The sequence below is a fragment of the Brevibacillus laterosporus genome (genome assembly GCF_030489605.1).
GTDB lineage: Bacteria > Bacillota > Bacilli > Brevibacillales > Brevibacillaceae > Brevibacillus_B > Brevibacillus_B laterosporus_E.
The window spans coordinates 288,356-346,026 of record NZ_JAUKFY010000004.1 but is presented as its reverse complement, the minus strand read 5'-3'; the positions used below and the strand labels follow the sequence as shown (position 1 = coordinate 346,026).

Below are 57,671 nucleotides of genomic sequence, written 5' to 3'. Positions count from 1 at the left end.
CAGCCTGTTACGAGAAGAGAGAAGCCTAATAGTAGTGCGATCGGTAGACGTTTCATACTTATCCTCCTTATTTTTTCTTTATTGTACCAGACAACCCATAGAGAGGTGAAATGATGGTAGCTAAATCTCAATATACACAGAGCGAGGCTAATCTTTGGTTTGAAAGTTATCAATGCAAGCTATTAAGTCCTTATGTGAATCAAAAAAGTGAATTAGTATACGCTTGCAAGTGTGGGAAGGAAATGCGTAATACATTTCTCCGTCTAAGGAAATTCTGTAAAGACCCATATTGTATCAATTGTCGCAGAGAGGAGAAACGGAAAAAGATTTACGAAGAAGTCATTGAGGTTATTATGAAGTATAATTTATAGAGTGGTAACTTCCTAATATAAACAAAAAAATCCCCTTCCAGCATTTAACCAGAAGGGGACAATTGTTTTACTTCATTTGTTTATTCAATTCATCTTTCCATTCACGAAGAGTAGACTCAATTAATGCTTCAATTTCTTCATCGGTTACTTTAATTTTATTTCGAGTCATACTTGCAACAAAGTACTTAACAGCTTCATTGTACTTCTCCTATTTTTCAAATGAACAAAGGCTTGTTCCGCATATTGCACAGCACGTAACGTATGTTCTTTTTTAATTTTACCTTTGAGAAACGTAACCAAATAAAAAATAGCCCATGTTCCTACCGCTAACAGTAGAAGATGAGCTACATCCAATACGATTTTACCTAATAAAACACTCATTTTATCATACTCCTTTTTAAATGATAGCCTCCTTATTTAACTTCTTTCAGAACGTATTCAACTGCTCGATCAATAAAAGTGATTACTTCTGCACGAGTAGCAGGTTGATCTGGATGTAAATTACCTTTTTCATCTCCAAGTACAATGCCTTTCTCATACAAACGATCAGCCGAATCAGAAACCCACTTCATCTTTTCAGGAATGTCTTTAAAGTATTTTGACATGATATATACCACCTTTTCTTTTGTTATAGTTGTTGTATTTTTAGAAGTGCCACCGTGTAATGCTTTTCCGACTTTCTCTTTAAACAAAGCCCACTCATCAGGATTGTTTACAAACCATCTATGACAATCCTTCCAGCCAACAACTTCCTTATGTAACCACAAATCATTTTCAGTTAGGTTATACCGTTTCAATAACTGCACACAAAATTCTAAGAGAGATTGATATGTTTCAGAAGCCATCTTCCCACTCATGTCTATATGGTTGCATTCAATGCCAATCGTGCAGTTGTTCGGGTATGTACTTAAACGTTTCAAAGCAGAATCAGTGTATGTTTTTGATCCTACGTGATATGCCATTTCATTTTCAGGAATACACTTCAAAATATCTCCATTTAAATCGATAATGTAGTGAGCTGATCCATAATTTGTTTTTCCAAATTTACGATTCTCAAAAAATCCCCATGTATTGATTGACTTCTGCATGGGTGCAGCTACCCAATGTATGACAATTCCTTTGATTGTTTTTACTTTTAAACGTGGTCTGGAGTAGTCGTTAGGGGTAAGTAGTTTTTCAATAATTTTCAAATATAATCGCCTCCAGTTATTGCAAAAAATTCACAGCAGATGCATTCAATCCGAGTAATACACAGAGGATTAAACCAATCAGCATAATCAACTTATTAGTGGTTTCTTGATACCGTTTCTTTTCATCATTACCTTGAGAAACTTTTACTTCTGAAGACTTAGATTCTCGAATTAATCTAATTTCTTCACGCTGTTGACGCATCTCTTCACGTTGCTGATCGGCAATAGTAGTTAGCTTGGTAATATTTTCAGTCATGGTCACGATGGCATCATTAAAAAGCTTTTCACTTTGTTTAATACTCAAGTTAATATCTCGGATATCTTCTTTTGTCTCTTCTTTGAATGAATTAAGTTCTCTGTGCAGATTCTCAATTTTCACTTCTAAGACTTGATTACTGGACATGGTAACAGTTCCTTTCAACGTAGAGTTATATGCAACTTGTACATATTGACTAGCCCCCTTTCCATCGAATAGGAGTAGATTTATGAGATCTTGAATCTATAATTTAAAAGACCGCCTTTCTTGTTTTAAAAAAATAAAAAAATTATTTAATCCAATATTTTTTATTGTTATTTACAAAAAAATACAATAAAGTTAGAATTAAGTTAAGGTTGATAAAGGATTAATGGGTTTATTTATAAATTAAGGAAGGGGATTGACATGGTTGACAGTCTAACTTTCACAACATTGGGGGAACTGATAAAAGAGAAAAGAACCGAACTGGGCATCAGTTTGTCAGAAGTATCCAGAGTGACTAGGATTAGCAAAGGGGTTTTATCGAAGATTGAAAACGATGAAACAAAGCGTCCAGAATTAAGAACTTTAAAGCCAATTGCAGATGTCTTGGCAATTCCTTATGAAGAAATCATAGAGCGCTATATTGATGTTGAGCACAGAATTGAATTTTTGGATAGCCTATTATCCGAAGCAATAGAAATGAGAAATTTGTTTTTAATAGCTAAATTAGCCAACAAAATTCTTGAGAATCCCCAAGAAGATACATATACATTATTAGAACGGTTGTATGATCTTGCAGGTAACACAATAAGGAATGAGGTCAAATTAAAGCTATATAGCGTTATTATTGAGTACGCTAGATTACGTGGGGAACCAAAATATATAGCAAAGGGTTTGTTACAAAAATATCTTATTGAAAGAAAAGATCTAAAAAAAATGGAGGATAGTTTTTCACTGGGTCAAGAAATTATACATTATAAAAGATTCTTGACTGAAGAAGAAAAAGCAATTTTTTATTTTCGTATGGCGCTACAAGCATTTGCCATTAAGAAATACCATGAAAGCATCGAACTGGCTGAAGCAGGTCTTAATGAAGACAAATCCAGCAATGAATTAAAGGCTAGAGCCTATTTAGCAATGATTAACTCTCTTTTATTATTAGGGAAATATGATGAGGTTGAACATCATTTAAATATTTTCGAAAATTTTGAATACAACTTCGTTCCAGATGCCACCAAAATCACACGTGGCATTGTAAAAGCTAAAAAGAAAGAGCATGATGTAGCTATTCCAATGTTAAAAGAGTGTCTAGATGAGGTTAGTAAGGAACTTAAAATTCATGTGGCGAATGAATTATTTGATGTATATTTTCAAATGAGTGACATGAACTCTATTGCAGAATTGCTGACCCTAGAACAGGAATGTATAATTAGCAATCCTCAAACACCATTTCAGTTCATATCGATGGGGATATTTTATCAATACAAAGGAAATTTTATGATTGAAACTGGATTTCCTGAGCAAGGAAAAGAATGCTATCTGTTGAGTTTAAGTTCTTTTGGGAAGGTGAGCGCATATCAAGAAATGTCAATATGCATGAAAGATGTTTTTTCCCATTTTACCAAAAAGTCAATGTCGTTTGATTTGGAATATATAAAACAATTAGATGAGGTGTATAATAATATTACGAACATAAATTGTAATTAAAGGAGGAATATAGAATGAGGAAGATGCTAACTGTGGCGGTATTATGCTTATCATTAATTGTTGTTGCGGATTCATTACCTTTAAACAAAACAGAAGACACTCTAAATGTCATCGCATTAAAAAGTACTCCGTATGTAGTTGATCCGGGATATTAAATCAATTATTTCTCTTCAATGGCGCTGTTAATCCAGCGTTCTTTTTTTTATGTTCAAAAAATGTAAATTGTTGTTGAAATTTTAAGTACGTTCTACATTTTCAGTACAGAGAGGTAATTTATAGTACATATGGTAAAATAATACTCAGGAGGAAGAAAGGAGGTGTGAACTTCGATCTAAACGACTTAACAACTAAAAGGAGCGTTCCCGTTAGTTTGCAGACAATCGGAACGCCCCACCTTGAGCAACAAAAAATGTTACTCAAGAACATTTTACCACTCACTTACAGAATATGAAAACAGAAAATCTTCAACTAGAAAATGATTACAAAGGCTTATAGAAATCCTCCGCAAAGAATTAGAGATGTTGTATTTCAAAAAAGGCTCATTTTTACACCCAACTGTAATACAAATGAGCCAACAACTAGATAAATACATTGTAATGTTTGAGAAGATTAGACGCTAGTTGGTCGATATGAATAGGCTGTACGGAAAACTTTACTAAACCTAGTAGGGAGGAATAATTATAAAGTCGTTTTTAAGCTATTCATTGAAGACCTTTTGCTGTATTAATCTGGCCGATTTTCGGATGATGAGGGGTAGTTAGATTCATCTATTGGATGTTTACTACCATGCTTATCCCTTTTTGTTAAACTGATTGAATCCATCAAAGGAAATAATGCAATCCCAACGACAAGTAAAACAATACCAATGCCAAAGTACAAAAGGTTCATCTCGTTCCCTCCCATTTCATATTTGAATATTAAGGAGCTGAAAAAATGAAGCGATTTTTAGCCTTGACTTCCATTTTAGCATTGTCCATTATTGGCACAAGTCCTGTCTATGCCGATGAAACTTATGTTTCAAAATTAAAACCGGACCTTGGAGCCACATACACATATTATCAAGATGTAGAAGATGGTTCTCCAGATTATTTGAACGGTTATGAAACTTTCTCTTTTAGACATTATGATACCATAAAAAGAATAAGCAAAGATACGATTGAATTCCAAAGAGCTGATTTTACAAAAGCTAAGGCTTCAGATGATGGTGTCGCTTATGGAATTTATCTGGTTGTTGACAGTGCAGGCGGTGGGGAAAATACCACTACTTATAATGATATTTTTTGTGACGGCTTAACCAGTGGAAACAAAAAATTCGATACAGGTGTCAAGCTAAAAACAACCTCAAGAGCGCTTGCGTATACAGAATCAAGAGTATTTGCACATGCAAATGGTTGTGGAGCTGGTGACTCATATTTTGTTCGAAATAAATACGTTTATCAACCTTAATAAAACATCCAAATAAGGAGAACATTCTATGAAAAAACACTTTGCTGGTGCATTATTAACCTTAGCTTTTTTGAGTATAGGTTTTTCTGTCTCAGCCAATGTTGAGAACAAATCAGTACAAGGATACAAAATAAGAAGTGAAGAACCATCTAAGGTAGTCACATTGCAAACTGTTCAAAACGATTTAGGTTTTATTATGCCTAAATATGTACCAGAGAGTCTTACCTTGAATTCTGTCGTACAGAATGACCCCCCTAGAGAAATTACAGCTAGTGAATTGCAAAATAGACTTAAAACATACGATATTTTTTATTCTGGTTCATGCGAAAAAGGAAAGGTATGTAACTCTCTATATATGATTGTTACAGAAGGAAATATGCATATTGGTGGAGCCGTTAAAGAAACTGAGATTAATGGCTCAAAGGCTGAAATTCAAGAAAATGAAAACGTCATTAACTTATCATGGAAGTATAAAGGTCTAACATACTGGGTACTGGCTAAAAAATCAGAAACATTAACACGTGAAGAAGTTTTAAAATTCGCTAATTCTATCGCAGAGTAAAGCCTAAACGTCCGAGTGGAATTCGTGCTCCAACACAATTGCTGGAGATGCCTAACAATGGGAATGTAATTTTCTGCTTACTACAGAGAATAGAATTCAACTGTTTAATGTTAATCAGATGTGATATGGGGTGACTCTTATCAAGAAATTGACTTCGAAGAACTCAGCAAAGATATTACACAAACAGAAATTAAAATACGATTGGTCTACACAGCGACTTGAGCTGAAGGAAGCAGCTAAAAAAATTTTTAACAAATAAGAAAGGTGATAAATAGTGAAAAAAAGTTTCGCGCTACTAACTGCACTAGCAATATTGACCTCATCTACTACTGCACTAGCTGCAACATGGCCTGTTCCCGATTCTACTAGGGTGACACAAAAATATTCAAAAACTCATAAGGGAATCGATATTGGCGCTAAAAAAGCAGGAAGAGCTGGAGATTCAGTAGTTTCAGTTTTTGATGGTAAAGTTGTATTTTCTGGATACCATCAAAGCAAGAAAGGTAAAAAAAGTAGCTATGGATATTTGGTGATAATTAACCACACTGTCGATAAAAAAAATGTACAAACTTGGTACGCTCACCTAAATACAGAGCCACTAGTTTCAAATGATGAGAAAGTTTATGAAGGAGAACAGATCGGAGAAATGGGGGAAACAGGAGGTGCCGATGGTGTTCACTTGCATTTCGAAACAAGAAATGGTACAAAATATGATTTTGGAAATTCAACATTTGACCCATTGACATATTTCCCTAAAATTAAAACCTTCAAAACTCAGTTGCAAGAATTCGATATAGACAATTTAGAGACAGACATGCTACCCCCTGAGTTAACTAATGAAGATTCCATTTTTTATAGTATTGAAGAAATTCGTGCAATGACACCTGAAAAACGTACAGAATTAGGTATACCTTTGGAATAAATTGACAAATACTTATCCCCCCTTTATAATGAGGGGGGATTGTGCTTTTCAAATAAAAAATGAACACAGAATGGAGAGTTTGGTGATGAAAAAAGTTTATCTTTTCTTGCTGATTTCCATCCTAGCTATCACTTCAATTTCATCTTGGAGTCCAACCAAAGCTGAAGCAGTAAAAGCCAGTGTTGCCGCCTCCAAAAATGATAAACTAACAAAAGAAAATATAACTTTCATATCATCTCTTTTAGAAAACTCTGCGCCTGATGTACTGACTGATAAAGTACTAACCAGTAAAGGTGATATACCTAAATTACTATGGTTTGATAAATTACAAACATGGACGGGGGATTTTATATCACTCTCAAGGTCAAAACGATTCATTGATGGCAACTCAAAAGAAGTTATCATTTCAAACTTAAAAAAATACTATACCCCCTCTAAAGCAGAAGAAATCTTTGCCTTTTTCTTTAAGAAGAGAGATAACGGTACTTATGAATGCGTTGAGACAGAAGGATTCTCATCAAGTATGCAAGGTATTGTGGAAGGCCTAAAAGTAACTATCCAAAAGAAGACTTCTACAAATATTATTGTTTTATTCGAAGGCATTGGATATGACTCCTTAAACTTTAAAAAGGTATTAAAACGCACAACAAAGGTACAATTCAACCTTGTCAAAAATAAGAATCAATATCTTATTGACGATATGATTGACCTTGATTAAGTTTAATCAAAGCTTAATTGCTCAAATTTAAACAGCTATAAACAATCAAAATATTGGTATTGGAGATTGAATTTTTGCCAATATGTGTTATGCTATGGTTAATATACTGACATGGGTATAAAAAGACCGCAGGTGTTGGTAGCACCCACGGTTTGTACAAAGACTATCCCTTCAAAGGGGTGGCTCGTTTGCAGGATGAAGTAGATCATTGAGTTGTCTGGCTCAAGGGTGATCTACTTCTTTTTTTGGTTCCACCCTATAAAATAAATACATAGCCAGCATCTGCATCATATTTTAAATTCCGCACCGTAATCCTCGCATGTATGTCACTAATCCTTCTTACCCTTACTGTAACAGTAGCTGGAATTTGTACATCCCGATATCCTCTAACCTTGATTTCTGCATTTAAAAATCCTGAGTTAACTTGAATATTACAAGGGAAATCTCTAACATGTCGAACAAACATTTGGCTGGTAAAAAACTTCCTTGATGGAATTACAACTGAGCCACTGCGTGTATCACTTTCTCGCTGTCGAACAATTAATGAACATGTAAGATCACGATTTCTTTCCTTTTTCTCAATACTCAAGGTAGCTGGCAAACTCTTCACATAAGTAACTTTAATGTTTGCACGTAGCTGTTTATATCGTTCTTTTTTCTCAATGCTCAGATTAGAGAATAACTGTTGATGCTCAGCTACACGTACAGTTAATGAAGCATCTAACTGACTCATACGTGACTTTTTCTCAATTGTCATAGAACCTAGTAATGATGTGCCCTCTAATCGTCTTACAATAAGTTCAGCAGAAATTATAGATTCTCTGGATTTCTTCTCAATAGACATGAAAGCAGACATTACATTGCTTCTCTTGCCTACTACATCCATTGAGCAACTTAAATCGGTATCCACTGATTTTCTTAAGATAGATAGCTGTGCAGCTAAGTCTTTTGCTTTGTATTTGCTGTTTACATTAATGGAAGCAGCTAGGCTGTCTTCACCGTTAGCACGAATAGACAAAGTTGCTGGCAGCTTGCCGAAAGCTAAACTAGAAATGAGCTTATAAAACCCTACTTCTAATATAGGGGGAGTGGATGATTCTTTGGTCTGTAATTGAATAGTTGACTGCTCATTTTGTTCTTCTGCAAATAAAAAAACACCATGATTAGGTGTTTTACCTTCATACCATTCTTTAACTAACGTAAAGACATCAATTTCAATATAACCATCAGCATGAGTAATGTGCTTCTCAGCTATCTTTCTGCCTTGAGGTGGCTGATTGCTCCATGTTACGTCATGTTCTCGCCAATCATCAAGAATTTCAAACAAAGAAAGATTAATGGGTGAATCTAAGTATCCACAGTATAGTTTTAACTTGGCTCGTTTTAATTCTTTCTCTTTGATAGTTTAGATAAATCAAATTCAACCAATCCACGAAAGCGTTCTGAGTGAGTCCTGCCAATTAACATGCTAGGGTCTGACCCATAACTAAGAGTAGGGATACCGTTTTGTATTAAAATCAAATTCTGATAGATGAGTACCATCTACGTATTCAGCCAACCATATGAACTCCCTTTGTGGTACAGGAGAGTAGGGGATAATGTGAGATAACATTGTATTGACCGCCAAATAATTTTATAAGTGGAAACTAAAGGAAGAAATTTTAACATTCTTAGTCTTTGGTTAATAAAGCTATAAAGTTTTCTGTGATATAATCCGATACTAATCATAGTCACCTAAATCCTAGGTTTTATCTGAGCTATGCATGCTAATGGTAGCGCTACCATTAGCTGATTGGGAGACTAAAGAAGTTGCCATTTTGAACCAACTTTATTTCAAAATGAAGCAACACAATATCATCTAGAACAATGGATGGTTAAAAAATGAAAAACACGGAGGTATTATCATGAGAATCAATCACAACGTATCAGCACTAAACACACACCGTCAACTAGGTGTAAACACTGGCGCATCTGGTAAAAACCTGGAGAAATTGTCTTCTGGTCTTCGTATCAACCGTGCAGGTGATGACGCAGCAGGTCTAGCAATCTCCGAAAAAATGCGCGGTCAAATCCGCGGTCTAGAAATGGCTTCTAAAAATGCGCAAGACGGTATCTCTTTGATCCAAACAGCAGAGGGTGCCTTGACTGAAACACACAGCATCCTGCAACGTATGCGTGAACTAGCAGTTCAAGCATCTTCTGACACAAACGAAGGCGTGGACCGTCAAAAGCTTCAAGCAGAGGTTGACGAACTGTCTAAAGAAATCAAACGTATTTCTACAGACACAGAGTTCAACAACCAAAAAGTATTGGATGGATCTTTTGAAGACAAAACGTTCCATATCGGTGCTAACCAAGGACAAAACATCAAATTGAGCATTAATGATATGAGCAACACAGAGCTTGGTGTGAACGGACTAAAAAATGAAACAACACAAGCTGAACTTGGTGTTAAGATTACGAATCGTGATGGTGAATCAGACATCGTAATTGATGTTACTGCTAAAGCAACTGTTGAAATCAAGGAAACTACTGCATCCATTGATAAAGATGGAAAAGTCAAATTAACTTTAGCACAAAAAGATGATGGTACAGTTACAGCTACGAAAGCAGATGTATTGGAAGCATTAAAGAAAGCTGGGTTAGAAGTTAATGATGACGGTAGTACTGCTACTGATGTAATTGCAGCCGCTGCTTATGGAAAATCGTATACATTCGCAAAAGCAGATGCAACGAACCCAGCTCAGGTTGATGATACAAAAGGTGTTAACATCTCCACTCAAAAAGCAGCAGACAAAGCAATCACAACCATCAACAACGCTCTAAACAAAGTATCCGAAGAGCGCTCTAAACTAGGTGCAAACCAAAACCGTCTAGAGCACACAATCAACAACTTGGGAGCAACTGCTGAGAACTTGACAGCCGCAGAATCCCGCATCCGTGACGTTGATATGGCAAAAGAAATGATGGACTTCACGAAAAACAACATTCTTACTCAAGCAGCTCAAGCCATGCTTGCACAAGCTAACCAACAGCCTCAAGGCGTACTTCAATTACTTCGTTAATTTAACATTAGAATAATGGGAAATGAGAAAAGACCTGACTAAAGAGTTGGGTCTTTTCTGCATCCCAACCAATCAAATAAAATATCTTTTTTATTAGGTGAACGTATAAGAAACTCGAATATTAAAATTAAAATTACCAGCAGGGGCATTTAATGGTGGATTGGCTTGAAGAATAAATTCAGCAAAATTTGCTTTTGAATTCTCTTTAGTCCCATCTTTTACAGCTCCAGCAATAGTACCGTCCTCCTGACCACTAGCCTTGATTTTTTTAGTTGATTGATTACCGCCAATTGCAGTGAAATTAACCTCGGACATGGATACAACCATAGTAGAAACCCATTTGCCTGTAACAACTGGACTATTAGAACCACCCTGTGTATCTACTGTAGTAAGAGTACAGTCATTCATATCTGAAACAGCCGATGTGCCACCTCTGTTATTCCAAAGCAGCACTCCTAACTGTGCAGAAGTATCTCCTGCATTATAGTTCCTATCTTCCAACCGCCTTTTGCAGCTAAATCTAGTGTATTGTCCTGTGAATACCGACTAATTAATGGTACTGCCATATATGTAAACCTCCATTTAAAATTTTATAAAACCGCATCAATTTGTATTGATATGCCTTCCTGTAGGGGATCAAATTTATCAACCTCTACAAATAAACGTAATACACCGTCTTTTTTTATCTCGCTTATCAATAAAGGAGGAATAAAAGCTGAATAATGACCTGCTTTAAATTGAATAGGTGAATCCGTTAATTTCTCCCATTCACAATGAGTACCGAAGTCAGTACCTGAAATTTTTTCAATAAATATATGAGTAGGGGAGGCACTAGAAGGCTTATTGCATATTGCTTTAATAGATTTAATCTTACAGTTGAAAGGTACGGAGGTAATAACTTTTTGAACCCCATCCATTGTAAATGTAGGAATAACAAAATGAATTGATCTGTATTGAAGTTTATTATGCATTAAATTAAAATCGTCTGAAGACATAAGACCATCTATTTTTTCACTTACTAATGGGATAGAACCTCTGGTATAGTTATCAATCTCTTTCCAAATCCATCACCTTCATAACGATATCGACTACCTGTACTCAAAACCATTGTTGTAGAACCGATTTCAGGATTAGGGTAGGCTAAAGCAATATCCTCATATTTATCAACTGGTTTTAACCAGATTAGGCGAGTAGTCATAGCAGCTTTATAGGCTAAATCAGCTTTTTCATCAACATTATTACTAGCTTTAATTGCTTTATCTGAGGCTGATAATGCCATTTCGGTTGCCTGATTAGCACGACTGGTAGCAATAAAAGCACCTTCGGCAGCCATCGTAGCATTTTTGGCGGCTTCAAGAGCTTTTTCAATAGAATCTCCGACTTCAATTATCTTAATTAGAGCTGTATCAATAATATGCTGTAAATTTTCCACTACATCATTATTTGGATTATGAGCATAGATACGTGATGCAGGATATTGAATCAACCCACGACCTTTATAGGAAACGGAAACAGTTTTGTGTTCTTGAGATGGATGAAAGGTAATGAAACCATTGTAGTAAGTAACAATAAAATCATTTTCTAGAGGAATTGGTCTGGAGTCAGGTTTGCGTTAGTTTATCTCCGAATATCCGTATATTTCTACCCGATGGAATCAATGATAATGGAACTCCCATATATTTAAACCTTTTGTTTTCCTCATTAAAATTATCTTTTGCCCGCATTGCATTTTTAAAACTAGAAGTATCTTGAATTCTTCTCTAATTTCATAGAATCTCGAATTATTTAATAGCTTTTCAGCTTGGACATAGTCTTTATTAGATATTAGTTTATAAATATCTTCAAGTTCACTGTTAGCAATTTCCTCTTCATTATTTTGAGAATTAATTTTGTTGTTTGCGTTATCTTGATCCACAAGAAGGTTCTGATTGAGCATTACTACAAGCATTTAGACTTAAAGCTAAAAAGAATACTAACAAATATTTTCTCATGGAATAACTCCTTTACATTTTAACACATAAAACTTACCGTTACGAAAAGCATTTGTGTATGATCGCGGATTGATATAAGAAGGGATAACTCACGATAATTTACTTTAATATTTAGTGAATAAAAAAATATTTGATAAAACTATAAAGTTTTCTGTGATATATCCGATATTAATAATAGTCGCCTAAATCATGGATATTTTCTGGGCAAAATGATGCTAAGAAAGGTGTAATTATCCAGGATTTGGTTGCCTAGCAATCTTGAAACGATCCCATTTCAGAATAGTGCAACATTACATAATCTTGAGCAAATGGATGGTTCAAGAAGTAAAAAACACGGAGGTAACAAATCATGAGAATCAATCACAACGTATCAGCACTAAACACACACCGCCAACTAGGTGTAAACACTGGCGCATCAGGTAAAAACTTGGAGAAATTGTCTTCTGGTCTTCGCATCAACCGTGCAGGTGATGACGCAGCAGGTCTAGCAATCTCCGAAAAAATGCGCGGTCAAATCCGCGGTCTAGAAATGGCTTCTAAAAACGCACAAGACGGTATCTCCTTGATCCAAACAGCAGAGGGTGCCCTAACTGAAACACACAGCATCCTGCAACGTATGCGTGAACTAGCAGTTCAAGCATCTTCTGACACAAACGAAGGTGTTGACCGTCAAAAGCTTCAAGCAGAGGTTGATGAGTTGTCTAAAGAAATCAAACGTATTTCTACAGACACAGAGTTCAACAACCAAAAAGTATTGGATGGATCTTTTGAGAACAAAACGTTCCATATCGGTGCTAACCAAGGGCAAAACATTAAATTAAGCATTAACAACATGAGTAACAAAGAGCTAGGTGTAAATGGCCTGGCTAAAGAAACAACGGCGGGCGATATCACATTTACTAACAGAAGCGGCGATGAGGATTTCAAAGTTGAGTTTGCAATTGGAGCGAAAGGCTCTGGTACATCTGCTAAAGTAGATAAGGATGGAAAAGTAACTGTAACCTTAGCATCTGCAGACGGTACAAATACAACAGCAAAATTTGATGATGTATTAGGAGCTTTGAAGGCCGTAGGAGTTGAATCGAAGCTTGGCGCTGGTAAAAAAGGAAGCGATACTGCCGCTAAATTAGCAGAAACAACTATTGCTAAAGCTGCTGCTACAGATGTTGATGACACAAGAGGTGTTAACATCTCCACTCAAAAAGCTGCGGATAAAGCAATCACAACGATTAACAATGCTCTTAACAAAGTATCGGAAGAGCGCTCTAAACTAGGTGCGAACCAAAACCGTCTAGAGCACACAATCAATAACCTAGGAACAACTGCTGAGAACCTAACAGCCGCAGAATCCCGTATCCGTGACGTTGATATGGCAAAAGAAATGATGGACTTCACGAAAAACAATATCCTGACTCAAGCAGCTCAAGCTATGCTTGCCCAGGCTAACCAACAGCCTCAAAGCGTGCTTCAATTGCTTCGTTAATGTATTGAGGATTATTTATCGAAAAGACCTGACGAATCAGTTAGGTCTTTTTTTCATTTAAAATGAAGCGATTAATAGGTAATGTGTAGGCTATTACATAGAAGAGTAAAATTCTCGATCAAAAGGTAAAACGATACAAAAAAAATTGATTTAAAAAATATTATATATAACAATAAAGTTTCAAATCATATATCCGATATTAATAATAGTCGCTCAAATCATGTATTTTTTCTTTTGCATGTATGGATGTTGAGGGTAGCGCTACTATGGTATTTGGGACGACGTAAGCGCCATTTTGAACAATTCGATTTCAAAATAAAGCAACACAATATCATCTTGAACAAAATGGATGGTTCAAGAAGTAAAAAACACGGAGGTAAGAATCATGAGAATCAATCACAACGTATCAGCACTAAACACACACCGCCAACTAGGTGTAAACACTGGGGCATCTGGTAAAAACTTGGAGAAATTGTCTTCTGGTCTTCGCATCAACCGTGCAGGTGATGACGCAGCAGGTCTAGCAATCTCCGAAAAAATGCGCGGCCAAATCCGCGGTCTAGAAATGGCTTCTAAAAACGCACAAGACGGTATCTCCTTGATCCAAACAGCAGAGGGTGCCCTAACTGAAACACACAGCATCCTGCAACGTATGCGCGAACTAGCAGTTCAAGCATCTTCTGACACCAATGAAGGTGTTGACCGTCAAAAGCTTCAAGCAGAGGTTGATGAATTGTCCAAAGAAATCAACCGTATTTCTACAGACACAGAATTCAACAACCAAAAAGTATTGGATGGATCTTTTGAAAACAAAACATTCCATATCGGTGCTAACCAAGGACAAAATATTAAGCTGAGCATTAATGATATGAGCAATGAGAAGCTTGGTGTGAATGGATTGAAAAAAGAATCTAATGTTCTTGGTGGGGATATTATTGTCAATAATAAAGGCGATAAATTTGAAATCACATATTCTATCAATGGTGCAGATAAACCAGCAGTAGATAAAACAACTGCCAAGGTAGATAAAGATGGGAATGTAACTGTTACACTAGCCCAAAAAGAAGGAAAAGGTGCCGTAGGTGACATCAATGCAACAAAAGCAGATGTTTTGAACGCACTTAAGGAAGCAGGGATCGATGCTACAGCAAAAGCTGGTGTGGATTTAAGCACAAAAGCGCTAACTGGTAAAACTGCTCCTACCAAAGACACCATTGCAGTAGCGAGTGAGGTAGATAATACAAGAGGCGTTAACATCTCCACTCAAAAAGCAGCAGACAAAGCGATCACAACCATCAACAACGCTCTGAACAAAGTATCCGAAGAGCGCTCTAAACTAGGTGCGAACCAAAACCGTCTAGAGCACACTATCAACAACTTGGGAGCAACTGCAGAGAACCTAACAGCTGCTGAATCCCGTATCCGCGACGTTGATATGGCAAAAGAAATGATGGACTTCACGAAAAACAACATTCTTACTCAAGCAGCTCAAGCAATGCTTGCACAAGCTAACCAACAGCCTCAAGGCGTGCTTCAATTACTTCGTTAATCTAACGATGATAGTGATAGAAAGGACCTAACGAATCAGTTAGGTCTTTCCTTTTTGCATAAAAGGGTAGTTCTTAATAAAAGAGGGAAATAAGATATTAAATTATCTAAGGTTATTTCTTTGGAAGAAGAGATAATACGAACCGAACTAGTTAGATGTGCCTTTTTCTCCGGGAGATATCAAAGCATATCCAACACTTTGGATGCTGTAAATTGCAATGAATCATAAGTAAGTCCTATAATTGATATTTCTATTTTTTACGTTTTTGAGTCAAGTATTAATTGATTTTAAACCTAAATGCTTTGCTTAGATTGATTATAAAAACGAACCCACTTTCTACTAAAATAAAACCTCTCAACGTTACGTTGGAAAAATTTGAATAAAAAAACTTTTAATGAACTGTAAAATTTTATGATGAATATCCGATACTAATAATAGTCACCTAAATCTTGGTTTTTTATCTGAGCCATGCATGCCAAGGGTAGCGCTACTTTTAGCCGATTAGGGGACTAAACAGTTGCCATTTTGAAACAATTCGATTTCAAAATAAAGCAACACAATATCATCTTGAACAAATGGATGGTTCAAGAAATGAAAAACACGGAGGTAACAAATCATGAGAATCAATCACAACGTATCAGCACTAAACACACACCGCCAACTAGGTGTAAACACTAGCGCATCAGGTAAAAACCTGGAGAAATTGTCGTCTGGTCTTCGCATTAACCGTGCAGGTGATGACGCAGCAGGTCTAGCAATTTCTGAGAAAATGCGCGGCCAAATCCGCGGTCTAGAAATGGCTTCTAAAAATGCGCAAGACGGTATCTCCTTGATCCAAACTGCTGAGGGTGCATTAACTGAAACACACAGCATCCTGCAACGTATGCGTGAACTAGCAGTTCAAGCATCTTCTGACACTAACGAAGGCGTAGACCGTCAAAAGCTTCAAGCAGAGGTTGACGAATTGTCCAAAGAAATCAAACGCATTTCTACAGACACAGAGTTCAACAACCAAAAAGTATTGGACGGATCTTTCGAAGACAAAACGTTCCATATCGGTGCTAACCAAGGACAAAACATCAAATTGAGCATAAATGATATGAGCAATGAAAAACTAGGTGTAACTGGGTTTAAATCAAAAGAAACAGTTATTGATACAGATATTAAAATCGGAAATACTTCTACAGATGCCTTTACAATTGAAGTAAAAGCATCCTCAACAAAAGGTAACGATGAAGTAAAAGAAACAACGGCAAAAATTGATAAAGATGGTAACGTAGTTGTAACTTTAAAACAAGAAGCATCAAAAGCTACAGATGCCACTGCAGGTAAAATTACTGCAACAAAACAAGAAGTGGTAGATGCTCTTAAGAAGATTGGTATCGAAGCTTCTGTTGAAACTGCAAAAGCAGGGGATGCTGCGAAGGTTGTTGCTGCTGCAGCAGGAAAAATCGCTGCTGCTACAGACAAAGATGACCAAAAAGGTGTTAACATCTCCACTCAAAAAGCAGCAGACAAAGCAATCACAACCATCAACAACGCTCTTAACAAAGTATCCGAAGAGCGCTCTAAACTAGGTGCGAACCAAAACCGTCTAGAGCACACAATCAACAACTTGGGAGCAACTGCTGAGAACTTGACAGCTGCTGAATCTCGTATCCGTGACGTTGATATGGCAAAAGAAATGATGGACTTCACGAAAAACAACATTCTTACTCAAGCAGCTCAAGCAATGCTTGCACAAGCTAACCAACAGCCTCAAGGCGTGCTTCAATTACTTCGTTAATCTAACGATGATAATGATGAGAAAAGACCTAACGAATCAGTTAGGTCTTTTCTTTTTTGTATTAATTTTGTATCAATATGGAGGTCATAAATCAGGTGAACAAGTAAAATAAGAAAAGAACTAACAGAAGAATTTTTGCTGCCTACAATATGTATAAAGATTTTGATAAGTAGCAAAAGCATTGAAGGGAATAGGGGCTACAGCTGTTTTCTTATAGTAGAATACGAGGGGAAACAGAAATATTTGTAAAAGTGACTGGGGAATAAGCAGGATAATTTCGCTACAAAAATATATAATATTTATGGTTTATTTATATTGATTTTACTTAATAATTTTTAAATTGTAAAAATATGGTAAATATTGTAATATGTACATGTATCAAAAATACTATATTTAAAGGAGTGCAAGTCATGAAAAAATTAATCGCTTCTTTAGGTGCAGTAGCAATTTTAACCTCAGCAGTACCAGTATTTGCATCAGGAACAATAGAGCCTGCCTCTATCAAAACGAATGTAAGTAAGCCAATGTTATATGAGGAAAAAACACATTCAATTTGGAGATGGGATGTTTCTGGGGTAGATGTCTATTACGTAAAAGCAGGTCAAACTTTAACAATAAATGCAAACAACCCTTCCATAAAGGTAAAAGTATGGGATACAAATGGTAATAACTATATTGGAGATCGGAATATTAAAAACTCGGGTAGAACAGGAGCACAGAATGTTACTGTATCAAGGGATACAACCTTATGTATAGAGTATTATAATCCCTTAAGCCAAGAAGTAAAAATTGTAGCATCATACAATATAAGATAGTCATTTCTAATAAAAGAGCGATTGCTGGAGCACCTCCGCCTCGCTCTTTTTTATTCCATTGAACTTCCTAACTATGCATCTATTGGCTAAATAAATATTTGAGAGGTGGTGAAAAGCGGAGAAATGAAGGAAGAATCAACCAAGCAACCAAGACATTCGATCTACTTTTCTCATTGAGCAGTAGACAAACGTGCTCTTCAGGGTGACAAGCATTAACAACCTTATACCGGGCCTAAAAAATCAACCACTGGCAAAAATGGGGCGTTTATAAAAAATCAACCCTAGAAGTACAAACGATTACGAGCTGTTCGTACCCCTTAAATTCCGTAATATACTGGCAAACCAATAAGTCTTTCTCTATTTATCCAATTAAACTAAAACAAGTAAAAGCAATGCAGATATAACCGGCTTCAGCCGTCACATAGTCGATTATTTATTGTACTAGTTGACAACGTAAAAAAAATAAGGTATGCTTCATATATCTTAAATTTAAGATATTAAAAAATGAGACATGCTGAATTATTTTTTGTAAAAGGTAAGATAAAATAATCAAGGAAAGGAGAGAACAAAATGCAGGATAAACAGGGAAAGCAAACGGACATGATTACGGATGTTAATAAAGCGCAAGAGCAATCTCTCCATTTGTTCGTTGTCTTATCTCGCGCCTTTAACTGGACGTCTGCTCATGTTCAGAAAGATATTCGACAATATGGATTGAATCCGACTGAATTTGGCGTCCTAGAATTGTTATTTCACAAAGGCAGGCAGCCTCTGCAGCAAATTGGAGACAAGATTTTAATCTCTAGCGGAAATATTACTTATGTGGTTGATAAGCTGGAAAAAAAAGGTTATTTGCTTCGCAAGCCCTGTCCGAATGATCGACGCGTGATCTATGCGGAATTAACCCAAGAAGGAGAGCAATTTCTCCAAGATATTTTTCCGAAGCATCGAGAAAAGCTAGCAGAAGCACTGAGTGGACTGTCTCCTGAAGAAAAAGAGATTACCATCACCTTGTTAAAAAAGCTTGGGAAGTCAGCCCAAATGAATTTTGTAGATAAGTAGCTGAAAACAGATGCGATAATAAAAAGAAACATATTATCCATCTTTTTCATATATCTTTAATTAAAGATACTCAAAATAAAACATATTCCTGAGGAGGAAAAAGAAAATGAATGCAGGACTTTTACTTATTCGATTAGTTGTGGGACTTTTATTTATTGGTCATGGTACACAGAAATTATTTGGATGGTTCGGCGGGCATGGCTTAAAGGGAACAGCTGGTTGGTTAGAATCAATCGGTGTGAAACCCGGCTTGTTAATGGCTTTCATGGCAGGAGCCAGTGAGATTGTTGGAGGATTGCTCTTTGCCTCCGGTGTGTTTACTTGGGTAGGAGGAGCACTGATCGCTTTTACTATGCTGATCGCTATTTTTACTGTACATGGAAAAAATGGATTGTGGATTACTCAGAACGGTATGGAATACAATCTGGTATTGCTAGCGGTAGCTATCGGTGTTGCGCTGATTGGTCCAGGTGCATATGTTTTATTTGCATAAGTATCTGCATAAGGACTTACCTGAAAAGAAAGGTATCCAGATTTACGCACTCTATTGTATGATAATGAGGATACGTAACATGCTTCGATAAATAGGTCTTACTAAGAGTAATTAAACAAGAATCAACAAAGTAAAGCAGAATGAATTAGGTACAAAAAGCAGGGGGAGCGAGTAAGTGTAGAGAATTGCTTTTTCTCCTCCCCTGTAACAATTACGATACATACAATGAGATGAGGGAGTTTACATGAGTGAATTTACAAGACTAGTGAAAAGTCGACGTTCCGCAAATAATTTCATTGAAGGGGTAGAAATTACCCGATCCGAGCTTGAAGAGATCTTTACTTTGGCTAAATATGCTCCTTCTGCTTTTAATCTTCAGCATACACATTATCTTGTCGTAACGGATCCAGTCTTGAAAGAAAAAATTTACGAATCCTGCAAGCAGTATAAGGTGCATTCAGCTTCAGCTGTCATTTTGGTGTTGGGCAATCGTTACGCTTATCAAGCAGTGGAAAAAATAAACGAGGGTATGCATCATCTCGGAATTTTGAGTAAACAAGAGCTGGATCGTACCGTTGAGACGGTTACAGGGATATATGAGGGTAATGGTGAATCCTTTATGAAGGAAGAGGCCATTCGTAATGCAAGCCTTTCTGCAATGCTATTTATGCTATCTGCGAAAGATAAAGGCTGGGATACGTGCCCGATGATTGGATTTGATCCAGATGCTATTAAGGAAATTTTAGAAATTCCTGATGGATACGAAACAGTCATGATGATTACTATCGGAAAAGAAAAGCTCTCAAGCCAACGTCCACGCGGCTATCGCAAGCCGAACGGAGAGTTTGTAAGCTACAACGGTATGTGATTTTTATGAAAACATTGCTAAAGCTGTTAATGGGACATGCTGCGGCAATGTTTTTTTACTGTAGAGAAAGTGGCGCTTTTGGGAGATGAGCCTGATCCTAGATGCATCCTCTTTTAAGCCTTTCTAGGAAAAGTATTCCAGCTCCTGAGCCGAATTATAGAAGGGCTTTAATTTCATATAGCGTAAACTTGGAATAACGAATATAATTTGTTTTAGGTAAACTTTTTGTCCTACTTTCAAATTAAGGATATAAAGTGAATATTTCCATAAGGAAAAACTACATATGGTAGTGGAATGGGTGTATTTGTTTCATAACGAATACTTAAAAGGGAAGCCGGTGTAAATCCGGCACGGTCCCGCCGCTGTAAGGGGGAGTCTTATGCAAACATGTCACTGGATCATATCTGGGAAGACGCATGGAGATGATGAACCCAAGTCAGAAGACCTGCCTATTCTAGAAATGCTGTTAGACCTACGGGGAGATAGGGAGGTGTTTGAATGCTGAAAGACCGATGGGATGTATTTATAAACGATAGGCATTTCTGACCTTTTTAATCTGGTTGGCAATGTTTTTTTGTTTTTTAACATTTTTGGAATAATTAAATTATATAAAAGGTGATAAAAATGTTTTCGAAACGGTCTGCATTTATCACTTCTTTTGTTGGACTAGTAGCGATGCTGACAATCATTATCGCTGGCTGTGGCAACACAACAAAAGAAGGAGAAAATAGAACAAATCCAGATAGTTCAAAAGTTCTTACGTTTTCCTGGTCGGGAGATATTGGAGACGTAAATCCTCATACCTATTTTCCGAATCAATGGTTCTCACAAGCTATGGTATATGAATCTCTAGTTTACTACGGTGAAGGCGGGGAGCTTAAACCATGGCTGGCCCAAAGCTGGGAAGTATCGAAGGATGGGAAAGAATACGTGTTTCATCTAAGAAAAGATGTTACATTTTCGGATGGATCGCCGTTTAATGCTGCAATCGTGAAGAAAAACTTCGATACGGTTTTAGCTAATGCTCCTCAACATGAATGGATGGAACTAATTAATCAAATTAAAAGTACTGAGGCAGTGGACGATTTTACGTTTAAATTAATTTTGAACAAGCCATATTACCCAACTTTACAGGAGCTTACGTACATCAGACCTTTACGATTTGTAGGAGAAGCTGCCTTTCCTGACAGCCAAAACACATTTAAAGACGGGCTCAAGTCACCGATTGGGACAGGTCCATGGGTACTAAGCGAATATAGGAAAAATGAAAGGGCTGTCTTTACAAGAAACGAGAAGTACTGGGGAGAGAAACCGAAAGTCGATAAGGTGATTGTTAAAGTCATACCTGACGGTGAATCTAGAGTGCTAGCTTTTGAGAAAAAGGACATCGATCTGATTTTTGGAAACGGAGTCATAAGCCAGGATTCGTTCCGGTTTCTGAAGGAATCGGGAAAATATGAAACCAAATTATCAGAACCTACGGCTACAAGGGCGTTACTCTTTAATACGAACAGAGAAGTTCTAAAAGAGCGTAAATTACGTCTTGCTATCCAGCATGCCTTTGATAAGCAGGCTGTAATCGATCATATCTTTTACGGTACAGAAAGAAAAGCTGATACGTTATTTGCGCCTACCATTCCATATACGAAGATTAATGTAAAACCGTATGAACACGATGGAGAAAAAGCGAAGCAGTTATTGGATGAAGCGGGCTGGAAACAAGTAAATGGCAAACCATTTCGAGAAAAGGCCGGAAAAACGCTACAATTGGAGCTAATGTTTATTAGCTCAGACAACATTCAGAAGGCGATTGCAGAATATACCCAAGGTGAGTTTAGAAAATTAGGGATAGATATGAAGCTGACAAGTAAAGAAGAAGAGGATTTTTGGGCTACAGCCAATGAAGGAAGCTTTGATTTATTATTTACGGCAAGCTGGGGTGCCCCGTTTGATCCACATTCCTATTTATCTGCTATCACAACACCTTCGGAAGGCGGCAGTCCGGATTACAAAGCTCTATCAGGGCTGCCAGGCAAGAAAGAATTAGATAAAAAAATCAAGGAAGTATTGGTAAGTACAGATGAAGAGCACAGAAAGATGCTTTATACAGATATTTTAACTACATTGCACGAACAAGCTGCTTACTTACCAATATCTTATCAGTCTAATATAGCGGTCTATCATAAAAATATAAGCGGGGTTCATTTCTTGCCTCAAGAATACGAAGTGCCTTTCACTACCATTGATATGAAGTGAAGTGGGGTTATGTAAAAACGCGAAGGAGTAGTAAATGGGTTGGTTTATTGTTAAACGTCTCACAAGTTTACTGCCAATATTATTTGGAATTTCTCTGATCACTTTCATTCTGCTCCACTTAACCCCTGGGGATCCGGCCGCAGCTTACTTGAGGGCGTCACATATTCCTCCAACAGATGAGGCAGTGGCTTCCCTTCGAGCAGAGCTAGGGCTGGACAAGCCCCTGTATATCCAGTATGTAAATTGGCTAGGAAAAGTGGTTCAATTGGATTTAGGGATTTCTTATGTGTCGAAGAAATCTATATGGGATGAGATCATTCTCCATTTCTTCCCGACAATGCAACTCGCATCTGCTGCATTGCTCCTGATTATTTTTATTAGTTTACCTTTAGGAATGATTTCTGCCCTTTACAAGGGGAAATTAATTGATCAGGTTAGCAGGATGCTTGCCTTTGTAAGCGTCTCGATGCCTGCTTTTTGGCTCGGATTTCTATTCATCTATTTTTTATCGGTAAAGTTAGATTTATTTCCCGTATTAGGAAGAGGAACTTTTGCCCATCTTGTGCTTCCGGCCCTGACATTGGCTTTTCCTTATATAGGCACGTACATGCGCTTGCTTCGCACCAGTATGCTAGAAAATTTGAATGAGCCATTTGTCGTATATGCGAGAGCGAGAGGGCTGCGAGAAAGTCTAATTATTGGCAGACATGTGTTTAAAAAATCCTTATTGCCTGTGTTAACTGGACTTGGCATGAGCATTGGAAACATGCTAAGCGGAGCTGTTATTGTTGAGACCGTCTTTGCATGGCCCGGTATGGGCTCCTTGTTTGTCACTTCTATTTTACACCGTGATTATCCGATGATTCAGAGCTGTTTATTGTTTATGGGTGTGATCTTTGTCGTCTGCAATCTCCTTGTGGATATTGCATATGCTTTCCTGGATCCCCGGATAAAATGGGAAGGAGAGCAATAAGCGTGTTGAAAAAATTGAAGCATAAGCTACTGTCACAAAAGCTCATGATCATTTGCGGCATGATTATCATCCTCATGATACTATTGGCTCTGTTTGCTCCTTTTTTGTCTCCAAATGATCCGAATCTAGTTGATATCACTCAAAAGCTACAAGGCCCTTCCTCGAAGTTTCCGTTAGGGACAGATCATTTGGGCAGATGTATATGGTCTCGGCTGATCTATGGAACACGAACCTCACTGGGGACAGCTTTTTTTGTCATGGGATTTACCATGCTCATTAGTCTTCCAGTTGGTATTTTTGCAGGCTATCGAGGTGGTTGGATTGATTATCTGTTCATGCGAATCTGCGATATTTTCATGGCTTTTCCAAGCTTGCTTCTGTCATTAGCTTTGATTGGTATCCTCGGGCCCGGTCTGGGAAATATGATTTTTGCCATGGTGCTTGTCCAATGGGTGTTTTATGCTCGAATTATTCGGGGAATGGTTCTTAGTGTGAAGGAGCAACCCTTTATCTTAGCAGCAAAAGTGTGCGGAACACCAAAGTCGGTCATTGTGCTAAAGCATATCTTACCCACCATTATACCGCAGGTAATCGTTTTAGCTTTTATGGACATCGGAGGAATTGTTTTAGCTATTTCTGGTCTCTCATTTCTAGGCCTTGGCGTACAGCCGCCAGGAGCGGAGTGGGGAATGATGATCAATGACAGTAAGCCGTTTTTTAGAAACAACCCTTCCTTGATGCTGTATCCAGGGATGATGATCTTACTTGTCGTGATCGCTTTCAACCTGTTCGGAGAAGCCTTGAGGGATGCCTTAGACCTAAAAAGAAAATAGAAGGAAGGGATCAAAGGATGGCACAGCACCCCATTCTAACTGTTAACAATTTACATATAGTTGTATCAACACCGCATGGGGTGACTCAGACTGTCAATGAGGTAAGCTTTGAAATAGAGGCTGGAAAAGTGTTTGGGCTTGTCGGGGAAAGCGGCTCAGGTAAAACGATGACATGCATGTCTTTATTACATCTTTTACCTGAACAGGCAAAGGTGGCAGAAGGAAGTGTCACTTTTCGCAATAAAGATTTGTTAACCTGTTCAGAAGAAGAGGTAAGAAAAATACGGGGTAGCGAGATCGCTTTTATCATGCAAAATCCGATGACTGCCTTTAATCCTGTGCGTACCATTGGCAGACATTTTATTGAAACACTTGGAACTCATCTGCCTATTACCAAACGACAAGCAGAGAAAATCGCTTTGGAGCATCTGGAAAAAATGGACTTGCCAAATCCAGCGAATGTACTGAAACAATATCCATTTCAGCTAAGCGGCGGTATGCTCCAGCGTGTGATGATTGCAATCACGATGTCCTTACAGCCCTCGATTCTTATTGCGGACGAGCCGACGACTGCACTCGATGCGACTAATCAACTTCAAATTTTGAGGCAGTTGGATCAAATAAGAAAAGAATATGATACCGGTATTTTATTAGTTTCACACGATTTGGGAGTCATTGCTCAGCTAGCTGATGAAGTAGCTGTAATGTATGATGGGTATATTGTTGAAAAGGCGCCGGCTTCTACATTATTTAATCGCCCGATGCATCCCTACACCCGTGTCTTGTTACAAGCCAGACTTGGATTAACGAGCAGGAGGAGGAGGAAGGGTATTGACCGTGTTGGCGTGTCTTACCCTAAACCACTAAATAGAGAGGATATCTGCCCGTTTTTAGACCGATGCGAGAATGCAGACCACATCTGTGCAACGAAAAAGCCTGAATGGACAGAATATGAACAAGATCATCTGGTACGATGTGTAAAATTACGATAAAGGTGGCTGAATGAAGAGTGAGTCTGCTTGAGGTTACAAACATAAAGAAAACATATTCGCTAGGAAATTCCGTTTGGAGGAAGGGGAAGACGGTAGAAGCTGTTAAAGATGTCTCTTTCACTCTGGAAGAAGGGATATGTTTAGGACTTGTGGGAGAAAGCGGAGCAGGAAAGAGCACTCTTGGCAAAATTATTTTGGGACTTGAAAAACCTGATCAGGGAGAGGTCTGGTTTCAGGGAAAGGACCTTTATCGTTTAAAAGAAAAGGAATTAAGGGAGATTCGGCGAGATTTGCAGGTTGTCTTTCAGGATTGTTATAGCGCTGTAAATCCACGACTAACGATCAGAGAGATTATCGCTGAACCCTTACGAAATTACGAACAACGAACAGCTACTGAAGAAAGACAAAAAGTACAGGAGCTTTTGGAAATCGTAGGTTTAGATCCGGAAGATCTGTCTAAATACCCTCACCAGTTCAGCGGAGGGCAATTACAGAGAATCAATATCGCTAGAGCGATTGCACTAAAACCGAAGCTGATTATACTTGATGAGGCTGTAAGCGCTTTAGATGCTCTTACACAAGTACAAATTTTACATCTTTTAGCTGAATTAAAAGAAGAGTTTCAGCTTTCCTATCTGTTTATCTCTCATGACTTACAGGCGATCAATTACATCGCGGATTGTATAGGGGTCATGTATAAAGGCGAGATTGTTGAATGGTTAGGTGATATGGAGGAGCTTGGGCGATTAAAGCATCCTGTTTCCCAAAAAATCATGTCTTCTGCGTTATATCCATATCCAGGATTCTTTAAGCTTAAATCTTAGGTGTTTGCGAGGAAGGGACAGAAGCTGTTTAGCGATCTAGAAATCTAAGAGAGTTTCAGGGTAGTAAAAGTCAAATGTATCCTTTTATTTCATCGAGTGCACTATTAGGAAAAGGAGAGCAAGAATTTGCATACTATCCTTTTAAAACATTAGGTGGAAACTCTCTTTCATTCACCTAAGGCACACTTGTTATCAGTGGATTTTTAGGCCGTACTACTTGCTGTTCCTTCAAATGCTTCTGTGCTTTTGATCCATAGATTGTTTAATTCTCCAGCTTTGTCATAATACGTTTTGATTTGGGGGATTGTTGTTTTTGGTAGAAGATGGTCTGAAAGAGAAAGGTTCTATATGATGCTTTTTTGAAAATTAGAATATTCTGACTTTAATGCATTTCAGATTGCACAAGGTAAAGAATAGAGGGTTTTTAGCCAGGAGCATGGCAATCCAGCCATTTTATAATCATTTACTAGTTTTTTTACTAGTTTTGTAACACAAAAGTGTATGGGGCGAAAAGCTTTTCAAGAACGGGATGTTTCGATATACTGTTTTAGAGTTTGTAAGAAGGACGTGAACAAGATGAGTCAAGCAGATATACAATACCTTGCATTAGTGGAAGATATTTTAGAAAACGGATACTATGACAACAATCGCACAGGAATCCCTACAAAAAAACTATTTGGCAAGCTGTTAAGCTATGATTTGCAAAAGGAATTTCCGATTTTAACAACTAAATTTGTTGCCTTTAAAACAGCAGTTAAGGAATTGCTATGGATTTATAAGCATCAAAGCAATGATGTGAGACTCTTACAAGAGATGGGCGTACGTGTTTGGGATGAATGGGCCAAAGAGGACGGAACGATCGGGAAAGCATACGGTTATCAAGTTGCGAAACACAAACAGATAGACAAGCTAATTGATGGCCTAAAAAACGATCCTCAAGGGCGCCGCCATATTATTAGTTTATGGGATATGAATGATTTAGAAGAGATGGCCTTGCAGCCATGTGCTTTTCAAACCATGTGGGATGTTGCGGACGGTTATTTAAACTGCACTCTTGTGCAGCGTAGCGGTGATATGGGGCTAGGCATTCCGTTTAATACTACCCAGTATGCCGTGCTAATTCATATGATTGCGCAGGTCACAGGGCTGAAGCCAGGGAAATTCCAGCATTATATTAATAATGCACATATTTACGAAAATCATTTTGAAGGTTTGCGTACCCAATTAACTAGAGAGGCTTATCCTGCTCCTACCTTCTGGATTAACCCGGAGATTACCGATTTTTATGATTTTACACCTGATGATGTGAAATTAATCGACTATAAGCATCAGCCGAAAATTGCCATGGAGGTGGCTGTTTAGTGCTATCAAGCATTTTTGCAATAGGGCAGAACCGTGTTATTGGGAGAGATAACCAGCTTCCATGGCGATTACCAGAGGATCTCAAGTATTTTCGGCGCATTACCACTGGTCATGCTATCATCATGGGGCGTAAAACATTCGAATCAATTGGGAAGCCTTTGCCTAATCGGCGCAATATCGTGCTGACGACACAGGCAAATTATGAGGCGGATGGCTGTGAAATCGCTCATTCGATTGCAGAAGTTCTGTCCCTGATTGATAATAAAGAAGAAGCCTTTATTATCGGGGGGGCGGAAATTTACAAACTGTTATTGCCCTATACTAGCAAAATGTACATTACTAAGATTGGGCAGGAATTCGAGGGAGATGCCTTTTTTCCACCCTTCGATGAATCTGAATGGACATTAGTTGAAGTGACACCTGGTGTACAAAACGAAGAGAATCCATATCAGTATGAGTTCCAAATATATGTTCGGAGTGTAACGAATAGTAAATAGATTGAGGACTATCCCAAGCAATGTCAACTGACAAACATCTTTGCTCCCAGTATTTGATCGGGGACAAAGATGTTTTTTTCTGTGTATTTGTTTTTTTTGCTTATGTATAAGAAAAAATGCATATTTTGCACTTTTTTTATTTCTGCCTGTGACCTTTTTCAGATATGATGCGTCAATTGGAGTAGAAACAAACAGTGTGGAGGAAGAGGGATGGTAATGGCCGTAAAGCAGGACGGTAAGGAAAATCCGTCTGTTGCGATAGAGACTGATTACTATGAGGCGAGAGATTTCCCAGAGCTATATGATGAATATTTTGATCGGGTCAATCGCTATTTACGATGCCGAGTACATAGTTCGTGGGATGCAGATGACTTGACAACCAGCGTATTTCTAAAGGCTCTGGAAAAATTTGATCAATATAGCCGTAGAAGCCCATTTGCATCTTGGATTTTTCGTATCGCTCATAATACGTTTATTGATTTTATTCGTAAGGTGCGTGAATACCCGACTGAAGCAGAAGAGTTGCTGTTTATTGAGGCAGATGATGAGTATCAACCTGAATTGCGTGTTTTATCTAAAGAAGAAATGACTTTATTACGGACTAGGTTAAATATGTTATCGCAGGATCAGCGCGATGTTTTGACGCTACGTTTTTTTGCTGATCTGAAGATTTCCCAGGTTGCTGAAGTGCTAGGTAAAAGTGAATCGTCCGTTAAGATGATCTCTCACCGCGGAATAAAAGTCTTGCAGAGTTTGTATGAGGAAGGTGATCGCCATGAAGGATGATCTACGCAATGCATCAGATCAGACAAATGATCATGAACAGACCGTGGTTGAACTCTTGTCACATTTAAGTGATATGCGTAAGGCGGTTCCTGTTAACTATCGATTAAAAGAAGATTTGAAACGTAAATTAATGGAGCAAATGCAAGGGCAAAAACAACCGCAATTGACGGTAGTTCGCCAGGAAGAAATAAAGCACAATGACCAAAAGAGGATCAATCGAAAAAGAAGCTGGTATGTGCTAGGCGGGATTGGAACAATTGCGTTGGCTGCATTTTTATACGTAAATGTTGCTCTGGCAGATGTTGATCTTGCTATTTCAAAGTCATCCATCAATATTCCTAAGTTATCCACTGATTCGGCAGTGCTGTCCTCAGATTTACAAGTTGCCTATTTGCAAGCTGATAATAAGCTGCACATCATAAGCGGATTTGACAGCGACACAGATACTCCTATTGAGCTTCCGAACCAAATGGGAACATATGACTCCATAGCATGGAATTCTACAGGCACAAAGCTGGCTTTGACAGAGAACAGCCAGGAGAAAGGGAAATTGTGGATTTTACAGCTTAATAAGAGTAAACAAAAAAGCTTTGCTCCGAGACTATTATTGGAGCAGGAGAATCGTCCGGTGTTTGACCCTGCATTTGATCCTAAAGATGAATTTTTAGCTTATACAGCATATAAGCAAGATAAACCTGAGATTTGGGTAACCAATCTGCGTACCTTTGGTAAAGAGAAGGTAGCGGACGGTTCAAAGGCGGCTTGGTCTCATAATGGCCGTTATCTCTCCTTTGAACAAAATGGAGAGGTTTGTATTTATGATCGCCAGACGGGGGAAATCAAGGAAAAAGTAAAAGGCAGCTCTCCCTCGTGGTTTTCATCTAAGCAGCTTACGATTCTTTCTCCAGACGGGGTCATGCTAATGGGTACAATGGATGAATCTGTCAAAAGGTGGAAAAAGGTGAAGCTTCCAGCAACTATTGAGAAGGAATCGGTAAGAAGGGCTGAATGGACTAGTGATGGAAAGCATCTATTAATTGTCAACTCTGATCAACAAGGGTTTATGTTTACGCCGCTTGATTTACAATAATAGGAGGAAAACATATGTGGAAATGGCTGGTAGCGATTGTGCTCGCTTTCATGGGATTTCAACTTCCTGTTTCGTATGCGGCGGACAGAATTGAAATGAAAACAAAGATTCCGTTTGCTGATATAACAAGTCAGGATAATTTAATTCGCATCCATGCAGATATTACGAATAACGGTGATACAGTCTCGGGTGAACTGCGGTTTGCAATTGAAGATCTGCGTTCAAAGGTGACTCTTCCGTACGTAAAAGAGATTACTGTCCAAAAAGGGGAAACCAAGCATGTTTTCTTCGACCTACCAAGTGAAGAGATCATAAATAATCGCGAGGCATTACGACTGGAGTTTTATCAGGGCAATCATTTGCTTGCAAAGGTAACCCCAAACTATCAGGTTAGAGAAAAGCAACCGGATCAAGTAACGGTTGTTGTCCTCGATCAGCACGAAAATAGTATGCAATTCTTAAACCAAGTAAGACAAGAGGGTGCTGGAGACAGTAATCAAGAAGCCGGACCTTCAAATGAGGCTACATGGAGCAGTATGCTGGTCAGCAATGTGAGACCAGAAGAGCTACCCACTGAAGCTCATGTACTAAGTAATATCAATATGCTAGTAATTGGAGATATTTCAGCAGCGGGCTTATCTTCGGATCAAATTCATAAAATAAAAGATTGGGTATATGCTGGAGGGAACATTATGTTTTCTGCTTCCACTCCTCCAGAAATACTAAATGCTTTTAAAGAGTGGATGCCAGCTTTAACCAAGCAGCCAGGAATCACTAAGGATTTGTCTACCTTTACCGAGATCAGTAAAAAATCAGCTTTGCCTATTCAACAAATAACGGTGTATAACAAGTCTTTGCCATTGTTTTCGACTCAAAAGGTGGGCTTAGGAAAATTGTTTTTTGCTAACTATGATGTCAATGCACAGCCATTAGCCTCATGGGAATTCAACCGTCAGCTTTGGAGCAAGCTAGTATCCCAATATGAACTAAATAGCCAAGTGCGATTCCCTTATTTGAATCGAAATCCTAACTATTATAATATGGCACAGCACATTCCTGATGTTCATCTGCCGTCTGCTTCGGTGCTGTTTTTCATTTGGATCGGCTATGTATTAGTGATTGGGCCTATCCTGTATGTGCTGTTAAAACGCAGGGACCGTAGAGACTGGGCGTGGGGAATTATCCCTGTTTCAGCCCTCGTGGTCAGTGTTGGAGCACTATCTTTTGGGAAAAATTTGATAGCTCCAAATGATAAGCTTTATACAGTAAACCAAATTATCTCGATTCAACCAGATTTAGCAATTTTAAAATCAGATGCAGCTGTTTTAAAACGTTCTGGTGGAGAAGTGACCTTAGACACAAAAGATGGGATAATCGTTCCGGGAAATCTTTTGCAATACACAGAACGAAATAAAAACAAATTAGCCTATACCATTCGGCAAAATGATCGTGGCCAATTTCAAACAACCATAACTCATATCCCGTATATGACGCAAAAGCCGATTAATGGGGGAGGTTTAGTGAAAGATGTTGGCCAATTACAAGCTGATTTGGTGTTCGAGCAAGAGCATATCAAAGGAACAATAACAAACAAGAGTGTTTTTGATTATCAAGAGCTGTATCTGACAATGGGAAATCGAAGAATGGAGCTGGGCTCTCTTGCTAGAGGGGAAACCAAGCAAATAAATGAAGAAGTGAAGCCATTTTATACACAAGACTTCTCGATTGAAGACGCAAAATATCCTACTCAAAACGAGCGGGAAAAGGCTATTTTGTACGAAAATTCACTGCAAGGGCTAAGCGATGCTAACGGATTGACTTTGATAGGTGTAAGCAATAGCCCATATCAGGTCTTTACTACATCTGAACACGGAATCGTGCAAGACTATCTAAGCTTTGTTCAACAACCAATTTTGTTAAAAGATGCGCAAACCAGTCACATCACGTATCCATATGGAACACTAGGGGTTCAGGTTCTTAGTACGGAAGGCAAAGTAAGCAGAGAGGATCATGATGCGGTTACTATGTTTAATGGAAAAGTAACGTACGGATTACAAGTGCCATCCAATGTGGAAATAACAAGAGTGACGGCTCCTTTGGATAATATTGCTTATCGCTTTGTGAAGAAAGCAGTGTATCATGCAGCTTCTCGTGAGTGGAAGATCCTTGATAGTAATAGCGCATTAGAGGTAAAAGACAATCCGAAAGAATATATCAATTCGGAAGGTTTTATTTTGATCAGATTTATTTATGAAGGAGATTCACCTGTCTCCATTCCACAGCCTGTCTTCCAGTTGGAAGGAAAGGAGAAACGATAATGATACAGACGCAGAATCTCTCCAAACGATATGGGAAATTTGAAGCTCTAAAGAATGTGAACCTCTCCATTCAAAAGGGAAGCGTTTATGGGTTTATTGGGCCAAATGGCGCAGGCAAGAGTACAACGATGATGATCCTGGCTACCCTCCTACCAGCTACCAGCGGAAAAGCTTATGTTGGCGGATATGATGTAGAGAAGGAGCCTGGGGAGGTTAAACAGCTCCTAGGCTATATGCCTGATTTTTTCGGTGTTTATGATAATTTAAAAGCAACCGAGTACCTTGACTTTTATGCAAGGGCATATAATATTCCAGCCCGAAACCGTTCTAATTTGATTGCTGATTTGCTGGATTTAGTTAATCTCAGTAATAAAGCTGATGCTTATGTCGATCATTTGTCACGCGGAATGAAACAGCGTCTCGGATTAGCCCGTTGCTTGGTTCATAGTCCAGAAATTCTTATTTTGGATGAGCCTGCTTCAGGATTGGACCCACGAGCACGGATCGAAATGCGAGAAATCTTAAAGAAATTGCAAGGAATGGGCAAAACAATCCTTATTAGCTCACATATCCTGCCTGAGCTGGCAGAGCTTTGCGATGAGATCGGCGTCATTGAAAAGGGTCAGCTTATTGCAAATGGAGCCGTTAACGAGGTAAGCACGGAGACACGCGGTATCTCTATTATGCAGGTAAAGACCCTGGGGAACGTGGAGCTTGCAGAACAAATCCTTCAAGCCTCTCCTTATGTGAGGCGTTTAGATAACAAAAACAGTCATTTTCGGTTTCACTTTACAGGTACGCCAGAAGAGAAGGTTATTTTACTACAGCAGTTAATACAGGCAAACATCCCTGTAACACACTTCGCAGACTCACAGGAAAACCTAGAAGATGTGTTCTTAGCTATTACGGAAGGGGTGGGCAACTGATGGGTCACTTTTTTGGCAATCCGCTTATTTCTAAAGAATTGCGTGAGAGATTTCGTTCGAAAAGGTCGATCTGGATTCTGTTTAGCTATCTAATGGTCTTTGGCGCAGTTCTGCTGGGATATTTAACTATAATGGAGAAAACGTCCACGTTTTTTTTAGGAGAGGGAGATGATCTGTTTTTTGCAATGTCAGCTCTGCATTATGCCTTGATTTGTTTTATTGCGCCGGCATTAGCAGCAGGGACAATCAGCGGTGAAAGGGAAAGGCAAACCCTTAATATCCTATTAACCACTCAATTATCGCCACGACGGATTATTTTGAGCAAGCTGGTTACATCATTGTCCTTTATGTTTCTCTTAATTATGGCTTCACTGCCGCTATACAGTTTTGTATTCTTATACGGTGGAGTATCGCCAGTCCAAATTTTTAGTATCATTCTCTTTTTTGTTATCAATATCCTGTTTTTTGGGTCGTTAGGAATCTTCTGTTCAACATGGGTTAAACGAACCGGGGTTAGTACGATTATTGCATATGGTATTGCCTTTTTCTTTGTGGTCGGTACAGGGTTTCTCTTGTATTTTTTGGCAGCGATTCTGCATTACTGGTATCCCGACATGAATGGGATAGAAAACTTTTTCCTAATAAAGTGGCTTACCTATATTAATCCATGCATTGTCGGTTCACGTATTCTAGGCATGACCATGTTTTCTTCTGTTTTAGGCAACGATGATTTTTATTGGGGATATTTCGCTATCTTTTATCTAGTGCTCAGCATTGGTTTATTATGTTGGTCTGCTTACTTGTTAAAGCCAGTGCGCCGTCCTTGGTCTCGAAAACAAGAGGGCATGAGTGAGGGCACTGGTGAATAGCCTGCTTGGTGGATTCATGCTATACTACCCAAAGAATGGCTGAGAGAATGCAGGGGGTTATAACCATGGGACAGCAAAATAATCAACAAGATGTACAAGTGTTAGACTATGAAGAGATGCTGCAATTCGTAGAAAGAAAACTTGCTGAAGGCGGCATGAAAGTAGGACGTCAAGAAATTATTACAATTTTGGAAGCTGAGGAAGCCTTTTTGATTGAGAAGGGAGTCATTGAAGAGATCCCTTACGAGGCGGATTAGTTTACCTCGAAACAGTAGATAAATGAAGGAGACCGTCTTCTTAGAAGGAGACGGTCTTTATGTTTTAGAACTTCTCATGGACTTTTCCTGAAAAGCAGGGTATGCTAAGAAAGGTGTTAGGGAACACTGGATGTGAATAGGCCTAGCTAATTGAGCTAGTAACTAGCCTGTTATGTAACCCTATACCAAACATATGAGTTGCTGTCTGAATGGACGACATACATAACCTAAGCGAACAAAAGCAGGAGGCATATACACATGGAAAATGAAAAAGATTTGGCTTTAGGCGATATCATCACTCTAGACGATGAAAATGGCGAGGAAATGGGCGATTTTGAAGTAATCGCGATGTTTGAATTAAATAACAAACAATTTGTTGCACTTACTGAGGCAACCGAAGAAGACGAGATTGATGAAGAAGGCGAAATCGACATTTATGTGTTTGGTATTGAAGATGGAGAACTAGTGCCGTTGCTAGAAGAAGAGGAAGAGGCTGCTCATGCGAAATTGCATGAAACAATGGAAGGCATCGAGCTGATTGACTGCACTCACGAGTAAAAAAGACATGTCAAATGAGATAAATCAAACCCGGAGCTACCTTTACTCCGGGTTTCTTGCTGATTGTAGCACCCTATTGATTATATTGAGTATTCATTTCAATAATATTATCCTTTAAATCATGCACAGCCAAAATGCAGGTTTTATCCGTCTCTTCCAGTTCTCTTACTAAGGCAGAGGCTTCGTCTTTGGTTAGCCCGATATGTTCGAGCTTTGAACGTAATTCCTTTCCGCCGTTATCAAAAAAGTTAGCTTTGCTGTCGATATGGCCCTTTGCTTTTTCAAAATGTGTACTGTATTTGTAAAAATTGTCGCGCTGATTGGAATGATTCTTATCGGGGTTCCATTTCAACACATAAATGTCATCTTTAGCATATCCAGATGAATTGAGTGCCTCAATGTCAGCTACCAGATGCTCGTCATATTTATGCAGCTTTATAAACGGTTTCGTTGCACTTAGCACAGGCTCATCCTCCTCGCAAATAGGTATGGGTTCACTATCTAGCTTACCCCGTAATTATGTCTTTACCCTTGCCATCTTTGTGGCAATCAGACGAGCCAGCCTTGTACGAATCGCTACTTTTTGCTACAATAAATTATTATTTCATACCCAAGCAGACATTTCTGGTGAGGAGAGTTTCAGATGCCAAAGTTTAAGTTATTTGCAGGAAAAAAAGGTGCAGCCGATCAAAAGAAAAACAATCAATATGTTAAGTTAGCTCGTCAAATCTATGTAGAAGCTAAAAACGGCGGACCTGACCCGACTGCAAACCTGAAACTAAAAGCAATTATTGCCAATGCACGAGCTATTAATATGCCCAATGACAATATTGAGCGTGCGATTAAAAAAGCTACGGACAGCGGACAAGGGGATAATTACGAAGAAATTCGTTATGAAGGCTATGCTCCAGGCGGAGTAGCTGTTATCGTAGAATGCTTGTCTGATAATCGTAATCGTACAGCCGCTGATGTACGAGCTATTTTTGGTAAACGCGGTGGAAATATGGGTGAAACAGGATCTGTAAGCTTCATGTTTGACCGTAAAGGTGTAATTGTTATTGACCGCGAAGAATTTGAAATTGATGAAGATACAATGCTGATGCAAGCCCTAGAAGCTGGTGCAGAGGATTTAATCGTGACAGAAGAAGAATTCGAAGTCATTGCGCATCCTCACGAATTAGAGCAAGTAAAACATGCATTGGAAGCAGAGGGATATAAATTTACCAATGCTGAGGTACAGTGGATTCCACAAAACACTGTGAAGGTCTCAGGTGAAGATGCTGAAAAAATCCTGAAGATGATGGAAGCATTTGAAGAAAATGACGACGTACAAAATGTGTATGCGAATTACGACATTGATAAAGAAGAGCTGGAACGTATTCAAGGCTAAGTCTTTCAGCCATCTTGTCCAAACGGCAGGGTGGCTGTATTTATCTACAAGAAACGAACGAATGTTCCTGTTGTTTTTAGGAAGCAGCCTGTAGTTTACCTTTTATAAAAGCCAGATTGCAAAAAAATACATATAAAAAAGCAGGAAGAACGTTACCTTTGTTAGAAAGGGATAAAGATGGTTATTTTTCTAGAAGAATAGGGAAAAGCAATAGGAAAGGTTAACTTTTCTTTGTATGTGCGTTTGTTACGGTGGAACAACAAGTAAAATACATGTATAGTAGCAACTATGTAAGAGCTTTCATGTAAAAGAGTTTTTTCTTTTTATGAAATGAGATAAAATAGCGATTAGGTGTTCGCTTGAAGGAACGTTGATTGCAAGTGTGTAAGAGGGGAGAACAGAATGGCTGATAATCGAGCACTATCATATACCGAAGAAGATATTCAGGTCCTGGAAGGCTTGATCGCCGTACGTAAAAGGCCTGGTATGTACATAGGCTCCACTGGATCACGCGGTTTGCACCATTTGGTGTGGGAGATCGTGGATAATGCTAAGGATGAAGCTTTGGCTGGCGTGAACGATCGCATTATTGTCACTCTTTATCCGGATGGCAGCGTTAGCGTGGAGGATCACGGACGCGGTATTCCAACAGGTATGCATAAATCTGGACGACCAGTGCCAGAGGTCATTTTTACTACACTTCACGCAGGTGGTAAATTTGGCGGAGGCGGGTATAAAAAAAGCGGCGGCTTGCACGGAGTTGGCTCCAGTGTCGTCGTTGCCTTGTCTCGCTGGCTGGAAGTAGAAATTCACCGAGAAGGAAACATTTATAAACAACGCTTTGAATATGTAGTGGATAAGAATGGGCAGGAATTTGTAGGTAAGGCTGTCACGGGCCTTGAGATTGTAGGAAAGTCCAAACGTACGGGGACAACCGTAACGTTCCAGCCAGACCCTGAGGTATTTACCACTACTAAATTTGATTACGAAACCTTGCGTGATCGCTTCCGTGAAACGGCTTTTCTGTTGAAAGGCTTACGCATGGTGTTAATTGATAAACGTACGCCAGAGGTACGTAAAGAAGAATTCCATTATGAAGATGGCATTAAATCATATGTAGAGTATTTAAACGAGGGTAAAAATGGCCTTCATTCTGTAGTTTACTTTGATGGTGAAAAGGATAACGTGTATGTAGAGCTGGCCTTCCAATACAATGATGGCTATACGGAGACATTAGCTTCTTATGTGAATTCAATCCCGACAAATGATGGTGGTACACATGTCACAGGCTTTAAAAATGCAACCACCAGGATTTTTAATGATTTTGCCCGCAGGAAAGGGTATATCAAGGAAAAAGATCCCAATTTGACCGGGAACGATTTGCGTGAAGGCTTTTTAGGCGTGTTATCTCTGCAAATGTCTGATGTTCAGTTTGAATCGCAAACAAAGGATAAATTGGGCAATGAAGAAGCACGCACCATTGTTGAACAGATCATCTCGGAAAAATTGGGCTTTTTCTTAGAAGAGAATCCTGAGATCGCTAAGCTATTAATTGATAAAGCATTAAAATCGATGCAAATTCGTGAAGAGCTGCGAAAACAACGAGAAGCACTGCGCGGGGACAAAAAAGGAAAGGGAGCAAAGAAACGTAAATCCATTTCTGAAAAATTTGCACCCCCTCAATATAAAAATCCGAAGATTAACGAGTTATTCTTAGTCGAGGGTGATTCAGCAGGAGGGTCGGCTAAGCAAGCTCGCAACTCTGAATACCAAGCGATCTTTGGTTTGAAAGGAAAGCCGTTGAATACGGAAAAGGCTAAGCTCTCCGAGGTTTTATCAAATGAAGAGTTCAGAACGATCTTAGAAGTGCTGGAGACAGATATTGGCGAAGAATTTTCCATTGAGAATTGCGCGTTCGATAAGATAATTATCATGTCTGACGCTGACGTGGATGGTTCACATATCCAAGCGCTCCTGTTAACCTTCTTCTTCCGTTATATGCAGCCGCTTATTGCGGCTAATAAGCTTTATATTGCTCAGCCGCCGCTTTATCAGGTATCTAAAGATGGTGGAAAGGGTAAGAAGGGTGCCGAATCCTATTACTGCTGGGATGATCATGAATTGGAAATCGCTCTGAAAAAGTTAGGCAAAGGGGCAAAAATTACACGTTACAAGGGCTTAGGTGAGATGAACCCTGATCAATTATGGGAGACGACAATGGACCCTGAGAACCGAAAGCTGATCCAAGTGTCTCTTGCAGACCGGGCTCATTGTGAAAAACTAATTACGGTTTTAATGGGCGATAAAGTCCCTCCTCGCCGTGAATGGATCGAGACCCATGTCACTTTTGAAGTAGGAGAGGATGAGTAGCATGTTTTCTAGTCGTTTAATTGAACAAAGCTTTGCAGAAATCATGGGAAAACGTTTTGGGGATTATGCTAATCTAGTTATCCTCTCGCGTGCTATTCCGGATGCTCGCGATGGCTTAAAGCCGGTACAACGCCGGATTTTATATTCGATGTACGAAGAGAATAACACCTTTGATAAGCCTTATCGGAAATCAGCCAAAACAGTTGGTTCCGTAATGGGTACGTACCATCCGCATGGGGATGCCTCCATATATGAGACGATGGTACGGATGGCACAATGGTGGAAGATGCGCCATGTGTTAATTCAGGGGCAAGGTAACTTCGGTAGCCTTGATGCCGATCCTCCGGCTGCTATGCGATATACGGAGGCTCGCTTGTCTGCATTGGCTAATGAATTATTGCGAGATATTGAAAAGGATACCGTACCTTTTATCCCGAACTATGATAATTCCACAGTGCAGCCTGCTGTTTTACCAGCACGGTTCCCGAATTTACTGGTAAACGGAGCGTCTGGTATCGCTGTAGGCTTTGCTACCGACATCCCTACACATAATCTCGGAGAAGTCATTGACGCTACAATTGCCATGATGCGTAAACCATCCATTACGACTGATGAGCTCATGGAGTTCGTGAAGGGTCCGGATTTCTCTAACAGAGGGATTGTTCAAGGGGTATCTGGCATTAAAAAGGCGTTTGAGACAGGTAGAGGTCAGTTTATCATTCGTGGACGAGCTGATGTCGAAGAGGCAAAAGGGAACAAGCATAAGCGCATTGTGATTAGTGAAATTCCATATGATGTGGTGAAATCAAAGCTAGTCGCTCAAATCGATGAGCTGGTTATGGAGCGAAAGATCGAAGGTGCACTAGCTGTTCGAGACGAGACCGGGCGTAAGGAAGCCGAGTTAAAAAAAGTCCGTGTTGTTATCGATCTGAAAAAAGAAGCTGACGCCCAAGCAATACTTCAATATTTATATAAAAATACGGATTTACAGATTTTCTACAACTACAATATGAATGCCATCCATGAGGGCACCATCAAGCAGATGGGACTCAAGCAGTTACTGGATGCTTACATTTCACATCAAAAAGAGATGGTGACTCGTCGCTCTCAATTTGATCTGGATCGCAAAGAAAATCGAAGGCATATTGTTGAGGGCTTGATTCATGCTAAGTCCATTCTCAGACAAATCGTGGATACGATTATGGATTCTGAGGACCGCGCGGACGCAAAAGCGAATATTATTGCAAAGTTTGGTTTTACTGAGCTGCAAGCAGACGCTATTTTAAGTATTCAGCTTGCTTCTTTAACACGAATTGATATTGTGAAGCTTGAGAAGGAGCTACAGACGCTTGCCAAGGAAATAGAGGAGCTTAAGGCTATTCTAGGTAGTGAGAAAAAGCTAATTTCGGTTCTGGTTGCAGAGCTAAGTGAAATCAAGAAAAAATATAGTGAGCCGCGTATGACTGAAATCCAGGGCGAAATTGAGGAAATTAAACTCGATTTATCCATGCAAATTCAGGTAGAGGACTGTATTGTGACGTTAACACATGAAGGCTACGTGAAACGAGTTAGCCCACGTTCCTTTAAATCCATGGGCGGTTCGATTGAAACCTGCGGGGTAAAGGAAGGGGATAAGGTAAGGACCTTCTGTGAAACCAATACATCCCATACAGCGCTATTCTTTACACAGGATGGCAAATATTTTGCTATGCTGGTAAATGATATTCCGGACGCGAAATGGAAGGATATTGGGACAGCACTTGTAAATGTGCTTTCTCTTGAAAAGGGCCAAAGAATCGTCGCTGTACATATTGTCAATAGCTTTGACAAGCCATTATATGTCTGCCATTCAACCAAGAGCGGCTTGCTTAAAAAAACAGCGCTAAAAGAGTATGAAACCAATCGTTCAGGAGCGGTCGTTGCTATTAAGTTAAAGAACAGTGAAGACGAAGTGAATCATGTTCATTTGATTGATGATGAGGGAGCGTTTGTTGGTGTAACACAGGATGGGATGGTAATCCGCTTTCTGCAGACGGAGGTATCCCCGACAGGCCGAGCTTCCAGTGGTGTCAAAGCGATTAATTTGGCAAAAGACGACCAATTAATTGACCTGCTGGTTACGGACATAGAAGATAATCGAGTCTTGCGAGCGTTAACTGCAGAAGGAGTAGTGAAACGTACTTCCATTGCTCATATTCCTCTACAGGGTCGAGCTGGGAAAGGCTTACTTCTGATCCGTAAAAGAAAAACGAATCCGCATCAGATTAAAGCGATTTTGCTGGAGGAGCCACATTCTCCTAAGTGGATTGTGGTGACAAAGCGTGGAGAGTTGATTACGGTAGAAGCAGATCAAGTGCCAATAACGGAGCAAGGTGGAATCGGACGGGGAGTAGTTGATGAGGCTTTTGACCAGGTTTTGTTAGAAGCCACGATTCCATCCCATGACGATAAAGAATCGGAAACCGATGTATAACTTCGAAGCAACAATCAAAACGAGAATTTTTCATCCAACTAAGAATAAGCAACCAAAGAAATCCTTGTACGGGGACATCATTGAAGGGATGACGGAGAAATGTTAAAACCATTTGAGCGGTTTACAAGTGAATTGAGCTGGCAACAGTTATCATTGTTGCTTGATACAGTCATGTATTTTGAAGATGCTTTAAAATATCTATCCATTCCGAGTCAGTCCGGGGAATCCATTTCTGTGCCTTTGCATCCTGAAACATTGCGGTTAATCCTGGAAGAATTTGAGGAAGAACAGGCTTTTGAGAAGAAAAATGTAACGTTTGATTTTTCTTGGACGAATGAAGAAGAGAGTCAAGGTCTTATGTACGTTACGCTGCCATCAGGAAAAGAATTAACGCAGCGAACCAATATAAAGGATTATTCCATGGTATAAAAACAGAATAGAGATGGTAAGCCAAGAAGAGCCGTTGTCCAGTCGAGTGGACGGCGGCTTTTATCATTTCTATGAGTGAAATGAAACGGCTTATTTCCGGGGGAATGGAGAATGGAACTCACTTCTTTAGGTAACCAGAGCAAAGATAAGGACAGATCGTAATGCTTTTTTTAAAGCTGGACAAACTAAGGCTGAGGTGATTATCGTGGAAAAAAATTTGAATGTGAATGGAAGAGAGTATCGATTTGCAACGACCTACGATGGAGATTCTCAATATAACGTACAGGTGTGCAGCAAAGAAAAGATTGTCAGCTCATTTAAGATATACGCTGAATCGGAACAGGACGTATTCCCTGCAGCACTAGCGCATATGGAATCTGATATCGAAATGGGAAATTTGCAACTATAATACGTAATGCGACATTTCGAAGTAGGGACAGCCAAGCAGTAGCAGGAGCTATATAGCGATTGTTTGCTTCTTGCAGAGCAAGTTATGTTTTGTATCGCAAAAAGACCCGGAACAAAAGGATGAGCCGGGTTTTTTGCTGTGAGGAAGGAATCCATTTTTAAAATAGATGGAAGCAAAATCCTTAGATATAATGAGCTGATCGGGTTATCCCCTTTCTTTTTAGTTAAAAAAGTGATACAACAAGGAAAGGGAGCAGATAACGGAGGACAAAATAACAATGAATAGAAGAGAAGAGCAAACATTGATAGATAAAATCAAAGAATGGCAAAAACCAAATGGAAATTCGTTGCATGTAACAGAAGTAGAGGCGATTCAGGCCTTGCAATATATAGATGAAAAACGTGAGAAACTCCTACATATTCTTACACAGGATTCCAACGAACAGCCAGAGCATAAACAGATGGTCGAAGTAAAACTGGCTGAGCTTGATCAAGCGGAAGCAACAGTCCTTACTATCCTTGCACAGATACGTTGGAGGAAGACCCAGCAAATTTCTCTGGTGGAGGAATGGTTAAAAAAAGCGAGAAAATTGGACCCAGATCACCAGCAAGCCGCTTCTTTGCAAGCAGAAATGTATCTGCATTCTTTATTGCAATCCTTAAAAGAAACAGCTCAATTTCCTGCTATTCGTGAAACTGACAATGCAGCTACGCGGAAAAAAGTAACAGCTCAATTCGTTTCGCAGATTCAAGAGCGCCTTGACGATTTGGTCAATTGGGAGGATATGCTACAAGCAGGAACACAAGCCGCTCAGCTTTCGGCGAATACCCTCCTTCAGCAAAAATATAAGTCTCTGCGCGAGGGTACCTTGGAGCTAGAGGAAGCATTAATCTTGTTACATAAGGAGGCGCAGAAGTATGCCGACTCGGTACAAGGATTATTTTACTCTTCCGAATTGTTGGCTCGGCTCCAGCAAGCTAATAAAAATTTGCAGGAGATTGAGCAATCTATTCGCGAACAACTAACTCCTACACAAGCAGAAGAAGACTTACAGGATCACATTCCGGCAATGGAACAAATTGATCAATTAATTGGTTTAGCCGACATGAAAAAAAGGGTAAAGCAACTCGCCCAATTTTTACAGTACCAGCGTATTCGTACGGAAAAGGGCTGGGAGTTGGCCGATCCATTAGAATTGCACGCTGTATTAATGGGGAATCCCGGTACGGGGAAAACGACATTAGCTCGCCTTTTAGCCACACTTTATCATGAATTAGGCTTGTTAGAACGAGCGGAAGTGATAGAAGTCGATCGCTCTCAGCTAGTGGGAGCCTATGTAGGCCAATCAGAGCAAAGAACGATGGAAGTGATTAAGAAAGCGGTAGGCGGTGTTTTGTTTATTGATGAAGCCTACAGCTTGAAACGGGCGGAGTCCAGCGATAGTGATTATGGGCAGGTTGTGATTGATACCCTTGTTTCTGCAATGACAAGCGGTGAATATAGCGGCAAGTTCGTGTTAATTTTAGCAGGGTATCCAGAAGAGATGCGAAACTTCCTGCGGGCAAACCCAGGTTTACGCAGTCGTTTCCCGGAAAGCAATCACTTTACACTGCCTGACTTTACGACAGAAGAGCTATTAGAAGTAGCTGAGCAAGTGGCGGAGCGTAATGATTTTATTCTTCGTCCTGATACAAAGATATCGATTCAGCAGCGCATAGAACGAGAGAGGGTTGATGAAACCTTTGGGAATGCTCGAACTGCCAAAAATATTATTTTAGATGCTATCTTTGCTAAAGGAAGTCATGTAGGCGATACAGAAGCAATGAAAATACCAGATTTTACAATTCTTACACCAGCAGATGTAGAAGCCAATTCATCGAGTAAAGAGGTACAAAACAACACTCTTTCGGCAAAGCAACGCTTGGAACAAATGATAGGGCTTGTAGAAATGAAAGCTGAACTAACCAAGGTCGCAGCGTTTGTGTCTATACAGCGTTCGCGTCAAAAAAATGGATTGCCGGCTGTTCCTGTTGAATTGCATGCAGTATTTACGGGCAACCCGGGAACAGGAAAAACGACGGTTGCACAATTATATGCACAAATATTACAAGAAGTAGGCTATCTCAAGCGAGGACATCTCGTAACAGTTGGTCGCGCTGATCTTGTGGCAAACTACGTAGGGCAGACAGCAAGTAAGACTAAGCGAAAAATTAAAGAGGCCTTAGGCGGTGTCTTATTTATTGATGAAGCCTATGCGTTGATGTCTACTAGTGAAAATGACTATGGACATGAGGCTATCAATGCGTTGGTTGAAGAGATAAGCAAGCATGGGGAAAATTTAGTAGTTGTCCTAGCAGGCTACCCCTATGATATGCAAAAATTTATTGATAGCAATCCAGGTCTTTCCTCACGTTTTAAAAAGTATTTCCGATTCCCGGATTATACAGCTTCGGAGCTTTTATCCATTATTACACAATTTATTCAGGACAATAGCTATGAGGTAACGGATGATACGCAAGAGCGCTTAGCGGAGCAGCTAACAACGTGGAGCGAACAGGGAAGAATTAAAGGAAACGGGCGATTTGCTAAAAATTTGGTTCAAGAAGCAATGCAGGAGCAGGCGCTGCGGTTAGCAGCAGCAGAAAAAACAGATTGGACGAAAGAAGATTTAAGCTTACTCACATGGGAAGATTTCAGTAAAGCTATTGAGCGTATCATGCCGGCAAAATAATAGAAAAGACAGGGAGCTGTGAGCTTATCCCTGTCTTTTTTACTGAGTATATGAGAAGCGAAGACGGATTGGTTCCGTCACGATCGCGACAAGACAAATTGGAAGAAACAAATGAGATTAATCGGTTTGAGTAGAGGGATTCACACGATCCTGAGATTTCAATGAACCTACTATAAAACCGATAACCGCACCAATGATGGCGGGAACAACCCATCCGATACCAACTGAATATAAAGGAAGAATTTGTAGCCATACCGTAATCTTACCCATAGCAAAGCCAAAGGCATGCAAACAATCCACTAGACTAATGATTCCAGCAAACACGACACTGTATATATAAACTTCTTTATAGCCTTTTATTTGTTTGTGAATCAAAGATAAAAGGATCAGTACGATTGCAATTGGATATAATCCGGCTAATACAGGTACAGAGAAGGAAATGATTTGATTCAAACCCAAGTTAGCAACAATTAAGCTAAATACAGTCAAAATGCTGATCGAAACCTTATAGCTTAGGGCAGGAATAAGGTTGGAGAAAAATTGACCGCACGCTGTAATAAGTCCAATTGAAGTTGTTAAGCATGCTAAGGTAATAGCTGTACCAAGTAATATAACGCCTCCTTGACCAAACAAATAGGAGACAACAGCAGTTAAAATTTGGCCGCCGTTTGTTGAGGTGCCTACTATAGTAGAACTCCCAGCCCCCAGATAGGCTAAAGACATATATACAAGGGCCAGAGCAACTCCAGCAATGGAACCTGCTTTCACTGTAGCCATGGTAATGCTCTTTTGATCCGTAATTCCTCGATTTTGTATAGAAGAAATCACGACAATTCCGAAAACTAAAGCACCCAACGTATCCATAGTTAGATATCCCTCGAGGAAGCCTTTAAAAAATGCATTGTTCATATAGGCTTCTGAAGGTACTGTAAAATCCCCTAATGGCTTAAAAATGCTCCGAACAAACAATATTGCGATAATTAGCAATAGTGTGGGTGTTAAGACTTTTCCGATGCGATCGACCAACTTGGTAGGATTCAGACATAACCAGAACGTGATCGACATATAGACAATTGAATAGACAAGCAAAGGCAGATTGCTTCCTTTTAAAGAGTCTGACAACAAAGGACTAAGACCAATCTCATAGGCAACGCTAGCTGTTCGTGGAATTCCGAAAAATGGTCCAATAGCTAGATATATGAGAGTAGGGAAAATAATGCCGAATAGCGGATGTACTCGACCTGCAATAACCTTTAAATCACCTGATGTTGTTGCAGTGGCAGCAACTGCTAGGATAGGAAGACCTACTCCGGTTAAAATAAATCCTAAAATGGCTATCCATACGCTTGTCCCAGCGGTTTGTCCTAATAAAGGAGGAAATATCATATTGCCTGCTCCAAAAAAGAGAGCAAACAGCATTAATCCAATTGTGACTGTTTCTTTCTTTGATAATTGCTTTTGTTTCATAAGGTAGGTAGACTCCTTGCGATAGATTTTCTTATTCAATTAATTTATCACACATTGAAAAAAGCATACGTGTTAAATTTTTTAATAATGTTACCGTTTTGTGAATAAAATCTGTTTTTATTGATAATTCCTACTCTTTTGCTTAAAGGTTCTTACTATTACGAATTGTTTAGACCTATTTTTCCTGATGTTACCACTTTATTTACATAAGGGAAAGTCTTTGGGAAAAAATAAAAGGAAAACAACGGAAAGGAGAAGAAATGATGCCGCGAATTGTCTCAATCGGCACAGCAAATCCACATTATACTATTACGAAGCAAGAGAGCAAGGAATTCTCGCGTCGGTTCTTTCAACCGCATTTTTCTGATATCGAACGTCTGTTACAAGTATTTGAATCAGCAGAAATTGAAAATAGAAGCTTTTCAACTCCGCTAGAATGGTTCGAACAGCCTCATGACTGGGCAGAAAAAAATCAATTATACGTGCAGCAGGCACTAGAATTAAGCGCACGTGCAATTGAGCAGTGTCTGGAAAGGGCAGGTATTGCAGCGGATGCGGTCGATCATGTGATTATGGTCAGCTCCACTGGGATCGCTGCCCCGAGCTTAGATGCTCTCCTATTCAATCGCTTACCGTTTCGCTCAAATTTAAAAAGAACCCCTGTATGGGGACTGGGATGTGCAGGAGGAGCAGCAGGATTAGCCAGAGGTTTCGCGTTTGCGAAGGCTCACCCATCGGAACGTGTGCTTGTCTGTTGCGTTGAACTGTGCGGCTTAACCTTTGTACATGGAGATCGAAGTAAAAGTAATCTAATCGCTACCAGCTTGTTTGCTGATGGGGCCGCTGCTGTATTGCTGTATGGAGATAGACAAGCAGTACCTGATCATTTACCTGCTATCTTGTCAACACATTCAACTACCTGGCGCGATACGGTTGATGTTATGGGATGGGATGTAAGGGAAGAAGGCTTGCGGGTAGTCTTCTCTAAAGACATTCCGACACTTATAAAAGATAAAATTAAGCCAGAGATGGAGAGCTTCCTGAGAAGAGAAGGAAGGGATCATTGCCGTGTTGATCGCATAATTGCTCATCCAGGGGGAAGTAAGGTTCTGCTAGCCTACGAGCAGGCTTTGCAACTGCCATCGGATAGATTGCGACATGCCAAAGAGGTATTGCGAGATCATGGAAATATGTCATCTTGTACCGTCCTCTTTGTGTTGGAAAGAGAGCTGAGGGAAGAACATCAGCCAGGGGAAATAGGATTGCTTTTAGCTCTTGGGCCGGGGTTTTCTTGTGAGCAGGTGTTGCTGGAATGGTAGCTATTTTTTTGCTGGTGATAATGATCGTGATTTACCAACGCTGCATTGAGCTGGTAATAGCAAGAAGAAATGCGCGTTATATAAAGAAAGCAGGGGGGTATGAGGTAGCCGCCGGGCATTACAAGTGGATAATAAGCTTACATATTGTTTTTTTTGTCAGTTTGATTGGTGAGGTACTGCTTCATGTATCCACTGCTTCAATCCCGTTTTATTTTTGGCCGTTTTGCGTATTTTGTCTCGCTCAGCTATTAAGAATCTGGAGCATGCGAAGCCTGGGTTATTTTTGGAATACGAGGATCTTTGTATTAGAAGGTAAAAAGCCAGTTGTACATGGCCCGTATCGCTACATCCGGCATCCAAACTATCTGGTCGTATTAATCGAGGGAGGAATGCTCCCTCTAACATTTGGCGCTTGGAAAACAGCAGCAATCTTTACAGTTGCTCAGGCCATCGTATTAAGCGTGCGGATTACAGCCGAGGAGGAAGCGTTGCAAAAGGCATATAAATATGAAGTATGGATGAAGGAAAAAGGAAGATTCATTCCGGTGAGAAAACAAAAAGACTAATGGGGCCTGTCAAAAAATAAACTCGGCTTATCGCAGATGTGCGTTCATATAGCCGAGTTTTATTTTGACGCTACTTGTGTCTATGAATGACGTAGCAGCTTTACGATTTGTTCCTTCACAAGGAGAAACTCTGAAGATAGCAGCATTTTTTCCTGACGCGGTCGTTCAAATGGTACAGAAATTGTGGCAGCAATTCGAGCCGGTTTTGCTGTAAGCACATAGATTTTATCCGATAAAAAGATAGCTTCATCAATGCTATGTGTGATTAAAAGAACGGAGCGTTTATGCTTTTCCCAAATGGATAACAACCAATTCTGCATGTCAGTACGGCTGAGTGCATCCAAGGCCCCAAAGGGCTCATCCAAGCAGATTAGTTCTTGCCTGCTTAACAAGGCGCGCAAGAAAGCCACTCTTTGCTGCATTCCACCTGAGAGCATGTGAGGATACGCCTTTTCATATCCGCCTAAACCAACTCTCGGGAGCCATTCACGAGCCAGCTGTAGCGTTTCTTTACGGGGGATACCCTCTATTTCTAAAGCTAAACCGACATTTTCCTCTATTGTGCGCCAGGGAAGTAAGCTAGAGGATTGCGGCATATAGCTAATATGACCTGTTTTGCCCGTGACCTGCTTGCCTTCCATAATAATGCTGCCGTGCATGGGTGATAAAAGACCGCCAATGATATGAAATAGCGTGCTTTTTCCGCTACCAGACGGACCGATTAAGGAGACAAACTCGCCCTTTTTTACTTCTAAAGATATCTGCTGAAGTACATCTATAGTAACCCCCGACTCTGAAAAGGAGTGGGAGACTTGTTCAACGACAAGTGCAGAAGGGAGAGAAGACGCAGATGTTGTTGTTGATGTAAACGCTAGATTACGTTCTGTAGTCAAATTCATACGATTAGATGTGTGAATGCCATTACTCACTCTTGCTCACTCCCTTTTTTATTGACCTTATATTGTAGCTGCTCTCTACTCTCACTTATTCGATTGCCATCGGAGCGCCCAGCGTTCTAAAAGATGAATCAAGCCAAATAGTAAGCAACTGACTATTACAATGAGAAACATGGTCACAAAAACCCGATCAGCACGAAAGGAAGCCTTTGCCATAAGCATGTAGACGCCTATCCCTTTTTGCGACCCTAACCATTCAGAAATGACGGCACCCATAACACTGTAGGTTGCCGAGATTTTTAGCCCGGAAAACATGGAGGCAAGCGAGTGAGGTAACTCTAGCTTCCAGAAAATTTGTTGGCGAGTTGCTCCAATCATTAGCATATATCGTTTGATTTGCGGATCGGTTTGCGCCAGTCCCGTCATTGTAGATAGGGTAACGGGAAAGAAGCAGACCAGCGTAATTAAAATCATTTTTGGCAATAAACCAAAGCCAAACCAGATCATCAAGAGAGGAGCTAAAATAATGGTCGGTATGTTTTGACTTAGGATGAGTAATGGATACAAGGCCGCTTTAATAGGCGGCGTCACATGTAATAAAAAAGCAAGAATTAGACCAGTAGTACTCCCAATTGCAAAGCCCAGCAGGGTGATCTGTAAAGTAGCCCATAGGTGTTGTGTAAGCTGAGGCGCTTGATTCCAGCCTTCTTGGAAAATAACAAGGGGACTTGGTAAAAACCATGCCTCTGGTTTCCAGATAAAAGTCGCAAGCTGCCATATAAAGAGAAACAGGAAGACCGCGAGTACGGGCGGCCATCCTGTTTGATATAGACGACGATTGTTATTCATGGACGATATTTCTCCGTCAATGCATCCATAGAAGCCAACCCATCAGCACGGTGATAAATTTTGATTTGGGAGATTACGGACGGGCAACCGGCCTCAACCATGACATCATTCATCTTTTTTACGATAGCAAGCAGTTCTTCCAGCTCGCCTTCCATCGTGGTTTCTAACGGGCTAACGAAATATTTTACTCCTGATTGCGAAATCACTTCAATTGCTTTGTCTACAAAGGGAATGACTCCCTCACCTTGAGGGGTGGTAGGGATTATTTGAATGCTAACTAATGCGTTTGCCATCTGTAATCGCTCCTCTATGTGGTATGCCGCGTTTATGATTTTGGTAAAAAGTCATTGGTAAATGCTTTGTCTACATCCAGTGGTTTTTCTAATAAGTGATGTTCCACCATCCAGTCGGAGTAGCCTTGCCATACTTCGCGTTTCTGTTCTCCCCAACGCGGGGCATCATCCTGATAACGTGGACTTAACCATTTTTGGCTCGCCTTTACCAATTTTTCATCCAAATCGGGAACATGCTTAAGGAGGATGCTAGCCGCTTCTTCCGGATGCTTAGCAGCATATTGATATCCCTTGGAGGTTGCTGCCATGAAGGCTTTAACTATCTCTGGCTTCTCTTGAATCATTTTTTCATTCGTAATGAGAACAGGGGTATAATAATCTAGTTTATCCGAATATTTATTAACGTATATCATGTTAATTGGCTCGTTTCGCAGCTCTGCCTCAATGCCTGTCCACGCATAAAAAATCCAAGCGAAGTCAATATCGCGTTTTACAGCAGTAAAGTAATCTGCTTCGCCTACATTAATTATGTTTAGCTTATTGATATCGGCGTTTTCTAAGCTCATCAGAGATTGTAGAACAGCTTTTTCACTTGGAGCCCCATAGCCTCCGTAGGTTTTTCCTTCAAAATCTTTGGGAGATAAAATCTTCTTGCTTACCGGTGAAGCAAAACCAGAAGTATTATGCTGAATGACAGCGGCAAGCGATACGATAGGGACGTTTTGAGTTCGGGCTTGCGTGACGCCCTCCTGATAGCTTACTCCAAATGGAATTTCACCGGTGGCTACCATGGTATCAGCTCCGTTCATGCCAGGCTGAACGATCTCTACATCCAGTCCTTGCTCGGCGTAGTAGCCTTTTTCAAGAGCGACATATAATCCGGTGTGATTCGTATTAGGTGTCCAGTCAAGGACGACTTTGCTTTGGGTTTTGGCAGGGGCTGCTTCAGGTGTCTTTTTGTCACTTGGTGCATTTGGTGTAGCAGATTGTCCGCAAGCTGTCAGAGCGAACACGAGCAACCCAGAAAGTAAAGTAGCAGATAAGCGTTTACTAGTTCTCATAATCCCGAAACCTCCATGTTGTTTGGTAGACAACAAAAAAACGCAACCTGTCTTGGAAGCGTTCATGTAAGAAGATATCAGAAGCTTACTTTCCTACGCTGGCATTATCCAGATCAGGTTATGGGTCAGTATTAAAGGAATACACTCTCAGCCGGCCAATTCCAGCTCCCCGAAGCGTTTTGCAGTTGTTATCGTTACTGCCATCATATACTCAATTGGAACGTTTGTCTATAAACAATACAATTCAATAATTGATCCTGTTAGTTTTGATCATTGTAAAAAAGTTCCGCAGTTTACTTTAGGCCCTGGAATAATTCAGGGGAGGATATGGGCTGTATTTCGAGCTACAAAAGCGCTTGTCACAAACACTTTACTATGTTATAACTTTAGTTAGCTAATATACTAAAGCGCAGGTGAACGTTATGCTATTATTTAATGGAGTTATACTTTCGGTGATTGTGATTGTTATACTGTCGCTGTTGCGATTAAATGTCATTTTTGGCTTGATCGCCGCTTCCGTAACAGCAGGACTGGTTGCCGGTGGTTCATTAACTGACACTATTCAGATGATGGTGCAGGGGATGAGTGGACAGCTAGAAACAGCGCTCAGTTATATTTTACTTGGGATGTTTGCTGTGATGATCGCCAAGTCTGATATTACAGCCTTATTAGTAAAAAAATTATTGGTGGTATTGCGTGGAAAACGTGGTATTTTACTGATGTCCATTGCTACAGCAGCCTGTTTGTCTCAAAATGCAGTACCCGTGCATATTGCCTTTATACCCATTCTAATCCCACCCTTGTTGACCTTGTTTACTAAAATGCAAATTGATCGTCGTGCTGTAGCTTGTGCGTTAACATTTGGCCTGCAAGCACCCTATATTATGCTTCCAGCGGGCTTTGGCTTGATCTATCATCAGATAGTTGTATCTGAGATGGGAAAGGCTGGTATGTCAATAGCAGTAACCGATTTTCCAAAAGCGATGATTATTCCAGGGATTGGTATGATTGTTGGGTTATTGGTGGCACTATTTATTAGCTATCGTAAACCGAGAACGTACCAAATAAACGCTGCGGATACCGACCAGGATCACGAGAAGCAAGAATTGCGTTTTACAAAACGTCATGCGTTCACCCTTGTAGCTATTCTCTTAGCGTTAACCGTGCAATTATTGACGAAATCACTTATTATCGGTTCACTTACAGGAATTGTTTGTTTATTTATTTTTCGAGTGGTGCCGTGGAATTTGGGGGACGAGGTGGTGCAGCGCGGTGTTGCTATGATGGGATTTATCGCCTTTGTTATCCTCCTTGCATCCGGCTATGCTACTGTGTTGAAAGAGACTGGAGCTGTTCAGCAGCTGGTAGCATCCGGAGTGGAGTATTTTGGTCAAAATCGGTTTTTAGCTAGTGTGATTATGCTATTGATCGGCTTAGTGATCACCATAGGAATCGGTTCTTCATTTGGTACGGTCCCAATTATTGCTGCTATATTTGTACCGCTTTGTGCTGGACTGGGATTCTCTGTACTTGCGACAGCAGCGTTAATTGGCACAGCTGGAGCTTTGGGGGATGCAGGATCTCCAGCTTCTGACAGCACCCTAGGGCCTACCTCAGGATTGAATGCAGATGGGCAACATCATCATATCTGGGATACATGCGTGCCTACATTTCTTCATTATAATATACCCTTGTTTTTATTTGGACTGATAGCTTCCTTTACTCTGTAATTCTCATCATGGTAGTAGTCACGTTGCGTGGAGAGGATAAAAACATCCATGCTGCAACTACAAACTCTTGACGTATTTATCAATCATGTCAGGAATAGACAAAAAATGACAGTGAGTCTTTTTCAGTGAAAAAGACTTTTTTTGTATCTATCTACCTATACGCAGCGAAAAAAACAGGACCAATTACTCTAGTATGAAGTTCCTGGTTCTGTAAATCTAAAAAGATAGGGAAACTCCCTGAATTTGTTCCAAAAAACTTGTTAAGTAAGCATCATGATTCATTTCCAAGGTCACGAGTAATGAAATTCCGTACTACCTGTTAAAACGAGTATGAGTAAATCAGAGGGGATTAGAGATGTCGCGAATACTGGTACATCCGCATCTGTTGCAAGAATTGGGTCACGAATACAACCGAGCTGCACAGGAGTGGAACGAAATAGAAGGACGTTTGCATCATGCAATGGAAAGTCTTAGCTGGGAAGTAAGGCAACACTCACAGCTAGAGGATAATTGGCGTGCTGTCCGGGCTCTAATGGAGCAGCTGCAAGCACACTCCAATGATTTAGCTAAGCGTCTCGTTGAATCTGCGGAGCGCTTTCAACAAGTTGACAGAGAAAGTGCAGAGCGATTAACAATGACAATAGAGCAGGTTCGTCATCAATTAAGAGAGCAGGGAGCTGTACTGGGATTAAACTCATCACGCTTTTTTCCTCAGCAGGATATGCAACGTCATTTAGCTACATTGGGCACCACGGAAGAGCTGCCAATGGCACGTTTTCAATTTGTCCGTGAAAATATACAATTTCTTGATGCTTCTATACATGATGGTTATAGCGTGGATACAAATGAAGATGATCAGGTTCAGCCTTCTGTATCTGGTTTGGTTAAAGTAAGTGAAAAAATTCCGCGGTCCTAAAGCGATTGTTCTACTAGGAAGGACGGCCAGTTTTTTGATTTTTACACCTGGAAGGTTACGCAGGCATATCAGCTGAGCGAATACTTTTTTGTCCTGTAGTAGCAATCAGAGCCGGTAGGAAAGTAGTGTAAGTAAATGATCAAAGGGGGGAATCTCCTAGGGAAGCGTTGAAAGAAGGAAACAGATGAGGCCCTTCAAATCCCGCATGATACCACGGAGGCTCGAATCAAGCTTGCCGTGGTTCTCTACAACAGGAGCATAAGGAGAGTCGATTATGAGCTATGAGTTGCCAGCGACACATCGAACCCCTGCTCTTATCATTTACCTGATTGATGTGAGTGGTTCCATGTGTCTGCCTATGGGAGATAAACGCAGGATTGATGTAGTGATGGAAGCATTATCTGCTGCCATTCGCCAGATGATTTTTCGTTCTACAAAGGGAACTCGGATGTCCCCACGTTATCGCATCGCAATGTTAGCCTACAGCGATGAAGTATATGATTTATTGGATGGAATTCGAGGCATAGATGAGGTAGCCCGTTTGGGGAAGCTGCCCGAAATAAGTCCGCGTAGATTGACAGATATGGCCAAAGCATTTAAACAAGTTGAGAAATTATTGCTAGAGGAGCTCCCGTTTCTACAAGATTCTCCGGCCCCATTAATCTGCCATATGACCGATGGAGCTGCAACTGGTGAAGATCCGGAGCCCATTGTCAAACGAATTATGCAAATGGCTGTTCCTGATGGACATGTGCTAGTTGAAAATATTTTTATTTCCGAAGAGGTGCACGATCAAGAGATTGTCGATGTGAAGCGCTGGGACGGAATCATGCCAGATACAATTTTAAGAGATGAACATGCCAACAGGCTGCGTTCGATGTCCTCTGTCTTACCGGAGAGCTATCGTGAGATGATGAGTGAGTCTATGTATCAATTAAAAAAGGGTGCCTTGCTTATGTTTCCGGCTACCAGTCCAGAATTGGTGTCTTTAGGGTTTCAAATGTCGGCAGCAACCCCCGTCCGTTAAAGACAGGTGATGCAATGTGAAACAAGCCTATCGTTATAAAAACATACATCAACACACCGAGCAGTCTGTAACAAGAGAAGTGGAACAATTTGTCTGGAGATATGCGTACGCCCGGGCTTCGGAAACGCAACATGCTCAGGAGAAGGGGCAGGATTATCTAACGTTTGCCAGAAACGAGCACTCTTTTTTATTTGCATTGTGTGATGGCGTATCTCTCTCTTACTGTGGGGAGCTTGCGGCCAAAATGCTAGGGGACGGGCTACTGGATTGGCTTGCTTCCGGTCTCTTTGAGAAAGAGGAGCGGGAGGAGTTCCTCCTACAACAGTTGGATATACATCTACAATCGTTAACCACTGTAACTAGTAGAATCATAGTCAATCATCCGATACCTTCAAGTATTACAGGCTTGCTACGTGATGTATTAGAATCGAAGCGGACACATGGAAGTGAAGCCATGTACATTTGCGGACGCATTGATCTACCCTCGCATTCCTTTCCTAATGGAAGAATCCTATTCGCTTGGCAGGGGGATTTACGGTTACGCTTATTTAGCCAAGAGCTTGAAATAACGGAATGCTTACAAGGAACATTTAATACACAAGAGCGCTGGTCAACGTTACATGGACCTGTGGGAGGAAAGCCTCATTTATTTCAATCCAGTTTAACTGGACAACATCGCTTTACACGAATGATAGCCTATACAGATGGCTTAGCCACATTAGATAAATGCTATCCGCTCCCGACAGACAACGAGCTACAGTCCATGATTCTTCAAGCGGGTAACAGTCCGCTTAGTGATGATATAGCGTTAATGGATGTTAGCTGGAATCAGACAGACTCGTTTATCCCATACGATAAGGCGGGACACAAAAGAGAGTGGTTCGCTTGGCTTACGCGATAAAATCAATAGCATTGTAAGGAGGCTAGTATGAAAAATCCGATTGAAACTATTTCAATCACGGATAAACAGCTATACTTTTTAGCATGCCTAACTGGTGCTGATCAAGTACTAGGTATAGCAGAGCCTTATGCTGGGTATCTAACAGAGGACTTGCAAGAGGAATGGGACCTAATAAAGACAGAGCTATTACACAAAGGGTATATTTTTGAGGATGAGACAGGCTTGTACATAGATGAGATGGTAAATTCCCTTGTAGCTCCGTGCGGACATGCCACAACGTGCTGTTACTTTCGTTACACTGATAAACATAGAGAAGCGTATGAGGGGTATTTTCATTTTGACCGAGAAGTTGTAGTTGAGAAAATAGCAGCATTAGGCGGTAAAAATGTTTATGAGCTACGTGCCTTAGGTGAACCCTTGGAAGCGAGTAAAACAATGTGTAACCGAATCAGAAAAAACGCTGAGGAAAAAGTAGTAGTTCCCTCTATTGAATTACCAAATGCCATTTTTCAACAGATTAGAGGAATGGTAGAAACAGCCTCTATTGACGAGCTTTGTGCCACCTTAATGGAATATCAGTGTCATCAGGATGCAGCAGAGGCTTTTGCTCAGTCCTTGAAAGCTCAATGGTGCGAGGGACAACTAATTACAATGTCATGGCATCAAAATGAATGGAGCTTAAATGGCATGACGTTTCTGACCTCCAGTATTGCCAATTGGCTGATTCGTTTATTTGTGAAGGAACGAGAGGATTGGGTCTGTATTTCTTCGAGCTCTCATATGGAAATGGATGAGGTTTTGCAGGAAATCATTTTAGAAAAGCTGGTCGCTCAGACGATCTAAAAAATGGTGGAGAAATGGATAAAATCATTGTGACAATTGTAACAAATGCTGATAAAAGTAAGTGGCTGGACTTTGAATTACCGACTCATTTTCCCTGCCAACTGATTGCCGAAAAGGTCTCTCGCATGATAAAAGCCGGTGATCCTCATGAGGGGACTGATGCAAGATATCTGCTTGAAATGAAAGTGGGGGAACATGAATGGAAAATCCTTTCGTCGGAGTCCACCTTGTTTGAGTTAGGTGTCAAGTCCGGGGCATATTTAAGAGTACAGCGTAGCTTTTCTACTGGTGGAGAGGGCCAAACCATTGAAGGTTGGCGCTCTTTATATCAACAACCATTATCTGAAGCTGGCCATGTACCTACAGCAAATGAGAAAAAAGACAAAAACAAGAGCGAGCTAAAAGGGTATGTGTGGAAAACCTTATAAACAAATACAGGGGAGGGGGAGCAGGAATGGCCTATGATTATTTTCAGCGATCACCGCGCTTAAAGCGTACATTACCCAAGCAAACAGTAGAAATCCATCGACCTGCTCTTGTTCCCCAGCCACCCGCTTTCTCCATCATTTCTATCATAATCCCCATTATCATCACGGGGATTTCGCTTTTTGCTTATTTATATATGGGATCAAGAATGAGTACGGGAAACAAGAATTTTTTCGTGTTTCAAATGATTTTTATGAGCACCATGATTATTTCATATACGGTTCCGGTGTTTACCTATCTGTATAACAAGAGAAATTACCGCAGACAGGCAGAAACACGAACCATTCAGTACCAAGAGCAATTAGAGAAACACAGACAAGAATTAAAAGAGCTACAAACGGAACAGCAAACCATTATGCACGAAATGAACCCGTCTGTTTGGGAGTGTATACAGCGGATAGAGAAGAGAAGCAGTTCACTGTGGGAGCGTTCTGCACGTGATGAGGATTTTTTACAGTTGCGTTTGGGGCTAGGAACGCTGCCAGCTACCTATCAGATTATAGCGCCCAAACAGGAGGGCTATGAGACAGAGCCTTTGATTGCGGAAGCCCAAGCGTTGGCTCAAGCCTTTGAAAGAGTTGAGTCGGTTCCTATTTTACTACCCCTGTATCAATCGAAAGTCATAGGCGTGGTCGGTGAGCAGGAGGCTATTCTAAATGCTATCAGGGTGATGGTATTGCAGATGGCAACACATCACTCTCCAGATGA

At 40.0% G+C, this 57,671-nt stretch carries 59 protein-coding genes and 2 riboswitches (2 of these 61 running past the window's edge); of the genes, 44 read left to right on the top strand and 15 right to left on the bottom strand.

All coding sequences use genetic code 11. From position 1 onward, the window contains the following. The 4 genes from QZ995_RS06960 to QZ995_RS06945 all read right to left on the bottom strand — a co-directional run. Window positions 1–56: the start of a peptidylprolyl isomerase gene (locus QZ995_RS06960; protein ID WP_301804802.1), read on the bottom strand. It extends 634 nt beyond the left edge of the window; 56 of the gene's 690 nt are visible here — the first part of the coding sequence; its start codon is at window positions 54–56; the stop codon falls past the left edge of the window. A gap of 480 nt (window positions 57–536) precedes the next feature. Continuing rightward, window positions 537–752 carry a hypothetical protein gene (locus QZ995_RS06955; protein ID WP_301804800.1) on the bottom strand — a complete coding sequence of 72 codons (216 nt, stop codon included), beginning with the start codon at window positions 750–752 and terminating at the stop codon, window positions 537–539. Between the two features lie 32 nt (window positions 753–784). Further along, window positions 785–1,561 (bottom strand): N-acetylmuramoyl-L-alanine amidase, encoded by a 777-nt coding sequence (locus QZ995_RS06950; protein ID WP_301804799.1) that lies wholly within the window; start codon window positions 1,559–1,561, stop codon window positions 785–787. 16 nt (window positions 1,562–1,577) lie between these two features. Then, window positions 1,578–1,964, bottom strand: coding sequence for a hypothetical protein (locus QZ995_RS06945; protein ID WP_301804797.1), 387 nt, complete (start codon window positions 1,962–1,964; stop codon window positions 1,578–1,580). Window positions 1,965–2,222: 258 nt separating this feature from the next. Between QZ995_RS06945 and QZ995_RS06940 the strand changes: the two genes are divergently transcribed. The 3 genes from QZ995_RS06940 (at window position 2,223) to QZ995_RS06930 (ending at window position 4,126) form a co-directional block, all read left to right on the top strand. After that, window positions 2,223–3,506, top strand: coding sequence for a helix-turn-helix domain-containing protein (locus tag QZ995_RS06940; RefSeq protein WP_301804793.1), 1,284 nt, complete (start codon window positions 2,223–2,225; stop codon window positions 3,504–3,506). Window positions 3,507–3,520: 14 nt separating this feature from the next. Next, window positions 3,521–3,661 (top strand): hypothetical protein, encoded by a 141-nt coding sequence (locus QZ995_RS06935; protein WP_003340961.1) that lies wholly within the window; start codon window positions 3,521–3,523, stop codon window positions 3,659–3,661. Between the two features lie 363 nt (window positions 3,662–4,024). After that, window positions 4,025–4,126: an aspartyl-phosphate phosphatase Spo0E family protein gene (locus tag QZ995_RS06930; protein WP_301804781.1), complete on the top strand. Its 102-nt coding sequence runs from the start codon at window positions 4,025–4,027 to the stop codon at window positions 4,124–4,126. 103 nt (window positions 4,127–4,229) lie between these two features. Here QZ995_RS06930 and QZ995_RS06925 read toward each other — a convergent pair whose 3' ends face one another. Then, complete coding sequence (locus tag QZ995_RS06925) at window positions 4,230–4,394, bottom strand: hypothetical protein (RefSeq protein WP_301804779.1); 165 nt, start codon at window positions 4,392–4,394, stop codon at window positions 4,230–4,232. A gap of 45 nt (window positions 4,395–4,439) precedes the next feature. Here QZ995_RS06925 and QZ995_RS06920 point away from each other — a divergent pair, with 45 nt between their 5' ends. The 4 genes from QZ995_RS06920 (at window position 4,440) to QZ995_RS06905 (ending at window position 7,154) form a co-directional block, all read left to right on the top strand. Next, entirely contained in the window at window positions 4,440–4,952 is a 513-nt protein-coding gene (locus tag QZ995_RS06920; RefSeq protein WP_301804776.1) for a hypothetical protein, read from the top strand. A 28-nt stretch (window positions 4,953–4,980) separates the two neighbouring features. Next, window positions 4,981–5,514 carry a DUF4367 domain-containing protein gene (locus tag QZ995_RS06915; protein WP_301804773.1) on the top strand — a complete coding sequence of 178 codons (534 nt, stop codon included), beginning with the start codon at window positions 4,981–4,983 and terminating at the stop codon, window positions 5,512–5,514. 274 nt (window positions 5,515–5,788) lie between these two features. Further along, window positions 5,789–6,436, top strand: a complete 648-nt coding sequence (locus QZ995_RS06910; RefSeq protein ID WP_301804771.1) for a M23 family metallopeptidase — start codon at window positions 5,789–5,791, stop codon at window positions 6,434–6,436. An 85-nt stretch (window positions 6,437–6,521) separates the two neighbouring features. Continuing rightward, the gene (locus QZ995_RS06905) at window positions 6,522–7,154 is read left to right on the top strand and encodes a hypothetical protein (protein ID WP_301804768.1); all 633 of its coding nucleotides are present in this window, start codon (window positions 6,522–6,524) and stop codon (window positions 7,152–7,154) included. A gap of 256 nt (window positions 7,155–7,410) precedes the next feature. Here the strand turns inward: QZ995_RS06905 and QZ995_RS06900 are convergent, their stop codons facing one another. Further along, entirely contained in the window at window positions 7,411–8,556 is a 1,146-nt protein-coding gene (locus tag QZ995_RS06900; protein WP_301804872.1) for a DNRLRE domain-containing protein, read from the bottom strand. 502 nt (window positions 8,557–9,058) lie between these two features. Between QZ995_RS06900 and QZ995_RS06895 the strand changes: the two genes are divergently transcribed. After that, complete coding sequence (locus QZ995_RS06895) at window positions 9,059–10,219, top strand: flagellin (RefSeq protein ID WP_301804765.1); 1,161 nt, start codon at window positions 9,059–9,061, stop codon at window positions 10,217–10,219. 93 nt (window positions 10,220–10,312) lie between these two features. Here QZ995_RS06895 and QZ995_RS06890 read toward each other — a convergent pair whose 3' ends face one another. The 3 genes from QZ995_RS06890 to QZ995_RS06880 all read right to left on the bottom strand — a co-directional run bounded on the left by QZ995_RS06890 (window position 10,313) and on the right by QZ995_RS06880 (window position 11,705). Continuing rightward, window positions 10,313–10,720, bottom strand: a complete 408-nt coding sequence (locus tag QZ995_RS06890) for a hypothetical protein (protein WP_301804762.1) — start codon at window positions 10,718–10,720, stop codon at window positions 10,313–10,315. An 89-nt stretch (window positions 10,721–10,809) separates the two neighbouring features. Continuing rightward, window positions 10,810–11,214: a hypothetical protein gene (locus QZ995_RS06885; protein ID WP_301804759.1), complete on the bottom strand. Its 405-nt coding sequence runs from the start codon at window positions 11,212–11,214 to the stop codon at window positions 10,810–10,812. A 23-nt stretch (window positions 11,215–11,237) separates the two neighbouring features. Beyond that, complete coding sequence (locus tag QZ995_RS06880; protein ID WP_301804757.1) at window positions 11,238–11,705, bottom strand: hypothetical protein; 468 nt, start codon at window positions 11,703–11,705, stop codon at window positions 11,238–11,240. A gap of 854 nt (window positions 11,706–12,559) precedes the next feature. Between QZ995_RS06880 and QZ995_RS06875 the strand changes: the two genes are divergently transcribed. From QZ995_RS06875 to QZ995_RS06775, 21 genes are all read left to right on the top strand, one after another. Beyond that, a complete protein-coding gene (locus QZ995_RS06875; RefSeq protein ID WP_301804755.1) occupies window positions 12,560–13,693 on the top strand; it encodes a flagellin in 1,134 nt (377 codons plus the stop codon). Window positions 13,694–14,078: 385 nt separating this feature from the next. Further along, window positions 14,079–15,242 carry a flagellin gene (locus tag QZ995_RS06870; protein WP_301804752.1) on the top strand — a complete coding sequence of 388 codons (1,164 nt, stop codon included), beginning with the start codon at window positions 14,079–14,081 and terminating at the stop codon, window positions 15,240–15,242. A gap of 616 nt (window positions 15,243–15,858) precedes the next feature. Next, window positions 15,859–17,028 (top strand): flagellin, encoded by a 1,170-nt coding sequence (locus tag QZ995_RS06865; protein ID WP_301804749.1) that lies wholly within the window; start codon window positions 15,859–15,861, stop codon window positions 17,026–17,028. Between the two features lie 410 nt (window positions 17,029–17,438). Continuing rightward, window positions 17,439–17,843, top strand: coding sequence for a hypothetical protein (locus tag QZ995_RS06860; RefSeq protein ID WP_301804747.1), 405 nt, complete (start codon window positions 17,439–17,441; stop codon window positions 17,841–17,843). Between the two features lie 570 nt (window positions 17,844–18,413). Next, on the top strand, window positions 18,414–18,905 hold the full coding sequence (locus tag QZ995_RS06855; protein WP_301804743.1) for a MarR family winged helix-turn-helix transcriptional regulator: 492 nt from the start codon (window positions 18,414–18,416) through the stop codon (window positions 18,903–18,905). Between the two features lie 106 nt (window positions 18,906–19,011). Continuing rightward, complete coding sequence (locus QZ995_RS06850) at window positions 19,012–19,398, top strand: DoxX family protein (protein WP_301804740.1); 387 nt, start codon at window positions 19,012–19,014, stop codon at window positions 19,396–19,398. Between the two features lie 244 nt (window positions 19,399–19,642). Continuing rightward, window positions 19,643–20,266, top strand: a complete 624-nt coding sequence (locus QZ995_RS06845) for a nitroreductase family protein (RefSeq protein WP_301804738.1) — start codon at window positions 19,643–19,645, stop codon at window positions 20,264–20,266. A gap of 279 nt (window positions 20,267–20,545) precedes the next feature. Continuing rightward, window positions 20,546–20,733: riboswitch (cobalamin riboswitch) on the top strand. 157 nt (window positions 20,734–20,890) lie between these two features. Next, a complete protein-coding gene (gene nikA, locus QZ995_RS06840; protein ID WP_301804737.1) occupies window positions 20,891–22,522 on the top strand; it encodes a nickel ABC transporter substrate-binding protein in 1,632 nt (543 codons plus the stop codon). 34 nt (window positions 22,523–22,556) lie between these two features. Next, a complete protein-coding gene (gene nikB, locus QZ995_RS06835) occupies window positions 22,557–23,495 on the top strand; it encodes a nickel ABC transporter permease (protein WP_301804736.1) in 939 nt (312 codons plus the stop codon). A 2-nt stretch (window positions 23,496–23,497) separates the two neighbouring features. Further along, the gene (gene nikC, locus QZ995_RS06830; RefSeq protein ID WP_301804735.1) at window positions 23,498–24,328 is read left to right on the top strand and encodes a nickel ABC transporter permease subunit NikC; all 831 of its coding nucleotides are present in this window, start codon (window positions 23,498–23,500) and stop codon (window positions 24,326–24,328) included. A gap of 17 nt (window positions 24,329–24,345) precedes the next feature. Beyond that, on the top strand, window positions 24,346–25,320 hold the full coding sequence (locus tag QZ995_RS06825; protein WP_301804733.1) for an ABC transporter ATP-binding protein: 975 nt from the start codon (window positions 24,346–24,348) through the stop codon (window positions 25,318–25,320). A gap of 17 nt (window positions 25,321–25,337) precedes the next feature. Then, entirely contained in the window at window positions 25,338–26,144 is an 807-nt protein-coding gene (gene nikE / locus QZ995_RS06820; RefSeq protein ID WP_301804730.1) for a nickel import ATP-binding protein NikE, read from the top strand. Between the two features lie 576 nt (window positions 26,145–26,720). Continuing rightward, window positions 26,721–27,506, top strand: coding sequence for a thymidylate synthase (locus QZ995_RS06815; protein ID WP_003335970.1), 786 nt, complete (start codon window positions 26,721–26,723; stop codon window positions 27,504–27,506). Next, window positions 27,506–28,003: a dihydrofolate reductase gene (locus tag QZ995_RS06810; RefSeq protein ID WP_301804724.1), complete on the top strand. Its 498-nt coding sequence runs from the start codon at window positions 27,506–27,508 to the stop codon at window positions 28,001–28,003. The genes QZ995_RS06815 and QZ995_RS06810 overlap by 1 nt, the downstream gene beginning before the upstream one ends. A 210-nt stretch (window positions 28,004–28,213) precedes the next feature. Beyond that, window positions 28,214–28,789 carry an RNA polymerase sigma factor gene (locus tag QZ995_RS06805; RefSeq protein WP_301804722.1) on the top strand — a complete coding sequence of 192 codons (576 nt, stop codon included), beginning with the start codon at window positions 28,214–28,216 and terminating at the stop codon, window positions 28,787–28,789. Beyond that, complete coding sequence (locus QZ995_RS06800) at window positions 28,779–29,879, top strand: hypothetical protein (protein ID WP_301804719.1); 1,101 nt, start codon at window positions 28,779–28,781, stop codon at window positions 29,877–29,879. Before QZ995_RS06805 ends, QZ995_RS06800 begins: the two co-directional genes overlap by 11 nt. 14 nt (window positions 29,880–29,893) lie before the next feature. Continuing rightward, window positions 29,894–32,197, top strand: a complete 2,304-nt coding sequence (locus QZ995_RS06795; protein WP_301804717.1) for a hypothetical protein — start codon at window positions 29,894–29,896, stop codon at window positions 32,195–32,197. Next, entirely contained in the window at window positions 32,197–33,123 is a 927-nt protein-coding gene (locus tag QZ995_RS06790) for an ABC transporter ATP-binding protein (protein ID WP_301804716.1), read from the top strand. Before QZ995_RS06795 ends, QZ995_RS06790 begins: the two co-directional genes overlap by 1 nt. Beyond that, entirely contained in the window at window positions 33,123–33,992 is an 870-nt protein-coding gene (locus QZ995_RS06785; protein WP_301804713.1) for an ABC transporter permease, read from the top strand. Before QZ995_RS06790 ends, QZ995_RS06785 begins: the two co-directional genes overlap by 1 nt. Window positions 33,993–34,057: 65 nt before the next feature. Beyond that, window positions 34,058–34,249: a hypothetical protein gene (locus tag QZ995_RS06780; RefSeq protein ID WP_003335978.1), complete on the top strand. Its 192-nt coding sequence runs from the start codon at window positions 34,058–34,060 to the stop codon at window positions 34,247–34,249. Between the two features lie 258 nt (window positions 34,250–34,507). Then, on the top strand, window positions 34,508–34,807 hold the full coding sequence (locus tag QZ995_RS06775) for a DUF1292 domain-containing protein (RefSeq protein WP_301804708.1): 300 nt from the start codon (window positions 34,508–34,510) through the stop codon (window positions 34,805–34,807). 73 nt (window positions 34,808–34,880) lie between these two features. Here QZ995_RS06775 and QZ995_RS06770 read toward each other — a convergent pair whose 3' ends face one another. Further along, a complete protein-coding gene (locus QZ995_RS06770) occupies window positions 34,881–35,270 on the bottom strand; it encodes a general stress protein (RefSeq protein ID WP_031415595.1) in 390 nt (129 codons plus the stop codon). 180 nt (window positions 35,271–35,450) lie between these two features. Here QZ995_RS06770 and QZ995_RS06765 point away from each other — a divergent pair, with 180 nt between their 5' ends. The 6 genes from QZ995_RS06765 (at window position 35,451) to QZ995_RS06740 (ending at window position 44,609) form a co-directional block, all read left to right on the top strand. After that, the gene (locus tag QZ995_RS06765; protein ID WP_301804704.1) at window positions 35,451–36,197 is read left to right on the top strand and encodes a YebC/PmpR family DNA-binding transcriptional regulator; all 747 of its coding nucleotides are present in this window, start codon (window positions 35,451–35,453) and stop codon (window positions 36,195–36,197) included. Window positions 36,198–36,599: 402 nt separating this feature from the next. Beyond that, window positions 36,600–38,567: a DNA gyrase/topoisomerase IV subunit B gene (locus tag QZ995_RS06760; protein ID WP_301804702.1), complete on the top strand. Its 1,968-nt coding sequence runs from the start codon at window positions 36,600–36,602 to the stop codon at window positions 38,565–38,567. A 1-nt stretch (window position 38,568) separates the two neighbouring features. After that, window positions 38,569–41,040, top strand: coding sequence for a DNA topoisomerase IV subunit A (gene parC / locus QZ995_RS06755; RefSeq protein WP_301804700.1), 2,472 nt, complete (start codon window positions 38,569–38,571; stop codon window positions 41,038–41,040). A gap of 99 nt (window positions 41,041–41,139) precedes the next feature. Further along, complete coding sequence (locus tag QZ995_RS06750) at window positions 41,140–41,469, top strand: hypothetical protein (protein ID WP_301804699.1); 330 nt, start codon at window positions 41,140–41,142, stop codon at window positions 41,467–41,469. A 205-nt stretch (window positions 41,470–41,674) separates the two neighbouring features. Then, window positions 41,675–41,878 (top strand): hypothetical protein, encoded by a 204-nt coding sequence (locus QZ995_RS06745; RefSeq protein WP_301804696.1) that lies wholly within the window; start codon window positions 41,675–41,677, stop codon window positions 41,876–41,878. 277 nt (window positions 41,879–42,155) lie between these two features. Further along, window positions 42,156–44,609 carry an AAA family ATPase gene (locus tag QZ995_RS06740; protein WP_301804693.1) on the top strand — a complete coding sequence of 818 codons (2,454 nt, stop codon included), beginning with the start codon at window positions 42,156–42,158 and terminating at the stop codon, window positions 44,607–44,609. A 117-nt stretch (window positions 44,610–44,726) separates the two neighbouring features. Here QZ995_RS06740 and brnQ read toward each other — a convergent pair whose 3' ends face one another. Further along, window positions 44,727–46,076 carry a branched-chain amino acid transport system II carrier protein gene (brnQ, locus tag QZ995_RS06735; RefSeq protein WP_301804691.1) on the bottom strand — a complete coding sequence of 450 codons (1,350 nt, stop codon included), beginning with the start codon at window positions 46,074–46,076 and terminating at the stop codon, window positions 44,727–44,729. Window positions 46,077–46,339: 263 nt separating this feature from the next. On the opposite strand from brnQ, the gene QZ995_RS06730 reads away from it, so the two are divergent. Continuing rightward, window positions 46,340–47,395 carry a type III polyketide synthase gene (locus tag QZ995_RS06730; RefSeq protein ID WP_301804869.1) on the top strand — a complete coding sequence of 352 codons (1,056 nt, stop codon included), beginning with the start codon at window positions 46,340–46,342 and terminating at the stop codon, window positions 47,393–47,395. Continuing rightward, entirely contained in the window at window positions 47,389–47,961 is a 573-nt protein-coding gene (locus tag QZ995_RS06725) for an isoprenylcysteine carboxyl methyltransferase family protein (RefSeq protein WP_301804690.1), read from the top strand. The genes QZ995_RS06730 and QZ995_RS06725 overlap by 7 nt, the downstream gene beginning before the upstream one ends. Before the next feature lie 80 nt (window positions 47,962–48,041). Here QZ995_RS06725 and QZ995_RS06720 read toward each other — a convergent pair whose 3' ends face one another. From QZ995_RS06720 to QZ995_RS06705, 4 genes are read right to left on the bottom strand one after another with little or no spacing between them, the layout of a single operon-like run. Then, window positions 48,042–48,890, bottom strand: a complete 849-nt coding sequence (locus QZ995_RS06720; RefSeq protein ID WP_301804687.1) for an ABC transporter ATP-binding protein — start codon at window positions 48,888–48,890, stop codon at window positions 48,042–48,044. Between the two features lie 51 nt (window positions 48,891–48,941). Next, window positions 48,942–49,706 (bottom strand): ABC transporter permease, encoded by a 765-nt coding sequence (locus QZ995_RS06715; RefSeq protein ID WP_301804685.1) that lies wholly within the window; start codon window positions 49,704–49,706, stop codon window positions 48,942–48,944. After that, a complete protein-coding gene (locus tag QZ995_RS06710; RefSeq protein ID WP_031415582.1) occupies window positions 49,703–49,999 on the bottom strand; it encodes an MTH1187 family thiamine-binding protein in 297 nt (98 codons plus the stop codon). The genes QZ995_RS06715 and QZ995_RS06710 overlap by 4 nt, the downstream gene beginning before the upstream one ends. A gap of 32 nt (window positions 50,000–50,031) precedes the next feature. Then, window positions 50,032–51,060, bottom strand: coding sequence for an ABC transporter substrate-binding protein (locus QZ995_RS06705; protein WP_301804677.1), 1,029 nt, complete (start codon window positions 51,058–51,060; stop codon window positions 50,032–50,034). Window positions 51,061–51,134: 74 nt separating this feature from the next. Beyond that, window positions 51,135–51,242: riboswitch (TPP riboswitch) on the bottom strand. A gap of 240 nt (window positions 51,243–51,482) precedes the next feature. Between QZ995_RS06705 and QZ995_RS06700 the strand changes: the two genes are divergently transcribed. The 7 genes from QZ995_RS06700 to essC all read left to right on the top strand — a co-directional run. Beyond that, a complete protein-coding gene (locus QZ995_RS06700) occupies window positions 51,483–52,790 on the top strand; it encodes a Na+/H+ antiporter family protein (RefSeq protein ID WP_301804675.1) in 1,308 nt (435 codons plus the stop codon). Between the two features lie 355 nt (window positions 52,791–53,145). Next, entirely contained in the window at window positions 53,146–53,706 is a 561-nt protein-coding gene (locus QZ995_RS06695) for a type VII secretion target (protein WP_301804672.1), read from the top strand. A gap of 274 nt (window positions 53,707–53,980) precedes the next feature. Next, window positions 53,981–54,733, top strand: coding sequence for a vWA domain-containing protein (locus tag QZ995_RS06690; RefSeq protein ID WP_301804671.1), 753 nt, complete (start codon window positions 53,981–53,983; stop codon window positions 54,731–54,733). A gap of 16 nt (window positions 54,734–54,749) precedes the next feature. After that, complete coding sequence (locus QZ995_RS06685) at window positions 54,750–55,634, top strand: hypothetical protein (RefSeq protein ID WP_301804669.1); 885 nt, start codon at window positions 54,750–54,752, stop codon at window positions 55,632–55,634. A gap of 27 nt (window positions 55,635–55,661) precedes the next feature. Continuing rightward, window positions 55,662–56,477 (top strand): hypothetical protein, encoded by an 816-nt coding sequence (locus QZ995_RS06680; RefSeq protein ID WP_301804667.1) that lies wholly within the window; start codon window positions 55,662–55,664, stop codon window positions 56,475–56,477. 14 nt (window positions 56,478–56,491) lie between these two features. Beyond that, window positions 56,492–56,905, top strand: a complete 414-nt coding sequence (locus tag QZ995_RS06675) for a hypothetical protein (protein WP_301804665.1) — start codon at window positions 56,492–56,494, stop codon at window positions 56,903–56,905. 26 nt (window positions 56,906–56,931) lie between these two features. Further along, on the top strand, window positions 56,932–57,671 hold the 5' end (the start) of the coding sequence (essC, locus tag QZ995_RS06670) for a type VII secretion protein EssC (protein ID WP_301804663.1). Its footprint extends 3,475 nt past the window's final position; the window shows 740 of its 4,215 coding nt (coding positions 1–740); its start codon is at window positions 56,932–56,934; the stop codon falls past the right edge of the window.

What these genes read in the sequence shown, in the direction of transcription:
- QZ995_RS06955 (WP_301804800.1), bottom strand. Translation starts at nt 752, where the DNA reads ATGAGTGTTTTATTAGGTAAAATCGTATTGGATGTAGCTCATCTTCTA.
- QZ995_RS06945 (WP_301804797.1), bottom strand. Translation starts at nt 1,964, where the DNA reads ATGTCCAGTAATCAAGTCTTAGAAGTGAAAATTGAGAATCTGCACAGA.
- QZ995_RS06940 (WP_301804793.1), top strand. Translation starts at nt 2,223, where the DNA reads ATGGTTGACAGTCTAACTTTCACAACATTGGGGGAACTGATAAAAGAG.
- QZ995_RS06935 (WP_003340961.1), top strand. Translation starts at nt 3,521, where the DNA reads ATGAGGAAGATGCTAACTGTGGCGGTATTATGCTTATCATTAATTGTT.
- QZ995_RS06930 (WP_301804781.1), top strand. Translation starts at nt 4,025, where the DNA reads ATGTTGTATTTCAAAAAAGGCTCATTTTTACACCCAACTGTAATACAA.
- QZ995_RS06925 (WP_301804779.1), bottom strand. Translation starts at nt 4,394, where the DNA reads ATGAACCTTTTGTACTTTGGCATTGGTATTGTTTTACTTGTCGTTGGG.
- QZ995_RS06920 (WP_301804776.1), top strand. Translation starts at nt 4,440, where the DNA reads ATGAAGCGATTTTTAGCCTTGACTTCCATTTTAGCATTGTCCATTATT.
- QZ995_RS06915 (WP_301804773.1), top strand. Translation starts at nt 4,981, where the DNA reads ATGAAAAAACACTTTGCTGGTGCATTATTAACCTTAGCTTTTTTGAGT.
- QZ995_RS06905 (WP_301804768.1), top strand. Translation starts at nt 6,522, where the DNA reads ATGAAAAAAGTTTATCTTTTCTTGCTGATTTCCATCCTAGCTATCACT.
- QZ995_RS06895 (WP_301804765.1), top strand. Translation starts at nt 9,059, where the DNA reads ATGAGAATCAATCACAACGTATCAGCACTAAACACACACCGTCAACTA.
- QZ995_RS06885 (WP_301804759.1), bottom strand. Translation starts at nt 11,214, where the DNA reads ATGTCTTCAGACGATTTTAATTTAATGCATAATAAACTTCAATACAGA.
- QZ995_RS06875 (WP_301804755.1), top strand. Translation starts at nt 12,560, where the DNA reads ATGAGAATCAATCACAACGTATCAGCACTAAACACACACCGCCAACTA.
- QZ995_RS06870 (WP_301804752.1), top strand. Translation starts at nt 14,079, where the DNA reads ATGAGAATCAATCACAACGTATCAGCACTAAACACACACCGCCAACTA.
- QZ995_RS06865 (WP_301804749.1), top strand. Translation starts at nt 15,859, where the DNA reads ATGAGAATCAATCACAACGTATCAGCACTAAACACACACCGCCAACTA.
- QZ995_RS06860 (WP_301804747.1), top strand. Translation starts at nt 17,439, where the DNA reads ATGAAAAAATTAATCGCTTCTTTAGGTGCAGTAGCAATTTTAACCTCA.
- QZ995_RS06855 (WP_301804743.1), top strand. Translation starts at nt 18,414, where the DNA reads ATGCAGGATAAACAGGGAAAGCAAACGGACATGATTACGGATGTTAAT.
- QZ995_RS06850 (WP_301804740.1), top strand. Translation starts at nt 19,012, where the DNA reads ATGAATGCAGGACTTTTACTTATTCGATTAGTTGTGGGACTTTTATTT.
- QZ995_RS06845 (WP_301804738.1), top strand. Translation starts at nt 19,643, where the DNA reads ATGAGTGAATTTACAAGACTAGTGAAAAGTCGACGTTCCGCAAATAAT.
- nikA (WP_301804737.1), top strand. Translation starts at nt 20,891, where the DNA reads ATGTTTTCGAAACGGTCTGCATTTATCACTTCTTTTGTTGGACTAGTA.
- nikB (WP_301804736.1), top strand. Translation starts at nt 22,557, where the DNA reads ATGGGTTGGTTTATTGTTAAACGTCTCACAAGTTTACTGCCAATATTA.
- QZ995_RS06825 (WP_301804733.1), top strand. Translation starts at nt 24,346, where the DNA reads ATGGCACAGCACCCCATTCTAACTGTTAACAATTTACATATAGTTGTA.
- QZ995_RS06815 (WP_003335970.1), top strand. Translation starts at nt 26,721, where the DNA reads ATGAGTCAAGCAGATATACAATACCTTGCATTAGTGGAAGATATTTTA.
- QZ995_RS06805 (WP_301804722.1), top strand. Translation starts at nt 28,214, where the DNA reads ATGGTAATGGCCGTAAAGCAGGACGGTAAGGAAAATCCGTCTGTTGCG.
- QZ995_RS06800 (WP_301804719.1), top strand. Translation starts at nt 28,779, where the DNA reads ATGAAGGATGATCTACGCAATGCATCAGATCAGACAAATGATCATGAA.
- QZ995_RS06795 (WP_301804717.1), top strand. Translation starts at nt 29,894, where the DNA reads ATGTGGAAATGGCTGGTAGCGATTGTGCTCGCTTTCATGGGATTTCAA.
- QZ995_RS06790 (WP_301804716.1), top strand. Translation starts at nt 32,197, where the DNA reads ATGATACAGACGCAGAATCTCTCCAAACGATATGGGAAATTTGAAGCT.
- QZ995_RS06785 (WP_301804713.1), top strand. Translation starts at nt 33,123, where the DNA reads ATGGGTCACTTTTTTGGCAATCCGCTTATTTCTAAAGAATTGCGTGAG.
- QZ995_RS06780 (WP_003335978.1), top strand. Translation starts at nt 34,058, where the DNA reads ATGGGACAGCAAAATAATCAACAAGATGTACAAGTGTTAGACTATGAA.
- QZ995_RS06775 (WP_301804708.1), top strand. Translation starts at nt 34,508, where the DNA reads ATGGAAAATGAAAAAGATTTGGCTTTAGGCGATATCATCACTCTAGAC.
- QZ995_RS06765 (WP_301804704.1), top strand. Translation starts at nt 35,451, where the DNA reads ATGCCAAAGTTTAAGTTATTTGCAGGAAAAAAAGGTGCAGCCGATCAA.
- QZ995_RS06760 (WP_301804702.1), top strand. Translation starts at nt 36,600, where the DNA reads ATGGCTGATAATCGAGCACTATCATATACCGAAGAAGATATTCAGGTC.
- parC (WP_301804700.1), top strand. Translation starts at nt 38,569, where the DNA reads ATGTTTTCTAGTCGTTTAATTGAACAAAGCTTTGCAGAAATCATGGGA.
- QZ995_RS06750 (WP_301804699.1), top strand. Translation starts at nt 41,140, where the DNA reads ATGTTAAAACCATTTGAGCGGTTTACAAGTGAATTGAGCTGGCAACAG.
- QZ995_RS06740 (WP_301804693.1), top strand. Translation starts at nt 42,156, where the DNA reads ATGAATAGAAGAGAAGAGCAAACATTGATAGATAAAATCAAAGAATGG.
- brnQ (WP_301804691.1), bottom strand. Translation starts at nt 46,076, where the DNA reads ATGAAACAAAAGCAATTATCAAAGAAAGAAACAGTCACAATTGGATTA.
- QZ995_RS06730 (WP_301804869.1), top strand. Translation starts at nt 46,340, where the DNA reads ATGCCGCGAATTGTCTCAATCGGCACAGCAAATCCACATTATACTATT.
- QZ995_RS06725 (WP_301804690.1), top strand. Translation starts at nt 47,389, where the DNA reads ATGGTAGCTATTTTTTTGCTGGTGATAATGATCGTGATTTACCAACGC.
- QZ995_RS06715 (WP_301804685.1), bottom strand. Translation starts at nt 49,706, where the DNA reads ATGAATAACAATCGTCGTCTATATCAAACAGGATGGCCGCCCGTACTC.
- QZ995_RS06710 (WP_031415582.1), bottom strand. Translation starts at nt 49,999, where the DNA reads ATGGCAAACGCATTAGTTAGCATTCAAATAATCCCTACCACCCCTCAA.
- QZ995_RS06705 (WP_301804677.1), bottom strand. Translation starts at nt 51,060, where the DNA reads ATGAGAACTAGTAAACGCTTATCTGCTACTTTACTTTCTGGGTTGCTC.
- QZ995_RS06700 (WP_301804675.1), top strand. Translation starts at nt 51,483, where the DNA reads ATGCTATTATTTAATGGAGTTATACTTTCGGTGATTGTGATTGTTATA.
- QZ995_RS06695 (WP_301804672.1), top strand. Translation starts at nt 53,146, where the DNA reads ATGTCGCGAATACTGGTACATCCGCATCTGTTGCAAGAATTGGGTCAC.
- QZ995_RS06690 (WP_301804671.1), top strand. Translation starts at nt 53,981, where the DNA reads ATGAGCTATGAGTTGCCAGCGACACATCGAACCCCTGCTCTTATCATT.
- QZ995_RS06680 (WP_301804667.1), top strand. Translation starts at nt 55,662, where the DNA reads ATGAAAAATCCGATTGAAACTATTTCAATCACGGATAAACAGCTATAC.
- QZ995_RS06675 (WP_301804665.1), top strand. Translation starts at nt 56,492, where the DNA reads ATGGATAAAATCATTGTGACAATTGTAACAAATGCTGATAAAAGTAAG.